The following is a 57671-nucleotide window of genomic DNA, read 5'->3' as shown; positions in this document are numbered from 1 at the left end:
CCGTGTTTACGCGCTTCTGTCGCAGCATCATAGATGGCTGTGATTTGTGGGACACCGACACCTGAAACGACACGCGTTGTACAGATTGAACCTGGGCCAATGCCTACTTTGACTACATCCACTCCTGCATTGATTAGTGCTTTCGTACCTTCGGCAGTCGCCACGTTACCTGCAATAAGAGTGATGTCTGGGAATTTCTTGCGTATATCTGCTATTGAATTCAGCACGCCTTCTGAATGGCCGTGGGCCGTATCGATGACAAGTGCGTCGACACCCGCTGAAATCAACTCTTCTGCACGCTTGTCGGTCTCTCTTGCGATACCGATGGCTGCTGCTACCAATAAGCGTCCCTGATCATCTTTTGCACCTTGAGGGAATTCTATAACCTTTTCGATATCTTTTATCGTGATGAGGCCTTTTAATATGTTATTTTCATCAACTAGGGGCAGTTTTTCAATCCTGTACTCTTGAAGAATCTGGGCTGCTTCCTTCAGGGTTGTTCCAACGCCAGCAGTGACAAGATTGTGCTTCGTCATGACGTCATCTATCGGTTTGGAGTAGTCTTCTATGAATCTAAGGTCACGGTTGGTGATGATGCCGATCAGTTTCTTCTCATCGGGATCGTTTACTATCGGTACGCCAGAAATTCTGTATTTACCCATCAGATGTTCTGCCGCAAAGACTTGTTCTTCTTTGGTCAGGAAGAATGGGTCCGTGATGACGCCATTTTCTGAACGTTTAACCTTTTGGACTTCGTCTCGTTGGCGTTCGATCGACATGTTTTTGTGGATGACACCGAGGCCGCCCTGACGTGCAAGGGCAATCGCCATTGCAGATTCCGTGACGGTATCCATGCCTGCGCTCAATACTGGAATGTTGAGCTTAATCTTTTCCGAGAGCTGGACTGACAAGTCCACTCCTTTAGGCAGTACTTCTGAATGAGCTGGCATAAGCAGCACATCATCGAATGTCAAACCTTCTTTTTCGAACTTACTTTCCCACATTTTATTGCCTCCTATTTGAATTAGTGCACCTCAATAAAACACATATGATAGGAACAATGAAAAAACAGCCCCATTCGGACATTCACTTGTTATTCCATAGTAGCTTCATTTAAGGTAAAGCATAGAAACTCATAATCCATATCATTATGATTATATGAAATAAAATATTTAATTATTTATGATAGCAAAAAGCAGCAGCATTAACAATGCATTTGCTAATATGTAGAAAATGACGAAAATTTAAACAATGGATATTTAAGTTTATAAGTTCGCTGCAAAGGGAAAACATCATGAAAAGCTAATAGAAGATATGAGGTGGCCGTTGTGAACTTTTTTGAACTCTACGATAGTCAAGAATCGGTGCTAGATCGGATTACACAGTTGAAAGCTGAAGACTACTATGAAGATGATATACATCTCCTAGGAAGAGATGATCTTGAATTTGATGCACTCGAATATATGGAAGTCCACTTTCATATGCATGTGCCTGACGAGAGGGGTTTAAAGGAGATATTATCTAGAAATGAACCCGCCGAGCGCTATCTTCATGATTTTGAACTCGATGAGGACGAGATCGAAAAATATCTTTTCAAAATAAGCCAAGGCAACTATCTACTCATCTATTCTGATCTTGAAAAGAAAGAAAGGGAAGAAGATGGAGACGAAAGGACAGAGAGTGCAGAAGCTGATTTCAAGGAAAGTACCAGAGACTTAGAATAAAAATACGATTCGGCAATGGACCGAATCGTATTTTTATATTTTAATTATCGTTCAGGTATAATTCAGGCTCTTTTATGGCATGCATACCATGGCCTACGGCTGCTTCTGAGAAATCGCGGTAGATGGGTCTCAAAACTTGTGACTCATCCCCTTTCTTCAAACATATGCGTTTTATCTGTTTCACAGAAAGACTGTTGGAATGCATATATGGTTCATACTTTTTGATCATCCACCTATAGTGATGCAGTGAAAGATTGAAAGCATCACTTCTTTCTTCCCCACACACTTTCCCATACCGCTTCAGAAAATTAAAATATGTATAATGCTGAATTTCTTTATTATTGTCAGGGTCAAAACCATTGAAATGCACATGATATTTATCGGTTATGATTCTTTTTTGGCTTTTTTCCATGAGGTTGACTGCACTTTCAATCTTATTGAACATTTCAATAAGCAGATCGACTTCGTCCGAAATTTCTGACCGCACTTCATCCCCTTCACTGCAGATGCACTCCAAAATATCAGGATAGTGTTTTATGATTCCTTCTGTAAGAATATCCATATAATACTTATAGGATTCCTTATTGGAAGGTTCAAGTATACTAAACAATTTGAACTGATTAAAAATCAATAATCGAATGCTCTTATTATTCAATCCGTTCATCTAGAAGATACAATCCAGACATCTGTACCCATTCGACCGGCCCCTTCTCGATTCTTGCACACACTTCTTTTTTAGCTTATCCAGAACACTTGGCACAACAGATTCTTTCTGATGGACATCCTTCATATTAATTCCCCCTTGTATTAGATGCTTTCAGCATCCTATCCATATTTTAAATTGCGCTTTATGAATAAGATAGCTAGTTACCTCAAATATTCTCCTCAGAATAATTATTCAATTGGATTACCATTTCCAGTTTCCTACCCATTCTGAATAAATGTCTACTTTCATCAATTATTTTTAAGGCCTTTGACTCATTACCCAGATGAAACTCGGCGACGGACTGGTTACAGAGCGTTTCACACATGAGATAAGTCGATTCATGTCTATTTAAAATTTCTATACTTTTATCCGAGTATTTCATCACCTTACTATATTCTTCTTGTCTGCAGTATGCAGTGCTCAAATTATAAAGTATCTTCACGATTAATCTATAGGATTTCCGTCCTGACTTCTGATAGTAGGCCTCGGCTTCCTTATAGAAATCGATGCCTTCTTTTCCCAGCAAATGGTGGATGTTCCCCTTATCCAGATACATTTCCGCTACCGCTTCATACATCCATTCATTTGTTATATTCTTTTCTATTGCCCGGGAAATTTTCTCCTGAGCCACTTCCAGATGTCCTTTGGAATACTCTATCAAACCTTCATGCCAATGTTTATACCCTTCAAGATCTGGCGTCTGACTCCAGGTTTTTTGATCATGCTTCTCCAATATACTTTTGATTTTAACGAAATCCTGCTCTCTTCTTGCTGTATCCAACGCTTCTTGCATCATTTTTGCAGGTGTCTTCTCCCCATTACAGAACACATCATGGAGGCTTAGATTCAATCGCTCCATTATACGCATCAATTTATCCAACGATATGTCAAATTGATCATTTTCCAACCTTGAGATTACTGATTGAGAGACGATCCCTCTGCCTAAGGCAGTTTGGGATAATCCGATCATCTTTCTTCTCATACTGATTCTACTTCCGACACTTTCCAATAAATGTCACCCCTTTTTGATATTATTCCACAGCATGAGGTGATGCGTCCATCAAATTATGAAGGGGAGTTTATGCCCAATTGTGCAGGGTATATGAATATTGTATGAAAAACCTACTAAACAGCAGGATGTATTCAAGCCAATTTATATTCCAGTATATGTAGATGATGATTGAACCCAATAAGATGGAGGGATGGACGATGCGTAAGATTGAAACATTTTTGAGCGAACAGGAATTGACAGGTAGAATCGAAGGATTGAAGGCAGAAGGTATCAAAGAGAAGCAGATGACGGTGATTTCCAGTCAAAATATCGAAGGGGCTTCTGTAAATTATAATGATGTCAATTACAAGAATGCCGACGGAACCACTTGGGACAAAATCGTCGCCTGGTTCTCATCTGAAAATCCTGAAGACCACGTAATGACTGAATTGAATCTCAGCACTGAAGAAGAAAAGGAATATAAAGAAGCACTGGACAGTGGGAAAATCCTGCTTTATGTTAGTGACGAAGAAAAAGGAGCTACGATTGATGCTCCGACAGATCCACTTCTTGAAACGGATGAAAACCGTGTCGATAAAGGACAGACTCCGAACATGCCTGATTCCACTCCAGGCAGTGTATATGCCACAAGCAAGTTGGACGATAATGAGAAAGAGAAAACTCGTATCATAGATGAGGAGATGTCTGAAACACCTCGTAATCAAGATTTGGTCGATACCCATCATATGGAAGATTCATTTGAAGGAGAATCATCGTCAAATCCGGATACTGATGAAAAAGATGGAGACCAGACCGACACACAGGAAGTCTACGTCGACAAAACTGTGGAACCTGATCCCGATAACGCCCCTACGAAGCATGGAGCTAGAGACGAAACTGGTACACAAGAAGTACACGTCAATAAAACTGTAGAGCCTAATTCCCGCAGGACGTTCACAGGGCGTAATGATAAAGACGAAACCGGTACACAAGAGATACATGTCGACAAAACCGTGACACCGGATTCTCACGACGAATCTATAGAACGTAGGCGCACAGATGAGAATGATAAGAGGAATGATTTTTAACGATTGCCCTTCCCTACGGTGCCAAGCCGTGGGGATTTATTCATTACTATCCCCAATAGATAGGTATCGATGATAGTTTTGGATTCATTTAGAGATAATGGGACTTTAAAATAATCAAGGAGGAGAAAAGAATGGGAAGATTAGACAACAAAGTGGCAGTAGTAATAGGAGGTACGTCAGGACTTGGCGAAGCTACGGCTAAAATGTTCTCAAAAGAAGATGCCAAGGTCGCTGTAGTCGGAACCAATGAAGCGCACGCCCAAAGCATCGTTACAGATATCGAAAAAGAAAACGGAGAGGCGATCTTCGTACAAATGGATATAACAAATACAGCTTCGGTTAAAGATGGCGTTGATAAAATAGTGAAGGAATACGGTACTATTGATGTGCTGTATAACGGGGCAGGCATCCATGATGCCTACAACAACATCATTGAAACGGATGAAGCGGATTTTGATAAATTGATGGATGTGAATGTTAAAGGGCCATACCTTGTCACAAAAGCAATCATGCCCATACTTTTAGATAAGGGCAAAGGTTCCATCATCAATGTCGGATCACAATCGACATTTGTCGCTGGTGCGGGTGGCAACACTTATGTAACGAGTAAACATGCCATCAGCGGTTTCACAAAACAATTGGCCTATGATTTCGGCCATAAAGGCATCAAATCCAATTTAATCGCTCCAGGATTCATTGAGACGCCCATGACTGAAGGCATCCAAGATGAAAGGCTAAAAGATATTCCTGCAGGCAGAGCCGGCAAACCGGATGAAATAGCCGCCGTAGCCGTTTTCCTGGCTTCGGACGAATCCGACTATATGCAGGGAGCTGAAATTAAAGTAGACGGTGGCTGGACAGTTGGACGTTAAAAGAGGGAGGAAACCTTTTGATATCAATTGGTACTCTCCTTAAAGGGAGGTGGTGATGACATGGAAAACGTTACAATTAAGTTTGATGAGTTGGTCCCTAAAGCAGCAGAACTGACCGTTAAAGAGACGGAAGAGGATTTTAATCAGTTGGTACCTTCCCCACCAGGAATTTTTAACTTGAGGTTCTTGTTTATCAGCAACTCTCCTATAAACAACCACCATTGTGATCAGGAGAGTTGCTCCTACGATAATTTCTTCATTCATCGAGCTTTAGTTCCGGGAGACTCTTTATTTACCTCACCTGAAAATCAAATTTAGACATAGGAAAACCCCTTGATACTATTGATATCAAGGGGTTTTCATTTAGCTTATATTATTGTTCTTCCTTAACATATGGAAGCAATGCCATATGACGTGCGCGTTTGATTGCTTTTGTAAGCTGGCGCTGATACTTCGCAGAAGTACCTGTTACACGTCTTGGAAGAATTTTACCACGTTCTGAAATGAACTTTTTAAGGAGATCTACTTCTTTATAGTCAATGTGTGTAATACCATTAGCTGTGAAGTAGCAAACCTTTTTACGACGGCGACCGCCTCTTCTTGGACCTGCCATGATTTTTTCCTCCTCTACAGATTGAATGGATGACGCAGCAGTGTGTGGCTACTGCATTCATAAATCCAAATCTATAATTTCGTTATTTCCTGATGAACGTGTATAAGTGTATGTGCATGCTATATTGTACACACTATTGTTTCCTATGTCAATTGGTGGATTATATCATTTGTCGAATATAATTACACAATTATGGCGCCAGGTGGATCACCGATTTCTGACCCTGACAAAATACATCATGATGAAAGAAATGATGACGATAGTAATGACCCACATCCATGCCAGCGTCATCTTTCCTGAATCGAGGGCGATGTATATTGCCGTTGGTACTGTCTGTGTACGACCCGGGATGTTTCCCGCAAACATAAGTGTCGCGCCGAATTCGCCTAACGCCCTGGCAAAACTCAGTACGCCACCCGCAAAAAGCGCTTTTGAAGCGAGTGGAACCGAAATACGGAAAAAAGTCTGGAAACGGCCTGCACCATCTACCTTAGCAGCTTCTTCTATATCATGATCCACATTCTCAAAACCAGCCTTTGCTGATTGGTACATGAGTGGAAACGCCACTACTGCACTGGCGATGACAGCGGCATACCAGGTAAAGATGACCGGCTGATCAAACAGCCAAATTATCCATGATCCGAGCAGCGCGTCATTGCCAAATAGGACAATCAGCAAAAAACCGACGACCGTCGGTGGCAGCACGAGCGGCAGCATGATGAGTGTTTCAATGATGGATTGTCCAGGAAACGTCCGTGATGTCATCCACTTTGCCATAAGCGTGCCTGAAATGACTACAATGATAAAAGCAATCAGCGATACTCTTATGGAGAGTCTGATGGGATCGAAAAATGCCTCCCACGTTATACTATTTAATAGTGAATCCATAGCTTTCAAACACCTTCAATGCTGCATCAGTCTGGAGAAACTCATAAAATTCCACTGCAGCTTCATAATTTGGAGCCTCTTTTAGGACACCCGCCGGATATTCTATCGTCGTATGGGAACCAGCAGGGAATTCATGAATGATTTCCACCTTATCACTCACCAATGCGTCAGTCCGGTAGACGATGCCGGCTTCCACATTACCTGTCTCTACATAAGATAACACTTGTTTGACATCTTTTGCATACACGATATCATCTTCAAGTTCTTTAAGGATATCCATGCCCCCCAATGCTTCTTCAGCATAGCGGCCAGCTGGTACCGAATCCGGGGTCCCGATGGAAATTCTGTTCACCTGATCGAGGGAACTGATTGACACTTCTTCCTCTTCTACAGGTACAATCAATACTAGAGAGTTTCCGAGCAATACCGTCTTGTTTTGTTCATCAATCCTACCCTCGTCCATTAACAGTTGAAATTTATCTGAAGCCGCTGAGATGAATAGATCTGCAGGCGCCCCTTTGGAAATCTGTTGCTGCAATGTACCTGATCCACCGAAGTTGAATGAGATTTCAACGTCGGGATGATTATTCTCATAAATCTTTTCCAGTTCTTCCATCGGAGCGCTGAGGCTCGCTGCTACAGAAATTGTAAGCGCGGATTGAGACTTCTGTCCTCCACTGCATGCGGCTGATAGAATTGCGGTCATGATGATCATGGCAAAAAAGCGACGGCCCATAGTAAATCTCCTATCCTGTCATATGCTTACTTGCCATTATAACCATTTATGATTCTGTATAGAACGCTTTACTTGGAATTATTGTGAAATAAAAAAGGCATCCCGGATTTCCGGGATGCCTTACGTATAGAATCCACACTATATTCTATACACACACATACTTCTCACACGTTAATCAGTCACCCGTTAAATCGGGCACTTTTTAGAATGGTAGGTCATCATCACTGATGTCGACCGGTCCATCTGCATTGGCAAATGGATTTTCCTCAACTGAATCCTGACGGGAACGTTGAGCGGGTTTTGAACCAGTGGACTGATTTCCATACGCATTCTGATAGCTGTCTGCTGAGTTATTGTTTTGTTGATTACTGCCTTGCCCTTTAGGTTCCAGGAACTGTACACTATCACACACTACTTCAGTCACATATACTCTCTGCCCTTCCTTATTCTCATAGGAACGGCTCTGCAACCTGCCGTCAACTCCTGCTAGGCTGCCTTTTTTAAGATACTGATTGACGTTTTCTGCTTGCTTACGGAAAACGACGCAGTTTATGAAATCAGCGCCACGCTCGCCATTCGCATTTGTGAATGGGCGGTTGACTGCCAAAGTGAAGGTTGCTACAGAGATATTATTCTGACTGACTTTCAGTTCAGGGTCTTTTGTAAGACGCCCGACCAGTACAACACGGTTCAGCATGTAATCAACTCCATTGTATTATTACTTTTTTTCTGCTTGTTCGTCGCGGACAATGATATGACGGATGATATCATTGTTAATTTTGGCCAAACGTTCGAATTCATCTGTTGCTTCCACATCTGCATTTACTTTGATGATGTGATAAAGTCCTTCAGTGAAATCTTCAATCTCATATTCGAGACGACGTTTACCCCACTCTTTTGATTCGACGATTTCCGCACCTTGTGAAGTCAAAACGTTATCAAAACGCTCAACAAGCGCTTGTTTCGCATCGTCTTCAATGTTCGGGCGGATCACATATAGAATTTCATATGCTTTCATCTTCTACACCTCCTTATGGTCTTTAGCGGCCTATCTCCTTGGAAATAGGCAAGGAATAATTTTCATTACTCACAATCTGAAATTATACCAGTCATCGACTCATTTTACAATCTTTTTAAACGTTAAATCTGAAATGGACGACGTCGCCATCCTTCATGATATACTCCTTACCTTCCAGGCGCACCCTGCCCGCTTCCTTGGCTTTTGCCATATTACCGTTTTCGACCAGGTCGTCGTAGCTTACGGTCTCTGCACGGATGAAGCCTTTTTGGAAATCGGTGTGGATGATACCTGCACATTCCGGTGCAGACATTCCTTCCCTGAATGTCCAAGCACGTACTTCTTCGACTCCAGCTGTGAAATATGTGGCCAGCCCAAGCAGATCATAAGTTGCTTTAATGAGCTTATCCAGTCCGGATTCCTCTATGCCCAATTCTTCCAGGAACATCTCTTTCTCGTCTTCCTCAAGTACCGCTATCTCCTCTTCTACTTTCGCTGAGATGACGATGACTTCAGACCCTTCTTTATCTGCGTATTCACGGATTTTTTTCAGGTTATCATTCTCTTCCAGACCACCAAGATCCTCTTCAGAGACATTGGCGACGTAAAGCATCGGCTTTTGTGTCAGAAGGTGGAGCGTCTTGACCATTTGCGCCTCTTCTTCCGTAAAATCCAATGCACGGACCGGCTGGTCATTTTCCAGACCTTCTTTGATTTTGCTCAAAAGATCGCGCTCTGCCATCGCATCCTTGTCTTTTTGACGGGCCATCTTCTCAAGTCTCGGCAATCTTTTCTCTATACTTTCAAGATCTGCAAATATGAGTTCCATATTGATGATTTCAATATCATCGATCGGATCCACTTTTCCGGACACATGGGTGACATTATCGTCATCGAATGCCCGCACCACCTGACAGATGGCATCCACTTCGCGGATGTGGGCCAGGAATTTGTTGCCGAGACCTTCGCCTTTTGAAGCCCCTTTTACTATTCCTGCAATATCCGTAAACTCGAATGCTGTCGGAACAGTCTTTTTAGGTTCGACCATTTCAGTCAAAATGTTCAATCTTTCATCTGGTACTTCCACGATGCCGACGTTCGGATCGATTGTAGCGAATGGATAGTTTGCCGCGAGTGCGCCTGCTTTAGTTATTGCGTTGAATAATGTGGATTTGCCGACATTCGGCAATCCGACTATACCTGCTGTCAGAGCCATCTGATATCACCTTTACGATTCATATTTTTTTCTTACCATTTTCATTCTCTTCTCGAAGTCGCGGCGCGGCATCATGATGACCCGCCCGCATTCATTGCATTTGATTTTTATATCTGCACCCATCCGCGTAATAGAAAAGAGTCTACTGCCGCAAGGGTGTGGTTTCTTCATTTCAACGATATCATTCAGATCATAATTTTTTGCCATACCTGTCACCTTCATCTTTAGCCATTTTACCATCATAATCCTGTATGTCCATTTTAGGTACAGAAATGTAGATACCTTTGCTTTCGAGATGATTTTTGAGCGACTTCCTTACACGCCGCGTCACACCGAAATGTTCCATAGGCTGGGTCTCAAGCATTACACGTATAATTGCTTCACCGCTCTCTATGCCTTGTAGACCCAACAATTCTGGCTGTGCCACAAGCATTTCTTCTTCCTGCCAATGCTCAGCAAAATATGTCTCAAGTATTCGTTCCACCCTATCCAGATCTTCTGAGACGGATACATTGATATCGAGCATCGATATCGCATTATACCTGGAAAAATTCACAACTTCATTGATGGTACTGTTCGGCAGGTTGATGAGTTCACCTTCCCAGCCTTGAATCCTCGTAGCACGCATCCCAAGAGAAATGACTTCTCCCTCCGCAACAGTCGTGCCTGATGTGTTCACCCGTACGAAATCGCCTTTATCGAACTGATTTTCTAGGAGGATGAAGAAACCGGTTATCATATCTTTCACCAAGCTCTGTGCCCCAAAACCTATAGCGAGACCAACCACTCCGGCACCGGCAAGGAGCGTGCGCACAGGCAGGCTGAATGTTTCAAAGATCATCATGATGATGACGAACCATATGAAGACGCTTGCTGCGTTCTCCAATACATTGATCAATGTCTGATTGCGCTTCTCATTACCCTTCAAACGGGATTTTGACTTTACTTTAAAAAAGTTTTCAATTGTCCGATTGACAATTCTGATCAGAACCATCGCTATGATAACTAGAACTATCGACCAAATGATCTTCGAAGCGAGATCCGTCCATATATCTGGATCTTTGATCGTCGCCATGATTTCTTCGATGAATGTGAGAGGGTCTTCTGTTGTTGCCATCAATATATTGCCGAACACTGTTTCCACCTTCGCTTTCATTTATTATTCTTTCTCAAGGAGTGCAATGATTCTTCTGTATTCCTCTTCATTTTTAAACTCGAATGAGATTGTCCCTTTTTTGCGGGATTTCTTGATTTCCACCGTGGTGCCAAAGCGTTCCTTCAAGGCCTTTTCCTGTTTCTCGATAAAACGCGGTTTACTGTTTTCTACTTTTTGCCTGACGGGTTTTTGTTGAAGGCTTTTTACGTAGGATTCAAGTGCACGCACACTCATCTTCTCTTTGACGGCATAACGTGCTGCCTGTTCCATCTGCAGAGTATCGTTCAAAGCAAGCAGCGTCCGACCATGAGCACCTGAGAGTTTTTCATCATTGATCAACATCTTCACTGTATGCGGAAGGTTGAGCAGCCGCAACATGTTTGCTATGTAGGGTCTTGACCTCCCCAGTCTTTCTGCCACTGCATTTTGGGTGATGTCGAGTGCTGTCATCAGTTCCCTGTAGCTCATGGCTTCTTCCAGGGGATTCAAATTTTCACGCTGCAGATTCTCTATGATGGCAAGCTCCATCATCTCAGCGTCCGTCATCTCTTTAACTATTGCTGGAATCCTTTCCCGACCAAGCATCAGACTGGCTCGGTAACGCCTTTCTCCAGCGACAATATCATATCCTTTGATGGATTTCCTGAGGATGATTGGTTGTATTACGCCGTGCACCTTGATGGAATCCGCCAGCTCACCTAATTTTTCTTCATCGAATTCCATACGGGGCTGATAAGGGTTACGTCTGATATCGGAAATTCTGATCTCTTCCATTTTCATTTCGCCCCCCGTAATTTTACATGAAATTGTTCTTGCCTAGGATACATCATTTGGATCTGATAATTAAAACGTGAGAAAGACACCCACATGTGTGAGTGTCTATTTATATATTCTGATGGTCATCTCTTTAAAATCGGCAGTATCAGAAGTTTCGCAGGAAACATCCACTCCCTTGTTCTTGAGCCGTTCCACTTCACGGTTCAAGCCATTGAGGGCGAATGAGGCATCCTGATTGAAGTCCATTTCATCATTAGCCGGCTGAATTTTCTTTTTCACTGCCATTTCAGTATCTTTTACAGTCCACTTACGGGCTCTGATGTCTTCTAACACTTCACCTTGCTGGTCATCTTCTAGACTCAGCAACGAGCGTGCGTGCCGCTCCGTGATTTCCTGCCTTTGGAGCGCTTCGATGACTGGTTCGGACAATTTCAGCAGCCTGAGCTTGTTCGCAATGAAGGATTGGCTTTTACCCAAGTTTTGGGCAAGGTTCTTCTGGGTGATGCCATCCATCTTGAGCAGTTTTTTGTAGGCTCTGGCTTCTTCTATACTGGAAAGGTTCTCCCGCTGGATATTCTCGATCAGGGCGATTGCTGCAGACTCAGTATCCGTCAGATATTTGACGATCACTTCCGCCTCTTCACGGTTCAGCATCTTCAGTGCCCGGAATCTGCGCTCCCCTGCAATAATTTCATACATGCCTTCTTCAATCGGCCGTACGGTTATCGGTTGCAGCAGACCATGTTCTTCAATGGAGTCAGCCAGCTCCCTGATCCTATCCCGATCGAATTCAGTCCGCGGTTGATACCGGTTGGGGACAATATTTTCCATAGGCAGATGTTGGAGTGAGACCTTCTCCTGCTGGTTTTCACTTTTATCCATCAGACCGAAAAGTCTTGAAAATGGTTTTTTCACACATGTCACCTGCCTATTTCTTTAGTGGAGATTTATTTGGAGTCCCTGGTTTACGGGGATATTTCCTGGGTGATTTCCTCTTTTTCTTGATATCGATTATATAACGCTCGCTGTCTTCTTCAGGCAGTGTGAAATTATGGGTGTCCATAATTTCACCCCCCAGCAGCTCTAATGCAAAATCGCTGTCCTCGAGCTCTTCCATCCCTTTTTTACCTTTAAGGACCAAGAAGTGTCCGCCTGTTCTGACAAGTGGCAGACACAATTCGGCAAGGACATTCAGATGGGCTACGGCCCGGGCAGTCACAATATCGAACATATGGCGCTGAGGACCTTGGCCGAACGTTTCCGCCCGGTCGTGGACTAGGTGAATCTTATCAAGTTCGAGCTCTGCAGTCAGTTCATTCAAAAAGATGATACGTTTATTCAAAGAATCCACGATGGTCACCTTTAAGTCTGGTCTGACTATTTTTAGCGGGATGCTTGGAAATCCTGCACCTGCTCCCACATCACATATACTTGCCTCTTCGGGCACGGTAGTATGGAATAGAGGGGTGAGCGAATCATAGAAGTGCTTCAAATATACACCCGCTTCATCCGTCACAGCAGTCAAGTTCACCTTATCATTCCATTCGACCAGCAAATTGAAATACCTTCTGAACTGGTTGATCTGGCCATCGCTCAACTCTATTCCTTGTTGTTTCAATGCATCTATGAATTCTTGTTCGTTCATGCGTGCACCCGCTTGATGTTGCCTTGCTCTATATAGACGAGCAGAATCGAAATATCCGCCGGGTTGACCCCTGAAATTCTGGATGCCTGGGCAATATCCAACGGTTTAACCGTCTTCAGCTTATGTCTCGCTTCAGTGGCCAGGGAGTGTATCGCATCATAGTCGATATCCGCAGGTATTTTCTTCTTCTCCATACGTTTCACTTTATCCACCTGCATAAGCGATTTCTTGATGTAGCCGTCATATTTCAGCTGTATCTCAACTTGTTCATACTCTTCCTGTCTGATTGGATGCTCTTCTCCGAGAATCTCCATGATGGACTCATAGTCCATCTCAGGACGCCTCAGCAGATCGACGGCGAGAATTCCGTCTTTCAAAGGCGTGCCGCCTCTTTTTTCAATGATGGATTGCGTATGTGCATTTGGTTTTATCCTGATATTCTTCAATCGTTCCAGCTCATCTTCTATATTCTGCTTTTTCGCTTTGAATGTTTCGTATCTCTCATCTGAAATCAGACCGATGTCATGACCGATTTCAGTCAGGCGCATATCTGCGTTGTCATGCCTCAACAAAAGACGGTGCTCTGCACGGGAAGTCAGCAGTCTATACGGTTCATTCGTGCCTTTCGTCACAAGGTCATCTATAAGCACACCAATGTAGGCATCAGAACGGCGCAGCACCAATTCTTCTTCACCAAGCAGTTTGCTCGCGGCATTGATACCTGCTATGAGTCCTTGACCTGCTGCTTCTTCATAACCACTTGTACCGTTAATCTGTCCGGCAGTATAGAGGTTTTTGATTTTCTTCGTTTCAAGCGTTGGCCATAATTGCGTCGGTACGAGGGCATCATATTCGATGGCATAACCGGCGCGCATCATTCTGGCGTTTTCAAGTCCTGGTACGGACGACAGCATTTCGCGTTGGACATTCTCAGGCATGCTTGTGGAAAGTCCCTGCACATACACTTCTTTCGTAGAACGGCCTTCTGGTTCCAGGAATATCTGGTGGCGTGGCTTATCATTGAAGCGCACCACTTTATCCTCTATAGATGGACAGTAGCGCGGCCCTGTACCTTTCACCATTCCGGAATACATTGCGGAAAGATGAAGATTGTCGTTGATGATGAGATGTGTATCTTCCGATGTATAAGTCAACCAGCAAGGCAGCTGATCCATGATGAACTCGGTCGTGTCGAAGCTGAAGGCGCGGGGAACATCGTCCCCAGGCTGTATTTCCGTTTTGGAATAATCGATGGAATCCGAATTGACGCGTGGCGGTGTACCAGTTTTAAATCGAACAATTTCAAATCCGAGATCTTTCAACTGATCCGCAAGTGGAATTGACGGCATCTGGTGGTTCGGACCACTGGAATATTTCAAGTCTCCGAGGATGATTTCACCGCGCAGGAAAGTTCCGGTCGTCACAATGACTGAATCTGCATCGTAGACTGTACCGATATTTGTCCTGACACCTTTTACAACATCATCTCTAACGATGATTTCATCCACCATACCTTGCAGGATGTCGAGGTTCGGTTCATCCTCTAGAACTTGTTTCATCTCTTGCTGATAGAGCACTTTGTCCGCTTGCGCGCGCAGTGCACGGACGGCCGGCCCCTTGCCTGTATTCAACATGCGCATTTGTATATGGGTTTTATCGATTACTTTGGCCATCTGGCCACCCAGAGCATCAACTTCACGGACGACGATACCTTTTGCCGGTCCACCGACTGAAGGATTGCATGGCATAAAGGCGATGCTATCCAAGTTGATGGTCAGCATCAGCGTACGCAGCCCTTTTCTGGCAGAAGCGAGCCCCGCTTCCACACCTGCATGGCCTGCACCGATGACGACAACATCATATTTCACATTATGTGGCATAATTTTCCTCCTTTTATTTTCCAAGACAGAACTGGCTGAAGAGCTGGTCGATCAGCTGTTCGCTGACATCTTCCCCGATAACTTCTCCAAGCAGTTCCCACGTTTTGACGAGATCGATCTGGACGATATCGATCGGCACATCCATATCTGCCGATTCTATCGCATCCGATATGACGGCCTTTGCCTGTTCAAGCAGATGGATATGACGGTTATTCGATACATAGGTTGAATCTGCGGACTGTATATCACCTTCGAAGAATAAAGTGGCGATCCTATCTTCCAGATCGTCCACCCCGGTGCCTTCAACGATTGATGTTCTGACAATCGGCATCTCGGGATATCTGGACTGAAGGGTACTGGTATCAAGCTTCGCTTCCAGATCCAGCTTGTTTACAATGATGATGACGTTCTGATCTGCCAGGGAATCCAATATCTCGAGATCCTCTGAAGTCAAAGGTTCATTGTTGTTCAGTACATAAAGAATCAGTTCCGCTTCCTTCAGAGCCTGTCTGCTCCGTTCGACCCCGATTTTCTCGACGATATCATCTGTGTCGCGAATGCCCGCCGTATCGATCAGCTTTAGCGGAATACCGTTGACGTTGACGTATTCTTCCAATATATCCCGGGTGGTACCGGCAACTTCCGTAACGATCGCCTTATTATCCTGGATGAGATAATTCAGCAGGGAACTCTTCCCGACGTTCGGCTTGCCGACAATGGCAGTGCTGAGCCCTTCCCTCAATATCTTGCCCTGGGCGCTGGTCTTCAGCAACTTCTCAATTTCCGCTTCTATTTTGGCGGATTCTTCTTTCAAGAAGGCAGTTGTCGCTTCTTCGACATCATCGTATTCAGGATAGTCGATGTTCACTTCGACCTGAGCCAGAACTGTAAGGATCCTCTGGCGCAACCCTTCGATATAAGTTTTCAATCTGCCCTGCATCTGCTGATTGGCCACTTTTGACGCTTCAGTCGTCTTGGAACGAATGAAGTCCATCACACCCTCGGCCTGGGACAGATCAATCCGTCCATTCAGGAAAGCACGCTTGGTGAATTCCCCAGGCTCGGCCATTCTGGAACCGTTCTTCAAAGTCAACTGCAGTACACGATTGACGGTGTGTATACCGCCATGGCAATTGATTTCGACAATGTCTTCGCGGGTATAGGTGCGGGGAGCCCTCATAACAGCGGCCATGACCTCTTCAACCGTCTCACCCGTATCAGGGTCTACTATATGACCATAATTGATTGTATGGGACGCGACTTCATCCAACTTCTTCGCACCTTTATAGAGGTGATCTGCGATTTCAACTGCATCTGCCCCCGACAGACGCACGATTGCGATTGCACCTTCACCAACCGGAGTCGATATGCTGGATATGGTTTCTAATTGCATGATGCAATGCTCCTTTACTTCTTTTCTATAACAATGTAACGCCTCGGCTCAGTGCCTTCGGAGTACGTATTAATCTCCTTCTCACGGCTCAGGACGTTATGCATGATTTTTCGTTCTGAGGAAGGCATCGGCTCCAGCCGGATCGGTTGTCCGCTGCGCAATGCCTTTTTTGACATGTTTACAGCCAGATTCTCCAAGGTTTCACGGCGTTTTTTCCTATAGCCTTCAACGTCCACTACTATGGTCCCATAACTTTTGTATATCGTATTGAAGAATTGCTGTGCAATCTCCTGCAGGGCATTGAGAGTATTGCCTCTTTTGCCGATGAGTTTCGCGGCCATGGGAGAAGTCAGTTCAATGGTCACTTCGTTTTGTAAAACACTCATGCTGCTCTCTGCATCGATGTTCATGTCCTTGATTACCTGCATGATGTAACCCTGTGTGAGCGAAGCGGCTTCTTCTGCAGTGTGCTCCTCTTTTCCGGCTCTGCTGTCATCGTTATCCCGCTCATCGCCCACTTCTTCGGCATAAACAATGGCGTCAGCAGATGATTTTTCATATGCAGAGGATGCCTCATTAGTTTTTGGAGATTGTTCCCTCGCTATTAACGAGTCGATGGAACCGTACATCTTCAACTCGGGATTGATGACCGTCAATTTGATGACGGCATCCCTCTTCCCGAGGCCAAAAAAGCCTTTCCTTCCTTCATCCTCCACATCAATCCGCACATCGTCCTCAGATACCTTCAACTCTTCAAGGCCTTCAACAATTGCGCGTGCAACAGTTTCACCCTCATAGATTTTAAACATGGCGGCAACCCCCGTCTTATTTTATGCATTTGGCGATCTTCAACACATGCACCAAGGACTTCTCCATCTCATGATAGTCCATGTTGCTCACAGGCTGTCTGGCGATGACCACATATTCCTTTGGTTCTAACCTATCCTGGTGTTTCTGGAAGAAAACACGAATACGCCTTTTGATTTTGTTGCGTTTAACTGCGTTCCCCAGGCGTTTGGAGACGCTGATGCCCACCCTCATATGATTTGTTTTCGGATGATCTGACAAGTAGATGACAAATTGTCTATTGGCAAAAGACTTCCTTTTCTTGAAGACAAGTTGGAAGTCATGTTCTTTTTTTATTCGGAATCGTTTTTTCATCACTGATTACGCTCACTTACATATGATATTTTATTATACAAAATACACCTTTTTTCATAAAATAGCACGCCATATGCACAAAAAAAGATCACCTTTTAGATGATCTTGAGGATTTAGGCTGAAAGAACTTTTCTGCCTTTTCTTCTGCGACGGGCTAAAACTTTACGTCCGTTCTTTGTACTCATTCTTTTACGGAAACCGTGCACTTTGCTGTGTTTACGTTTATTTGGCTGGTAAGTACGTTTTACCATATTAAATACACCTCCATAATGCTATTGCCTGTGGATTGCTTCTAAAATTGTAACTATTAAAGAATAACAGATGGACAGTCATATTTCAATACATTTTTCACCATGAGATGCCAGAAAACGCATTGTGGATAACTTTTTTGTTGATAGCTTTTGTGGATAACATCCTTGTGGATAGTTATGTCCACACACTTATTCCGGAGTTATCCCCAGTTTCACACATGTTACTAAACGCCTTGTGGATAACTGTTGAAAATGTGGGTATCTCACTATAACTGTTGATATCATCTCAATTATTCGTTATAATTCAGAATATGATTTTGTGGAAAAATTGTCCTGTCAATTGTACTTGTCCACAGACTGTGTGTAACTTGTGGATAGTTATTCAAGACTGTGGAATACATTATCCACACGCTGTGATTATGTGAATAGGAAAAGAGGACAGAATGTATGAGTAGTATAAAAGAAATCTGGTCAAATACGCTGAAGGGGATAAAGGGTACGATTGCCAATGCCAGCTACCAAACTTGGTTTCAGGAAACGAGCATGATCCATCTCGATAACGAGAAGGCAGTCATCAAGGCAGATACCCAGTTCCAAAGGGACTGGCTTGAAAAGAACTACAGCGGACTGATCCAAGAGCAGTTGTATGAAGTCATGGGAGAGAAACCGGAAATTCGGATTACAACCGAAGAGGAAGAAACTCCGATGCAGCCCGTAACTGAGAAAAAGCCTGAACCTGAAGTTCCGGTCCACACCCAGTTAAACGTCAATAATACATTTGAAACATTCGTCATCGGGAATGGCAACCGCTTCAGCCATGCTGCATCACTTGCGGTTGCGGAAGCACCAGCTAAGGCATACAACCCATTATTCATATACGGGGGCGTCGGGCTTGGAAAAACCCATCTGATGCACGCCATCGGGCATTATGTTCTGGAGCATCGTCCAAATGCCAAAGTCGCCTACTTGTCGAGTGAAAAATTCACCAACGAATTCATCAACTCGATTCGTGACAATAAGACCGAAGAGTTCAGGAACCGCTATCGCAATGTTGATGTGCTGCTGATTGACGACATACAGTTTCTTGCCGGCAAAGAGTCCACCCAGGAAGAATTCTTCCATACCTTCAATGCACTGCATGAAGACAACAAGCAGATCGTCATCTCAAGTGACCGCACGCCAAAAGAGATCCCGACTTTGGAAGACCGGTTGCGTTCCCGCTTTGAATGGGGACTGATCACCGATATTACACCACCTGATCTTGAGACACGCATTGCCATATTGCGCAAGAAATGCGAAGAGGAAAAAGTTGAAATTCCAAATGAAGCGATGATCTACATTGCCAATCACATCCATACGAATATCCGTGAATTGGAAGGCGCATTGACCCGCGTAGCAGCATATTCGAAACTCGTCAATCAACCGTTGACGCCGGAAATGGTCTCTGAAGCTTTGAAAGATCTTGTTACTCAATCGAACTCAAAGAAAATCACCATTTCCGATATCCAAGAGGCTGTGGCCTCATTCTATGATATTCAGATTGAAGCCTTCGAATCCAAAAAACGGACCAAATCAATTGCTTTCCCACGTCAGATTGCAATGTATCTTGCCAGGGAATTGACAGACTACTCCCTCCCTAAAATCGGAGAGGTTTTCGGGGGTCGTGACCACTCGACAGTCATCCACGCCCATGAGAAGATATCAAAGATGGTGAGTGAAGATGAAACCTTCAAGCAGGAACTCGAGGAAATAGAAAATAGGATCAGCTAGACCTGTGCAGAGTGTGGATGAATGGTGCATTCCAGCCCACAGCTTATCAACATGTGGATAACTCACATCTCAAGGGGTGAAGTCACTTATCCACAAACCCACAGGGCCTATTACTGTTATTACTTAAATTATTACTAAATATATATAAGGAGCCTATACTTATGAAAATCAGCATCAACCGCCAATATTTCATCGAACAGTTGAATCACTGTCTCAAAGCAATCTCTCCACGCACCACCCTACCCATTCTCAACGGTATAAAAATGGAAGTGAAAGAAGAGTCACTAGTATTGACTGGCAGTGATTCGGAGATTTCCATAGAAATCACGATACCAACTGAAATCGACAATGAGGAAATACTCGAAATCGAGGAACCAGGTACTGTAGTATTATCCGGTAGATTCTTTGTAGACATCATCAAGAAATTATCCGGCGATTTTGTAGCGCTTGAAACCAATGATCAGTTCCAAACGAAAATCACTGCCTCGCAATCCGAGTTCAATCTAAGCGGTAATGATCCGGACCAATATCCACTGCTCCCTGAAGTGAATGACGAGGAAAGTGTCGTACTGCCTTCTGCAGTATTGAAGACGATCATCACCCAGACCAATTTCGCAGTGTCATTATCTGAAACACGCCCTGTACTGACAGGCATCAACTGGCAATTCAGTGAAGATGGCATAAAATTCACAGCTACTGACTCGCACAGGCTGGCTTTAAGGAAACTCCAGGGCGAGCAGTTCAATATGGAGAATATGAATGCAATCATTCCCGGCAAATCGTTGACGGAACTCAACAAGATCATCACCGACTCTGATGAGGAAGTGGAAATACATTTCTCCCAAAACCAGGTACTGTTCAGCTACGGCAATATGCGTTTCATCTCCAGATTGTTAGAAGGCAACTATCCAGATACTTCCAGGCTCTTCCCGGAGAACTATGAAACGAAGGTGACTGTGAAGAACAGTGAGTTCTATCATGCCATCGACCGTGTCTCCCTACTTGCAAGGGAAGGCGGCAATAATGTCATACGCATGACGGTTGAAAACGGCAGTGTCGCACTCTCCTCCAATTCGCCGGAAGTTGGTACAGTGCACGAAGCCATCAATACCGGTAAAGTTGAAGGGGAAGATTTAAAGATATCCTTCAACTCGAAATATATGATGGATGCGCTGAAAGCCATCAACGATGACGAAGTCTCAATCGAATTCTTCGGCACGATGCGTCCATTTACACTGGAAGCGGCTGAATCAGATGAAGTTGTGCAGCTGATCTTACCGATCAGGACTTATTAGCTTAATGAATTGTAGTTTGAAATTTGCGACTGAGGCCCAGAATTTAAAAAAACGGGCTTCTCAGTCGCCTTTTTGTTTTGATGTAGGAAAACCCTAATTGCATGTTAAAACCCTCAAATCGCTTTATTTGCGCTTCTGGAGTGAAATTAAAGTTAAAATGTAGTATAATATAGAGGTGAGATTAAGGAGGATGAGTGTATGAAAAGCATCCGGTTCGATGAACTGATAACATTGGGAAAATTTCTCAAGCATGAAGGGATCATAGGCACGGGCGGAGAAGCTAAGTGGTTCCTGCAAGAGAATGAAGTGCTGTTGAATGGAGAACCTGAAAACCGCAGAGGCAAAAAGCTCCATGATGGCGATACACTGGATCTAGGCGAACACGGCCAGTTCAGGATCGAATACACCAAATGATTCTAAATCGCATCAATCTCGGGGACTACAGAAATTATGAAAAATTGGATCTTGTCTTCCATTCGAAATTGAATGTATTTATAGGACAAAACGCCCAAGGGAAGACGAATCTGCTGGAAGCGATCCATTTTTTGGCGTTGGCCAAGAGCCATCGTACTTCAAAAGATAGGGAGCTCATCCGTTTCGGAGAGGAAGAAGCGTATCTCAATGGACATATCACGACTTCCTACAGCACATTCCCGCTTTCGTTGAGCGTCAGCAAAAAGGGCAAACGCGCTAAGGTGAATCATATGGAAGTCTCCAAATTGAGCGACTATATCGGACATTTGAATGTGGTCCTCTTTGCCCCGGAAGATCTGAATATCGTCAAAGGTTCCCCGCAGATCAGACGGAAGTTCATCAACATGGAATGCGGCCAGATATCAAAGGTCTACATCAGCATGTTGAGCGGTTACCAGAAGGTACTCCTCCAAAAGAACAATTATTTGAAGAAGAGGGATGCCGACCGGGTCATGGTCGACGTATTGAATGAACAACTTGCATATTATGCAAGTTTAATTATTTTAAAAAGGCAACAATTCGTGGAGACGATCGAGAAGCATGCCCGGAGGATTCATGGAGATATATCGAACGGCCGGGAAGTGCTCTCTGTGGAATATAAACCGAACGTCAAGTATCAGGAGACGGAAAGGGAAGCACTCGAAGCGGAATTGAAGCAGATATTCACGGATATGCTTGAACGGGAAATCGAACGGGGACAGTCCCTGGTTGGTCCCCACCGTGACGATATCGCTTTCTACATCAATGACTTTGATGTTCAGACCTACGGCTCCCAGGGCCAGCAGAGAACGACAGCCCTATCGGTGAAATTAGCGGAGCTTGAACTCATCAGGGAAGAAATCGGCGAGTATCCGATTCTTCTGCTCGATGATGTGCTTAGTGAGCTGGATGAAACGAGGCAATCCCATCTGCTGACTTCGATACGGGATAAGGTCCAGACATTTGTCACTACAACATCAATCAGTGATATCAACCATGAAATCATGGACGACATGGAAGCGTTCGGAATAGAAGATGGCAAGGTGAAAGTTTAATGGAGGATGATAATATGGCTGAGAAGAACATGGACACATATGGTGCCAGTCAGATACAGGTATTGGAAGGATTGGAAGCAGTCCGCAAGCGTCCAGGGATGTATATTGGATCTACAGCTGCAAAAGGGCTCCACCATCTAGTATGGGAAATAGTGGATAACAGTATCGATGAGGCGATGGCAGGACACGCCAATCGCGTCAATATTACGGTTGAAGAAGATAACTGGGTGCGGGTAACCGATAACGGCCGTGGAATCCCGGTGGATATTCAGGAGAAGATGGGCAGACCAGCAGTAGAGGTCATACTGACCGTCCTTCATGCCGGCGGTAAGTTCGGCGGCGGTGGATACAAGGTTTCAGGTGGCTTGCACGGCGTCGGTTCATCCGTGGTCAATGCGTTGAGTGAAACGCTTGAAGTGTATGTGCACCGTGACGGCAAGATCCATCACCAGAGCTATACAAGGGGTGTTCCTGATTTCGACCTCAAAGTCATTGGAGATACCGACAAGACAGGTACGGAAATCCGGTTCAAGGCGGATAGCCAGATCTTTACGGAAACATTGGATTATGACCTAGAGGTTCTGCAGAAGCGGACTAAGGAACTGGCATTCCTGAACAAGGGACTTGAGATCAACTTGACGGATGAGCGCGGCGAAGAGGATATCTCCTATCAGTATTACTTTGAAGGCGGCATCATGTCTTATGTGGAACAGATGAATGAAACGCGCGATGTGCTCCATGATGAAGTGATATATATGCACAGCGAAAGGGACGAAGTGGAAGTGGAGATTGCCCTCCAGTACAACAATGGGTATAACACCACACTTCTATCCTACGCCAACAACATCCACACATACGAAGGCGGTACGCATGAAGATGGCTTCAAACGTGCCTTGACGAAAGTGATCAATAATTACGGCGTCAAAAACCGCATCATCAAAGAAGGCGAAGATCGTTTGAGCGGTGAAGACGTCCGCGAAGGCTTGACTGCTGTCGTCTCCATCAAGCATACGGATCCGCAGTTTGAGGGTCAGACAAAGACCAAGTTCGGCAACTCGGAAGCTAGGCTGATCACCGACCAGCTGTTCAGCGAAGGATTTGAGCGCTTCCTACTCGAGAATCCCGCTCCTGCCAAAATCATCGTCGAAAAAGGTCTGACAGCCCAGCGTGCCCGTGTGGCTGCTAAAAAAGCACGTGAGATGACACGTAGGAAATCAGCGCTTGAAGTATCCAGTCTGCCCGGTAAGCTCGCCGACTGTTCAAGCAAGGACCCTTCAGAGAGCGAACTGTTCATCGTGGAGGGGGACTCGGCTGGTGGTTCCGCCAAATCTGGCCGGAACTCAACCACGCAGGCGATTCTGCCTCTCCGCGGTAAAATATTGAACGTGGAAAAGGCCCGCCTCGACAGGATTCTGAACAACAACGAAATCCGTGCCATGATCACTGCACTCGGTACAGGCATCGGAGAGGAATTCGACTTGTCGAAGGCCCGCTACCATAAAATCGTGATCATGACCGATGCGGACGTCGACGGGGCACACATCCGTACGCTGCTCCTCACATTCTTCTACCGGTTCATGCAGCCTTTGATCGAAGCGGGATATGTGTATATTGCGCAGCCACCACTCTACAAAGTGGAACAGGGCAAGAACAAACACTATGTCTTTGACGACAGGGAACTTGTGGAACTCAGGAAAGAGTTGAAGGAAACCCCTAAAATCTCACTTTCAAGATATAAAGGTCTGGGTGAAATGAATGCAGATCAGTTGTGGGAGACCACGATGGATCCGGACTTCAGGACCATGTTGCAGGTGACCTTGGATGATGCGGTATTGGCCGATCAGACATTTGAGATGCTGATGGGCGACATTGTCGAAAACCGCCGCAATTTCATCGAGGATAATGCATTGTACGTACAGAATCTAGACGTCTAAACAGTGGAGGGTATTTTTGAATGAGCAGAGTGACAGAAATCAATATAAGCAAAGAAATGCGTACCTCATTCCTTGACTATGCCATGAGTGTCATAGTATCGAGGGCATTGCCGGACGTCCGGGACGGCATGAAGCCAGTGCACCGCAGAATAATGTACGGCATGCATGACAACGGTATGACTTCTGAAAAACCATACAAGAAATCGGCCAGGATCGTCGGGGACGTCATGGGTAAATACCACCCCCACGGCGACTCCTCAATCTATGAAGCGATGGTGCGCATGGCGCAGGACTTCAGCTACCGCTACCCGTTGGTCGATGGCCAGGGCAACTTCGGTTCGATGGACGGAGACGGCGCGGCGGCGATGCGTTACACCGAGGCCAGGATGAGCAAGATTTCCATGGAGATGATGCGTGACATCAATAAGGACACGGTCGATTTCCAGGATAACTATGACGGTAACGAACGCGAACCTGTCGTGCTGCCGTCACGGTTTCCGAATATGCTCGTCAACGGAACGAGTGGTATAGCTGTCGGCATGGCGACCAACATCCCTCCGCATAACTTGACGGAAGTCATCGATGCTGTCCTCGCCTATTCAAGGGATGGGGACATTACACTACCTGAATTGATGGAATATGTTAAAGGGCCCGATTTTCCAACAGCTGGACTGATTGTCGGAAAAAGCGGCATCAGGCGGGCATATGAGACCGGCCGTGGATCGGTCATTATGCGTGCGCGCTGTGAAATAGAAATGATGAAAAACGGCAAGGAGCGCATCGTGGTTTCAGAGATTCCCTACCAGGTGAACAAGTCGCGTCTTGTGGAAAAGATTGCAGAACTGGCACGGGATAAGAAGATTGAAGGCATTACCGACTTGCGTGACGAGACGAGCTTGAAAGAAGGCGTCAAGATCATCATCGAAATCCGCAAGGACAGAAATGCCAATGTTATCTTGAACAACCTCTACAAGCAAACACCACTCCAGACCAGTTTTGGGATCAATACACTTGCCCTAGTTAATGGTCAGCCGAAAATACTCGGTCTTAAAGAAGTGCTTGCACACTATCTGGAGCACCAGAAAGTCATCGTCACCAGACGCACGAAGTTCGATCTGAAACGTGCTGAAGACCGTGCGCATATTTTGGAAGGACTTCAGATTGCGCTCGATAATATCGATGAGATCATCACCCTGATCCGGGAAGCTGCGAACGACGAAGCGGCCAAGACCGGTCTGATGGAACGTTTCAACCTCTCTGAGAGGCAGTCACAGGCCATCTTGGACATGCGTCTAAGACGCCTCACCGGCCTCGAGAGGAGCAAGATCGAAAATGAGTATAATGAAGTCCAGAAGACTATTGAATACTTGAAGACGATTCTTGCAGATGATGAGAAGCTGCTGGATATCATTCGGGAAGAATTGATTGAAATAAGGGATAAATACGGGGATGAACGTAAGACTGAAATCACCCTCGGTAATCTATCCGACATCGAGGATGAAGACCTCATACCGGAAGAACAGATTGTAGTCACGCTCAGCAACAGCAACTACATCAAACAACTCCCCTCCTCCACCTATCGCGCTCAGCACCGCGGCGGACGTGGGGTCCAGGGCATGAATACGGTTGAAGATGATTTCGTCAGCCAGATTGTGACGATGAGTACGCATGACTACATCCTGTTCTTCACAAACAAAGGGCGGGTCTATCGCCTGAAAGGCTATGAGATACCTGAGATGTCCCGTCAATCCAAAGGGATACCGATCGTCAACATGCTTGAGATTGATAAGGATGAAGCCATCAGCACCATGATCAGCGTAAAAGACGAAGATACTGCGGATAAATATCTTGTCTTTGCAACCCGCAATGGCCTCGTGAAGCGTTCTCCACTCGATAATTTCGAGCGGATCAACAGAAATGGTAAAATCGCCATTACATTCCGTGGAGATGATGAGTTGCTTGCGGTACGCCTGACAGATGGTTCCAAAGAAATCATCCTTGGTACGCGCCAGGCCAATTTGATTCGTTTCCCTGAAGATCAGATCCGTTCCATGGGCCGCACTGCAGCCGGTGTGAAAGGGATTAATCTACGCGAGGGTGATTACCTTGTGGGACTGGACGTATTGGCAGAAGATCAGTCAATCCTTGTCGTAACGGATAACGGTTACGGTAAATTGACTCCGGAAGCCGAGTATCGTGTGACGCGGCGCGGCGGCATGGGCGTCAAAACGTCCAATCTGACGGAACGTATCGGCGAATTGGTCTACATTGCTGCAGTCGATGGCGATGAAGACTTGATGATCGTCACGGATCACGGTGTATTGATCCGCCTGTTGATGGAGCAAGTATCGACCACAGGGCGCAATACCCAAGGCGTCAGATTGATTCGGATGGCCGAAGACCAGAAAGTGGCGACCGTCGCCAAAGTGAAGGAAGAAATAGAAGATGAAGCGCTTGAAGCGCAAGATGAAAGCTCAGATGACACAGAATCAACAGAAACAGATGATGGACAATAGGTCCACCCCATCCCTCCTGCCATATGGCAGGAGGGATTTTTATATGGAGAATTGCACTATGATGATGAAAGCGCTATAATGAAACTAGTTATCAGAGAATTTAGTGAACCGCCATAAATGAAATGAAGAGGTATAAAATGCAACAGTCATTCGGTAAATACGCTACACTCACTGCTTTAGTGGGTCAGGAAACAGCCCAGCAGCTGATGCCGGAATATGCATCTTTTCAGGTGACTACCGGGAAAGTCGGCTCAATGGATCTCAAGAAAGTCATCTCTTCCGTTGAAACTGCAGCGAAACGCAATGGCATCATCAATGGAGAAGTCTATCGTGAGACCCATGCGCTCTATCACGCCATCATTGAAGCGGCGGAAGGCGTGACGCGCGGAAAATTGAGCGTCGGTGAAATCATGCGCACAGTCGGGTTGACCTTCTCGATAGTGAGGGGCCGTCCCTATACTGAGGACGCTGAAGGCGAGTGGATTGCCGTATGCTTCTATGGCACAATCGGTGCGCCGATCAAAGGCAAGGAGCATGAGACTCTCGGACTTGGCATCAACCATATATAGAATCGAATATTTGTCACAGACAATAGACATTAGAGACACTAACCATCCAAGTGGGATGATTGTGTCTTTTTTTATTGCTAAAAGGAGGCAGCATTATGACAGTTTTAACATTGAACGGAAATGGATTGACCATCGAAAAGATGAAGACATTTCTGAAGGATGACCACAGCACAGTCGAAATTTCGGAGGAAGCGTATCAGAATGTCAGAGCATCCAGGAAGACCGTGGAGCGCATTATCGAGGACGAGAAGACCATCTACGGCATCACAACGGGTTTTGGCCTGTTTTGCGACGTCAGGGTTTCAAAGGATAAAACGACTGATCTTCAAGTCAATCTGATCCGCTCCCATGCCTGCGGCATGGGAAATTCATTTGCTGAGAAGACAGTGCTTGCAATGATGGTCCTCAGGTTGAATACTCTCCTCAAAGGATACTCCGGCGTTACCGTTGAGTTGGTGGACCAATTAAAAGCTTTCATCAATCAGCGCATCATTCCGGAAGTGCCTGAGCAGGGCTCCCTTGGTGCTTCTGGAGACCTTGCCCCCCTTTCCCATCTCGCTCTTGCCCTGATTGGGGAAGGCGAAGCTTTCTACCAGGGTACCCTCAGACCATCATCAGAAATACTCGCGGAAACTGGCCTCACTCCCCTCACCTTGCAGGCAAAGGAAGGGTTGGCACTTATCAACGGCACACAGCCGATGACTGCCCAAGGGCTCATCAATTACATCGAAGCGGAAAAGATCATGGACGATAGCCTATGGATATCTGCCCTCACTCTTCAGGCGTTGAATGGCATCACGGATGCATTCAATGAGAAGGTGCACCAGTCACGGGGCTACAAGGAACAAACCGATGTCGCATCACGTATGCGGGACTTGCTCGAAGGTTCCCACTTGACGACGCGTCAGGGCGAAATGCGTGTACAGGATGGCTATTCGCTGCGGTGCATCCCGCAAGTGCACGGTGCTTCTCTGCAGACCTTGGCATATGTGAAAGAAAAGATTGAGATCGAAATGAATGCGGCGAATGACAATCCGTTGATTTTTGGAGAAGAGGAAGTCATCTCTGGCGGGAATTTCCATGGTCAGCCGATTGCGATTGCGATGGACTTGCTTAAAATCGGCGTCAGTGAAATTGCCAATATTTCTGAAAGGCGCATTGAACGGCTTGTCAATCCTGCATTGAATGGAGATCTTCCTGCCTTTTTGAGTCCAGAAGAAGGGTTGCAGTCGGGGGCGATGATTCTTCAGTATGCAGCGGCAAGCCTAGTATCCGAAAACAAGACACTTGCCCACCCGGCAAGCGTCGACTCCATCCCCTCCTCGGCCAATCAGGAAGATCATGTGTCGATGGGTACGATAGGCGCCCGGCATGCCAGAGATATCATCGATAACGTACGGAACGTCATCGCAATCGAACTGTTCATCGCATTGACGGCCGTTGAAATTAAAGGGCACGATAAACTGTCGCCGAAAACACGCGAAAAATTTGATGAATACCGCAGCCATGCCGCATTCATCAATCAGGACCGCAATTTCAGTAAGGATATTAAAGTATTGTCTGAAGAACTTAAAAAAATCAAAGGGGTAGCAGAATATGTCTAGAAAAATAACTGCAAAAAAAGGTCTGGAAATCGAATGTAAGGGATGGGAGCAGGAGGCAGCTTTACGCATGTTGTACAACAACCTCGATCCTGAAGTGGCGGAACGTCCTGAAGATCTGGTCGTCTATGGCGGCATCGGTAAGGCGGCGCGAAACTGGGAAGCCTTTGAAGCGATTGAACGCACGTTGCGCAATCTCGAGAAGGATGAAACGATGCTGGTCCAGTCAGGTAAGCCAGTGGCCGTATTCAAGACACATGAAGAAGCGCCGCGCGTCCTCATGTCAAATTCCGTACTGGTGCCGAAATGGGCGACATGGGACCATTTCCATGAGCTCGATAAAAAAGGCCTTATGATGTACGGCCAAATGACGGCGGGAAGCTGGATATACATCGGCTCCCAAGGCATCGTCCAAGGTACATATGAAACGTTTGCCGAACTGGCGAATCAGAACTATGGCGGTACGATGCGTGGCACGATCACTCTGACGGCAGGCCTTGGTGGCATGGGAGGTGCCCAACCGCTTGCTGTCACGATGAATGAAGGGGTGGCCATTTGTGTGGAAGTGGATGAGACGCGTATTGATAAGCGACTGGATACCCGTTATCTCGATAAAAAGACCGCTTCTCTCGATGAGGCGCTGGAGATGGCTGAAGCGGCGAAGAATAAGGGGGAGGCGTTATCAATCGGCCTGCTTGGCAATGCTGCTGAAGTCCATCATGAAATTTTAAGGCGGGGCTTCAAAATAGATATAGTGACCGACCAGACTTCTGCCCATGACCCTCTAAACGGCTATGTGCCGGAAGGTTACAGCCTGGAAGCGGCAGCTGAATTGAGGCATGGAGACCCTAAGGAATATGTGAAGCTTTCATCCGCTTCAATGGCGAATCATGTCCAGGCCATGCTGGAATTCCAGAAAAAAGATGCCATCGTCTTCGATTACGGCAACAATATCCGCCAAGTGGCGCATGATGCAGGCGTTGAAGATGCATTCGACTTCCCGGGGTTCGTCCCAGCCTACATCCGGCCCCTGTTCTGTGAAGGCAAAGGGCCTTTCCGCTTTGCGGCGTTGAGCGGCGATCCGGAAGATATCAAAGCCGCGGACGACAAGATGCGCGAACTGTTCCCGGATAACGAAAAACTGTTGAGGTGGCTGGATATGGCCCAGGAGAAGATCGCCTTCCAGGGTCTGCCTTCCAGAATTGCCTGGCTAGGATATGGGGAGCGGGCGAAAATGGGTCTCGCGTTGAATGAAATGGTCGCAAATGGTGAGATATCAGCACCCGTAGTCATTGGACGGGATCATCTGGACAGCGGATCCGTGGCGAGCCCCAACCGGGAAACGGAGAGCATGAAGGATGGCAGTGACGCCGTCGGTGACTGGGCGATACTGAATGCCCTGGTAAATACAGCAGCAGGTGGATCATGGATCAGCGTCCATCACGGCGGCGGCGTAGGCATGGGCTACTCGCTCCATGCTGGGATGGTGGTTGTTGCAGATGGCACCGACAATGCAAAAAGACGGCTGGAACGCGTGTTGACGAGCGATCCCGGCATGGGTGTCGCACGTCATGTTGATGCAGGGTATGACATTGCGGTGGATACTGCGCAAGAGAAAGGTGTACAAATACCGATGCTAAAGGAGAATGAATAATGAATGATATCATCATAAAAAATATAAAATCACTGTTGCTGCCGAAGAAGAGCGATGGACCATTAAAAGGCAAAGAGATGGATGAACTTGAAATCATCGATGATCAGGCAATGATTGTCATCAAAGATGATAAGGTGGTCTACCGTGGTGCAGAAACGGATGACTATCAAGCATCTGAAACAATCGATGCGGCAGGTATGATCGCCTCCCCTGCCCTAGTCGATCCCCACACCCATGTGGTGCATGGCGGTTCCCGAGAACATGAGATGGCCCTAAAACGCCAAGGAGTGGATTACCTGACCATTCTGGAACAAGGCGGCGGCATCCTCAATACGGTCGAACAGACGAAAAAGGCAACGCATCAGGAATTGTTCGATAAAGCCTCAAAGAATATCATCCGTATGATCCAGTACGGGGTGTTGACTGTAGAAAGTAAGAGCGGATACGGCCTTGACCGGGAAAATGAATTAAAGCAGCTGGAAGTTTCCCGGGAAATAGCTGAAAAATTCCCGTTGACGATGCGCCACACATTCCTCGGGCCGCACGCCATCCCTAAAGGGGCCGACAGCGAAGCTTTCCTGGATGAAATGATCGATCTGTTGGATGAGGTGAAAGACTACGCGGATTTTGCAGATATCTTCTGTGAAACGGGTGTCTTCACCATCGAGCAGTCGAGGAAGTATATGGAAGCGGCAAATGAAAAAGGCATGAGGGTCAAAATACATGCTGATGAAATCGACCCGCTTGGCGGACTGGAACTCGCCATCGAGCAGAATGCGATCAGCGCAGACCATCTGGTCGCAGCGAGTGATGAAGGCAAAAGACAGCTTGGTGACAGTGACACAGTAGCAGTGCTGCTGCCGGGTACGACATTCTACCTTGGCAAGGAGGAATATGCAGATGCGCGCGGCATGATAGCAAACGGCGGTGCCGTAAGCCTGGCCACCGATTATAACCCGGGAAGCTGCGTAACCGACAACCTGCAGATGATCATGGCGATCGCAAGCCTCAAACTGAAGATGACACCTAATGAAATATGGAATGCGGTAACTGTCAATGCGGCCCACGCGATCGATGCGGACAAAGGGACGCTTGAAGTGGGAGACGATGCTGATATCGTCCTATGGGATGCACCGAACCATGAATATATCCCCTACCACTACGGGGTCAACCATGCCCATACCGTCCTCGCTAAAGGCCAGGTGGTCTACAGGCAGCCAGGACTCCTTACGAATTGATGGACTTGCATTTACATGCTGTTCATAATAGAATGAAGAAAAGTTGAATAGCAGTCACTCGCAAGGAAGCAGTAGTGTACAGCTTGTTTACAGAGAAGTCATGGGTGGTGAAAATGACTGCAGGCGAACATGAATTTCCGTCCTTGGGTAAAAGAGTGGCCGGTATCCTGTACCGTTAAATGTTCAAGATGATGCACAGCATCAAATTAGGGTGGCAACGCGTATACCACGTCCCTTTCCGGGGCGTGGTTTCTTTTATTTCAAAATAGATGGAGGTCAAACTTATGCTTGATATCAAATTAATCCGTAATGAAACGGAACGTGTGAAGGAAAAGACAAGGAAGCGTGGCGAAGATCCTGCAATCATAGATGAGATATTGGAGTTGGATGACTCCCGCAGGACACTTATCCAGAAGACCGAAGAGTTGAAGGGCAAGCGCAATAAAGCATCTGAAGAAATTGCGCTGAAGAAGCGGAACAAAGAAAACGCAGATGATGCCATCCAAGCCATGCGCGATGTCGGTGAGGAGATCAAAGACATCGATGAGCAGCTTAAGGCCGTCAAAGCAAGCTTCAATGATAAGATGAGCCGAGTGCCGAACCTCATCCACGATGATGTGCCTGAAGGGCAGGATGACACGGAAAACGTGGAAATCCGCAAGACGGGCGCGCCCCGTAAATTTGATTTTGAACCAAAAGCGCACTGGGATCTGCTGACTGACCTGGAACTGGCGGACTTCGAGCGTGCCGCAAAGGTTTCCGGGGCGCGCTTCGTCTACCATACGGGAGACGGTGCAAGGCTGGAACGTGCGTTGATGAATTTCATGCTGGATGTGCATAATAAAAATGGCTACCGGGAAATGATGACGCCGCAGATCGTGCGTGCAGAAGCCATGTACGCTACAGGCCAGCTGCCAAAATTCGGGGATGACCTGTTCAAGATAGAAGACATGGAAATGTATACAATCCCGACTTCAGAAGTCACTTTGACGAATTTCTACAAGGATGAAACGTTGTCTGAGGGACAATTGCCTACTAAATTCACTGCCCAGACAGCTTGTTTCAGAAGTGAAGCAGGATCTGCCGGGAGGGACACCCGCGGTCTCATCCGTCTGCATCAGTTCAATAAGGTTGAAATGGTGCGCATAGAACGCCCTGAAGATTCCTGGAATGCACTTGAAGAAATGACCGAGCATGCAGAGAATATATTGAATCTGTTGGAGATTCCGCACCGCACTGTGCTGCTCTGTACAGGAGACATCGGATTCGGTTCTTCGAAAACCTACGATGTCGAGGTATGGCTGCCGAGTTATGAGGACTACAAAGAAATCAGTTCAGTCTCCAACATGGCCGATTTCCAGGCGCGCCGTGGCAACATCAAGTTTAAGCGCGAAAAAGGGGCGAAAGCCGAGTTCCTACACACATTGAATGGCAGTGGACTAGCGGTCGGACGGACGATGGCTGCACTGTTGGAAAATTATCAGAATGAAGATGGTTCGGTCACGATCCCAGAAATACTCAGACCGTATATGAATGGTCAGGAGAAACTTGAAGCGTTATAATAGTACTAATGGATGCTCCTATTCGTTTAGGGGCTTTATTTTATTTTTGGAGGCGCAGAAATTTGAATAGACAAGTATCGATGCTTCAACTTATGCTGGTGCTGTTCACTGTCTTTGTGTTCATCACCCTCACAGACATCAGCCTGCTTTTTGGAGCAGTCCTGCTGCCATTCGCAGCTTTTTTCCTAGTCAGGTTGAAACATCAGTCCAATTACCACTTTTGGCTGACTTTCATCAGTTTCCTGATACCTGCCATCCTACTGCTTTCGCCAGATTCTTGGCTGTGGTTTGTGGTATTATATATAGTGGCAACAGTCCTTCATAGGACTTTGAAAAATGAAGACTCGCAGGAACTCACACTCTTCTATTTGACGGCTGCGCTTATGATCAGTACGATCGGGGGATTGAACTTGCTTCAGGGGCTTGGGTATATCCAGCCGCTGTCAGAAACCTACCTGAATATCCGCAACTGGTATATTGAACAAGTTGAGATGTATGGTTCCATCGCGTCATCTACGCTTGATAGCGGCCTCATCCAAAGTACGATGGACCAGCTGTTCATCAACCTGCCGGCGCATATCACCGTACTGTCGTTTCTGATTGCGCTCTACACGGTTCTGATGCAACGGGTCCTCTTTGCTTCAACAGATGTGAAGCTGTGGAAATACCGTTCCTTCAAGGAATGGATATTCCCAAGGTTCGTGCTGCATTTATTTTTGATTCTGTTTATAGTATCATTCTTTACAACTGAAGGTGCAGCTCAGTCGACCATTGGAAATATAATGGTTGTCATGGAATGGGCCCTGTTTCTCCATGGCCTAAGCTTCCTCTATTTCTTTTTCATGGAAAAGAAGCTTAACAAGGCTCTATCGATTGCACTGCTGGTGCCGTTTGCCCTACTCAGGCCAATTACGCTGCTTATCGGCATATTTGAAATGATCTTCAGGTTCAGGAAACTATTACTGACAAAAAGGAAGTGATGAGAATGTATAATGTGCTGGACAAGAGAATGGTATTCATACCATTCGCCATAGCAGCGTTCCATATACTGGTCATGAATATATTTGTCCTGACCAACCATTTCAGGACCGGTCTGCTCTTTCTGATCGTAAGCGCCATTCTCCTGACACTTCTCAGCCTGTACCTCTACCGATCGGTCATCCTCAACGAAACCCGCTTCCGACAGATGGTGGTGGATATCGCAGGCAGCAAGCAGTATGCGATCGATGAATTGCCGATGGGGCTGATCATACTGAATGATGAAGATGAAATCGAGTGGATGAATGACTACATGTACAAGGAAATCTCGAAAGAGAACTTGAATGTACCGATCAACCGCCTATTTCCGAACGTCATGACCACATTGAAGGCAAATAATATACAGACGACGGAATCGACCTACAATGACAAGCACTACAAGATCTATTGGGACGAAAAGTTTCAGGCCCTCCATCTGATCGACATCACCAATCAGCGTCGTAAGGAGATGGAGCTTGAGGAGAAGCAGCCTGTTATCGGTATACTTTTCCTCGACAACTACGATGAGGTCACCCAGAACATGAGTGAGGCCCTAAAGAGTGAATTGAACAACAACATCACGAACATAATCAACGATTGGGCCAATCATCACCATATCTACATCAGACGATTTTCACAGGATCGTTTCATCGTGCTGCTGAATTCAAAAAGTCTGAACGAAATGGAAGATACGCGCTTCAACCTATTGGATGAAGTGCGTGACCGTACGCAGGAACTGGGTGCACAGATCACATTGAGCATCGGCATCGGTGAAGGTTCCGATGATTATATCGAAGTCGGCGAACTCGCCCAGTCCAGCCTCGACCTCGCATTGGGGCGTGGTGGGGACCAGGTCGCCATCAAGACGATGAACGGCAACGCCAGGTTCTACGGCGGCAAGACGGATCCGATGGAGAAGCGGACACGGGTCAAGGCGCGCGTCATATCGCATGCCTTGCGTGACCTTCTCCTCGAAGGTGACAACGTGCTCATCATGGGGCATAAGCACCCGGACATGGATTCGCTCGGCTCCGCAATCGGCGTAGCCAAATTGGCTTCCATGAATGGCATAGAAGCGAATATCGTGCTCAATGATGAAGATATCGACGAAACGCTTCAGAGGATGATGAATGAACTCGAGAAGCGCGAAGATCTGATGGAAATATTCGTGACCTCTGAAGAGGCATGGGAAAAGATGAATTCGAAGACGACGGTCGTCGTCGTCGATACCCACCGTCCAAGCATGGTGCTCGATGAGGTTCTCCTCAACAAGGCCACACGGAAAGTAATCATCGACCACCACCGGCGTTCCGATGATTTCATCTCAAATCCGCTCCTTGTGTATATGGAACCTTATGCATCGAGTGCGAGTGAACTGGTGGCGGAGATGCTGGAGTACCAGAATAAGGAACAGAAGCTGTCTCGTCTGGAAGCGACGGTCATGCTGACCGGCATCATTGTAGATACAAGGAACTATACGCTGCGTACCGGTTCTCGGACATTCGATGCGGCAAGCTTCCTGAGGAGCCAAGGCGCAGACCCGGTATTGGCGCAGACCTTCCTGAAGGATGATATAGACACCTATATTGCGCGGAGCGACCTCATCAAGTCCGCTGAAATCAGGGACAATGGCATCGCCATAGTCAAAGCCGATCCGTCAATGACCTATCACCCTGTCACAGTCGCCCAGGCTGCCGATCAGCTTCTGCAGATCGAAGGCGTCCAGGCTTCATTCGTCATGGCGATAAGGGAAGATGAGTCGATTGGCATATCTGCGCGCTCGTTCGGGGAAGTCAACGTCCAGCTGGTCATGGAGGCCTTGGGCGGAGGTGGACACTTGTCCAACGCCGCAACACGCGTCACAGATAAAACGATGGATGAACTTTACGAAGAACTGATAGAAACAATAGACGATATACTTTATAACGGGAGTGAAGAAGAATGAAAGTGATCTTTCTGAGCGATGTAAAAAATAAAGGTAAAAAAGGTGAAGTGAAGGAAGTGGCGACAGGCTATGCCCAAAACTACCTTCTTAAAAAAGGATTGGCTGAAGAAGCCACACCTGGCAACTTGGCAAAACTAGAAGCAGAAAAAGAAGCCAAAGCCGAAAAAGCCAAGCAGGAATTGGAAGATGCGAAAGCACTGAAGGAAGAACTGGAAGAAAAAGAAGTCGAAGTCAAGACGAAGGCCGGCGAAGACGGCCGCCTGTTCGGTTCAATCAGTTCAAAACAGGTGAAGGAAGCCTATGAGAAGCAGCACGGCATAAAATTGGATAAAAGGAAACTCGATATGTCACAGCCATTGAAGAGTCTTGGCTACCACAAGATGAATGTAAAACTCCACCAGGAAGTCTCTGCTGAAATCAAAGTGCATGTCGTCGAAGAATAATCAGCCGGGGAGGCATTGATATTGGATATACATCAGCAGATGCCCCATAACATGGAGGCGGAACAATCTGTCCTCGGTGCGATATTGATCAATCCGGAAATCTTCATTTCTACTGCGGAGACACTGGATCCTGAAGATTTTTACCGTTCGGAACACCGGCATATTTATCAGGCTATGGGCATATTGAGTGAAAACCATCAGAATATCGATGTCGTCACCCTGATCGATCAATTGAAAAGTATGGAAGTACTCAATTCCGTCGGTGGACCGCGCTATCTTGCGGAATTATCCAATGTTGTGCCAACAAGCCGCAATGCGGCGTTCTATGTTGATATCGTTGCGAAATATGCCCTTAAAAGAAAATTGATCCAGACAGCTGAAGAAATCGCCAATGAAGGGTTTTCGGAGGATGCAGAAATAGAAGATCTACTGACTGAAGCCGAGTCAAGGATCATGTCGATATCTGAAAGCCGGCGGAATGAAGGCTTCAAGTCCATGAAGTCCGTCGTCCACGAAGTCTACGAACAAGTTGAAGCCAGGGCCGGCCAGACGGACACTACAACCGGTATCCCGACCGGCTACCGGGACCTTGACTTCATGACATCGGGATTCAACCGCAATGATCTGATCATCCTCGCCGCCCGCCCTTCCATGGGTAAGACGGCCTTCGCCTTGAATATCGCAGGCCATGCCGGCACTTCAGCCGAGAACCATACTGTGGCGATATTTTCGCTCGAAATGGGAGCCGATCAGCTTGTTTCACGGATGATCTCAAGCCAGGGCATGATTGATGCGACAAAGCTGCGTCAAGGGAATCTCGGACATGATGACTGGGATAATTTCACGACTGCGATAAGCAGTCTGGCGGAATCGAAAATCTTCATAGATGATTCACCGGGGATCCGTGTCAACGATATCCGCTCGAAATGCATGCGCCTGAAGCAGGAGCATGGTCTGGATATGGTGATCATCGATTACCTCCAGCTGATCCAGGGGTCGAGCAGTAAGCGCAGCGACAACCGTCAGCAGGAAGTATCGGAGATTTCACGTATGCTGAAGGCATTGGCACGCGAAATGGAATGTCCGGTCATAGCACTGAGCCAGCTCTCCCGTAGTGTGGAGACGCGGCAGGACAAGCGGCCGATGATGAGTGACTTGCGTGAATCCGGTTCAATTGAGCAGGATGCCGACATCGTCGCCTTCCTATACAGAGAAGATTACTATACGCGGGGCGATGGTGAAGAGGAGGCTGAAGGTGCGCAGAAGGAACAGGACGAAATTGAAATCATCCTGGCCAAGCACCGTAACGGACCAACAGGTACCGTCAAGCTGATCTTCAATAAATCCTACAGCAGTTTCTTTGACCAGGACAATAGAGGTTATGATGACGGGTATATCCCGCCGAACTAATTACGAATGTTTTTATAGGGTCCCTATAAAAACGTTCGTATTTTTAATTGCATTATGCTCAGCTTATTGTTAGAATAAGTACGGTATTTCAATGATAAATTGGAGGCAAACTTATGTCTGGAACAGTAGTAGTCGGAACCCAATGGGGCGACGAAGGAAAAGGTAAAATTACAGATTTCCTATCTGAAGACGCGCATATCATCGCACGTTTCTCCGGAGGAAATAACGCAGGCCACACGATTCAATTCGGTGGCGAAACGTATAAGCTCCACCTTGTGCCTTCCGGAATATTCTATAAAGACAAAATCTCATTAATCGGCAATGGTGTCGTCATCGATCCCCTTTCCATAATCAAGGAGCTTGATGGCCTGATAGAACGCGGCATTTCAGTGGACAACCTCAGGATTTCAAACCGTGCCCAAGTCATCCTGCCCTATCACCTTCTTCAAGATGAGCTTGAAGAAGAAGCACGTGGAGCGAATAAGATCGGCACCACTAAAAGGGGTATTGGTCCGTGTTATGTAGATAAGGCGCAGCGCATCGGCATACGTATGGCCGATCTGATAGATGAAGAAACTTTCAGCAGAAGGTTGAAAGAGAACCTCGAGATTAAGAACCATATGTTCACAGCACTCTATGGACGTGAAGGCTATACATTCGATGAAATATTCGAACCCTACCGTAAAGCGGCAGAACGTCTCGCGCCTTACGTCACAGATACAGCCAAAATTCTCGATGATGCATTCCAGAATGGTCAAAACGTCTTATTTGAAGGTGCGCAAGGTGTCATGCTCGATATCGATCACGGCACGTATCCCTTCGTCACTTCAAGCAATCCCGTTGCAGGTAATGTAACAGTTGGCTGTGGTGTCGGCCCGACTTCACTGAAGAACATAGTAGGCGTGTGTAAAGCCTATACTTCACGCGTTGGAGACGGCCCCTTCCCTACCGAACTATTTGATAACAATGCAGAGCATATCCGCGAAATAGGACGGGAATACGGCACTACCACAGGTCGCCCGAGACGTGTCGGATGGTTCGACAGCGTCGTTGTCCGCCATGCACGTCGTGTCAGTGGCATCACCGACCTGTCGCTCAATTCCATAGATGTGCTGAGTGGCCTGGAATCAGTCAAGATATGTACAGCCTACGAAATAGACGGAGTGGAAATGACTGAGTATCCGGCTACACTGAAGGAATTGGAACATGCAAAACCAATCTTCAAAACACTGCCAGGATGGAAAGAAGACATTACAGGCATCAAACGCCTGGAAGATCTGCCGGATAACGCCAGACACTATCTGGAGGAGATTTCACGCCTTACAGGAGTGAATATCTCAATCTTCTCTGTAGGACCAGACCGCAACCAGACTAACCTCCTCAAGAATTTCTGGCAGTAGGACTAATCCCGCGGCATGACCGCGGGATATTCTTTTGAAAATATGAAAATTTGAGTTGAAAAGTAAATTTGCCTCATGGTATAATAATGTTTGTGTTAAAACATATGGCCCGTTGGTCAAGCGGTTAAGACACCGCCCTTTCACGGCGGTAACACGGGTTCGAGTCCCGTACGGGTCACTTATATTATATTTCACATAGTCTTGGTCCCGTGGTGTAGCGGTTAACATGCCTGCCTGTCACGCAGGAGATCGCGGGTTCGATTCCCGTCGGGACCGTCCATCTGAGCTGTCAGCGCTTCTTGCTGATGGCTTTTTTGCTATGGTTGATGGAAATGCGTTCGAAAAAGTGATACATTTAGTTTGGATACGAGTGTGTTTATAAACCTTGTAATGAAAGCGAGGGAAAGAAATGCCCAAGAAGATTGTTGTAGTAGATGACGAAAGACCGATTGCGGATATTCTGGAATTCAACCTTGAAAAAGAAGGATATGAAGTGCATTGTGCCTATGATGGCAACGATGCTTTGGAATTGATTTTGGACGTGGTGCCGGATATAGTACTTTTGGACATCATGCTCCCAGGCATGGATGGCATGGAAGTGTGCAGGGAAGTGCGCAAGAAGCACGATATGCCGATCATCATGTTGACCGCAAAAGATTCCGAAATCGATAAAGTGCTCGGATTGGAACTCGGTGCGGATGATTATGTGACGAAACCCTTCTCTACCCGTGAACTCATCGCCCGGGTGAAGGCGAACTTGAGGCGTAACGTCGAAACGGCATCAAAAGAAAAGGAACCGGAATCCAATAACATCCAGATCAGGGACATTACAGTCATACCGGAAGCCTTCGCAATAAAGAAATACGATAAAGATATCGACTTGACCCACAGGGAATTCGAACTGTTTAATTATCTTGCCCAGCATCTGTCCCAAGTCATGACACGGGAGCACTTGCTTGAGACGGTATGGGGTTATGATTATTTTGGAGATGTACGTACAGTCGACGTGACCGTCAGGCGACTCAGGGAAAAAGTGGAGGATGATCCGTCACACCCCGAGTATCTCATGACACGACGCGGTGTCGGTTACTATATCCAAGGTGATGAATAAAGGAGTTAACGCTTAATGAAGCAGTTTTTCAAAAATCTGCAGTCCCTCCATATCAAACTTGTCATCATCTATGTGCTTTTGATTATCATCGGCATGCAGATCATCGGACTGTACTTCACCAATACGCTTGAGAAGGAACTGATCGGCAATTTCCAGGAAAATATCGAGACGCAAGTGAGCCTCATTGACACGAGGATCAACGAGCTGCATAGGGAATATGGGGATGACAGTGCCCAGTTCCAGGAAGAGGTCCAGACCTTGCTTGCCGATTACGGCAACCGCTCAGAAATAGAAGAAATCAGATATGTCAATTCGGATAATGTCCTTATCGCAACAAGCCGGATTTCAAATGAACTGAGTGTCGGTACAAGGATTGATGCGCCCCTGACTGAGGAATCCATTTCCACCGGTACACGCAACGAGGAAATCTATGTGAACGTGGATCAGGACAACCAGCGCGTGTGGCTGTTGAATCAGCCAGTCATCCAGGAAGGCCAGATACTCGGGGCGATATATACCTCTTCCAATATAGAAGAAGTATATAAACAGCTGCAGGCCATCAACAATACATTCATCATCGCCACAATGATTTCACTCATCATCACGAGCATCCTTGGCATCTTCATCTCGCGCACGATCACCCGCCCGATTACGGATATGCGCAACCAGGCGCTCCTCATGTCGGAAGGGGACTATACGTCGCGTGTGAAGATATACAGCAGTGATGAAATTGGTGAATTGGCAGGCTCATTCAACATGCTGTCTAAACGCGTTCAAGAAGCCCAGGCCAATACAGAGAGTGAGAAGAAGCGTCTGGACTCTGTCATCACCCATATGTCCGACGGCATCATCGCTACGGACCGGCGGGGCCGCATACGCGTCGTCAATGAGATGGCGCTCGATATGATTGGGGCGACAGCAGAAAATACGCGCGGAGAAGATATGCTTGCCGTATTGAAACTGGACGATGAAATGATGCTCGAAGAAATCCAGGAGATGGATGAGAGTCAGCTCCTCTTCTTCAATCATGATGATGAAGAGACGACCATCCGTGTAAATTTCTCGACCATTGTCAAGGATACGGGTTTCATCAACGGTTACATCGCTGTGCTCCATGACGTTACGGAGCAGGAGCGTGTGGATACTGAGCGGCGTGAATTTGTAGCCAATGTCTCTCACGAGCTCAGGACGCCACTTACATCCATGCGGAGCTATATAGAAGCCCTGCAGGACGGCGCTTGGCAAAATGAAACGCTCGCCCCCAAATTCCTTGGTGTGACCCGTGAAGAGACAGACCGTATGATCCGTCTGGTTGAAGATCTGCTGCAGCTTTCCAGAATGGATAATGAAGCGGAAGAACTGTCCAAGGAAATTGTAGATTTCAATCTGTTCCTAAACCGTATCATCGACCGCTTCGAAATGACCCATAAGGATGAAGTCGAATTCGTGCGCGACATCCCGGATACCGCTGTCTTTACAGAGATTGCGGTGGATAAGATGGGCCAGGTACTCGATAACGTCATATCGAATGCCATCAAGTATTCGAGCAAGGAAAACAAGAAGGTCGAGTTTCATGTGAAACAGAACCGTCTATACAATCGTCTGACCGTGCGGATAAAGGATAACGGACTGGGTATACCCGCAAGCAAGGTAGATCGCATATTCGAAAGGTTTTACCGGGTCGACAAAGGCCGTGCACGTAAAATGGGCGGAACGGGACTTGGGTTGGCCATATCAAAAGAAATCGTCGAAGCGCATGACGGTAGAATATGGGCAAACAGCGTGGAGAATCATGGTACAACAATTTTCATCAACCTGCCGTGTGAAACGCTGGAGGAGGCGGATTGGGATGAATAGGGAAAGACTCAAATCTACAATTCTCTTTCTTCTCGTCATCAGCAGTGCCATCCTGACATATATGGTATGGAGCTATCAGCCGGAATTTTCGCAAGTCGATACATCGATCGAGTCGACTTCCAACATCGGCCAAGGAGAATCACTCGAATTCGGCAGTGTCATGCGTGCCTATCAATTGATATGGGTAGACGGCAATTCAGTGAAGGGAACAATCAAGGAGGATGCGGTAGTCGGTGTACGGGAATTCCTGAAAGATACAGAAATTGAGAACATTGATATATACAATAATATGAACCGTCTGACACCCGATGTTAAGGAAGACGGGGGTGAAGAATTCCTGATTGTGGACTACCCATCCGAGATGCCGTCCAAATCACTGTTCCAAGTGCTTGGGTTCTCCTACGAAGGTGCCCTACCCGACTACAGTTTTGATCGGATTATAGTAGACATTGCTTCTCCAAAAGTCACTTTCTATATGTTGAATGAAGCATTGGAACAAGTAGCCGTCGCCGAGACGGACATCGACAGCAGCTACCTGTTGTCGATCGTGGAGGAATATGAAGATTCCTTTGAAGATTACGTTGGCATCATCACTAATCAGAAAACCTCGAACAATAAGACTGCCATCTATGGGCCGGAAGCTCCGGGTGCTGTATCCATTGAGCATTTTCTGATGACACAGATCGGCATCGATACGATGAACGATATCCTCTTCATGGGAGATGAAATCGAAGTTAATAAAAACGATGATGTGTATGTCTATGAAGGGACCCATAACTTATCGACATATAACCCCAACACCTATAACTTCGTCTATACAAACCTCGATGAGTCGCTGTCATCGAATCGTAACTCGCATCAGACCATCCAAAGAAGCTTCGATTTCCTTAACTCGCATGGTGGTCTTGAAAATGAACATATGCTTTTCGATTATGAAGCGGATGGTAATGAGTCGACCTATCGTTATACCTTAAATGGATATGCAGTGTTCAGTGATGAAATATCAAGTGTCGTTACGACCAAATACGGTAATAATGCGCTTTTTGAATATCAACGTCCCCTACTCAATATCAGTGCAGAAGTACCGAATGATGAAATGAAGTCTCTCGCAAGATTGGAAGATGTCCGTTATCAGATTGCATTGAATGAGGATTTGGATCTTCAGAAAGTATCGAAGATCACGATTGGTTACGATATGCAATTTTCAGATGTGCAGACTGAGCTCAATCTGCTGCACTTCACGCCACAATGGTATGTAAAGTATAATGACGAATGGATGCGGTTCAACGAAGGAGGCCTCCACTGATGGATTGGAAGCTGACGAAATCCCTCTATATCCTGGTCTTCCTACTGATCAACATCGGCCTCATCATGATGTACTACAATAAGCAGCAGGAAGATATCCATAAGATAGAAAACCGACCCAATATTCTTGAAGAAACGAACATAGATCTATCACAAGTGCCTGAGCACGAGCCGCGCAAGTTGAATATACTGTCCGCAGTCAGGGCGACTTTTACAGATTCTGAGGAGATAGAAGCTGAAACGGTCGAAACGACAAATGAAGGGTATGTTTTGAAAAACAGTTTTGAAGCCGGAGAGAATGCCCCTGATATGACGCCTGATGAATTGAAAAACCACAAAGCCGAAGAAGTTTACAGAGGTTCGGAATACGAGTATGATGATNGAGGTGAAGGCAAACAGGCCATGGAATACGAGCAAGGCTATCTGAAAAACATCAGCGAGAATGAATATACTTCACCAGTGGCTGTCCGTGATCCTGAAAAAGTCGTCGCGAGCCTTTATACTGACGAACGAATCTCTGGAGAAGCGGATATAGAGGATGCCCGCCTTGGATACTACATCATCTTAAATGACGGTGATCAAGTGCTCCTCAGGCCGAAATGGAGATTCAGCATAAGTGACCAGGGCGTCGATAAGACGGTATATGTAGATGCCATCAGCGAGACAGAAGATATTATTGAAAGAGAGTGAACAGAATGAAGATGAGCGTGTTAGCCAGCGGCTCCACGGGAAACAGCACGTATCTCGAAACAGAACAAGGCAGCCTGCTCATAGATGTGGGACTTTCATGCAAGCGGACGGAGGAAGCGTTAAATTCACTGGGCACCTCCCTTAAGAATGTTGATGCGATACTCATTACGCACGAGCACAGCGACCATATCAAAGGTCTGAAAGTCATTTCCAAAAAGTATGGCATTCCGGTCTATGCGAATGAGAAAACATGGCAACGCATCGAATCGAAGGATATTCTGGTAGCGAGTGATAAGAAGTTCCACTTTAATCCACTGGAGGAAAAGGAACTCCTCGGGATGGACGTCCAGTCGTTCAATGTATCCCATGATGCAATCGATCCACAGTTCTATACATTTATGCAGAATGACAAAAAACTTTCAATCATCACCGATACAGGTTATGTCTCGGATCAGATGAAAGGCATTATAAAAGATAGCGACTGCTTCGTCTTTGAAAGCAACCACGACGTAGATATGCTCCGGATGTGCAGATATCCATGGATGACCAAGCAACGCATACTTTCCGATGTCGGACACGTCTCCAATGAAGATGCAGCGCATGCGATGAACGACGTTATAACGGACCGTACAAAGCGCATATATCTGAGTCATCTGAGTCTTGATAATAACATGAAAGAACTTGCTAAAATGAGTGTCGAACAGATATTGAACCATTATGACATCGATACGGATAATGATATAACGATAAGCAATACCGATAAAGCAATACCGACAAAGATCTACCAAATATAAAGTTATACACACAATTATGAAAAAAGATGTGCATAACCTATGATTATTGTGGATACTTTATAATAATTGTGGATAAGTAAACAGTCAGTTGTGTAAAACTGGCTGTTTTATTTATATTTATAGAAATTTAATGATTATAACCCCCTTTTATGTATAATAATTAATTAAATCATGTGGATATGTGGGAAAGTTGTGTATAAGCATGTGTATTATCTAAAAAACGTTAAAACTTGCTAATAGATATGCACATGTGGATAGTTAAATTCCGCAGGTATACTAGTAGTTGAAAGATACGGAAGGAGACATAAAATGAAGATTACACTGATTACCGTAGGGAAGTTAAAGGAGAAATACTGGCGGCAAGCGGTCGAGGAATACAGTAAACGCATAAGTGGCTATGCTAAACTCGAACTGATTGAGATACAAGATGAAAAAGAACCAAACAATGCAAGTGATAAAGATATAGAAATCATAAAAGACAAAGAAGGGCAAAAGATCCTGAGTAAAATCAAAGAAAACCAGCATGTCGTCACGCTGGAAATCAAAGGTAAGACCTATACCAGTGAAAATTTGGCGAAAGAATACCAAAGGTGGATGAACATCGGTAAAAGCGACGTAGTATTCATCATAGGCGGCAGCAACGGCCTCGGTAGAGAAGTTCAGAAACGTTCCGACCAGGAAATCAGTTTCGGTTCCCTCACCTACCCGCATCAAATGATGAAAGTGATGTTACTTGAGCAGATATTCCGGGTTAATAAGATTATCAGGAATGAAGCATATCATCGTTGATGCGGTTTTTAGACTAATGTTTGAGAATAAGATAAATGATATAATAGTTTAGATAGTTAGCATTTCGAAAATTTTATGCCCCACGTTCAGGAGGACTCATGAGAACTAATAGTATACCTTTTAATTTTTATAGTCATGTGGCATGTTTATTTCCAGGTAGTATATTATTAGCTTATATTTTATACACATTGGATAGATATTTTTATCCTGAACTAAGCGATTATTTAGTTCAGTTAAACACGTTTTCTAGTATTTTACTAATCTCTATTTTAATTATTGGATCTTTTATAAGCGGCCACATATCTTACTCCATTTCTAAATTAACATTTGATCATTTGCCATTTGAATACTTTAAAAATAAAGATAAATTTTTGAGTTATTCAGAAGAAAAGCAAAAACAGATAATAGAAGCGATAGGTTATATATATGGTTCTGAGACTAAAGGAGAACTAGAGGAACTTCATAATGAGTATAAAGAGAACAAGATATCAGGTGAAAAATTCGGTTTAAAAAATTATTGCTATGCAATGGTAGAGAGAAAAGAAGCAAAACATGATATGTTTGTTGGATTAGCTGATTTCTTAAGAAGTATTGCATTTCTATTTGCTTTACTTATAATTTTTTTATTTCTAGAATTTGTATCGACTCAATTTCAAAATTTTAATTTCGACTTAGTTAATTTAATAAAATCGATTATTCTGGTAGCAGTTGCCATTTGTTTTTTATTATCTTTATATAATCGATCTAAAAGGATGAGGCAAGCTGCTGACAGTTTAATTTATTCACAATTCTTATTTGATTCTAAGATGTTAAATAAGAGAAAAGGTGATGATTAAATAATTATCTGTGACCTGAGTTCCTAATGTGGATCATGAGAGATTTAACGGGAGGGAAACATGTCTTACATCAACTATGGCAATACAAAAATGTATTATTCATTCTATAGACAAAATCGTAAAGACATTAGAGTGGTTATAGATTTAATAAATAAGATTGTTGCTTTTGTACCCGAAACAATGTCAGAGGATAAGATTCATCAGACATTATCTAATAAGGCCCAATGGATATATACAAAGGTTCAAGAATTAAATGAGATACAATCTAATGTCTCTCCTAAAGAGTTTGTGAGTGGAGAAAAACTAACGTATCTAGGAAGACAATATCGATTGAAAGTATACCGAGAAGCAGTAGACAAGACATCATTTACTTTTAGACAAAGTCGGTTCTTTGCGGTTGTTCCTTCAAACTGGGCGCAAGAAAAAGTCCAAGATCGATTAGAAGCACATTTGATCGAATGGTACCGTAAGCATGGGTTGAAGAAAATACAAGAGCGTGTTGCTTATTATGAAAATATATTAGGTGTTCGAGCTCAATCGATTCAAATGAAGACGCAACATAAGCGTTGGGGGACATGCACGCCGGAAGGTAATATTTATATCAATTGGCGTATTGCTATGGCGCCTATCAAGATCATTGACTATATAGTGGTTCATGAACTGGCTCATCTACGTATACCAGAACATAGTGACGCTTTTTGGAAGCTTGTGCGTTCGATTCTTCCTGATTATGAAGTATCAAAAGAATGGTTACGCGTGCACGGTATGGAACTGTACTGTGTGGGACAAGAAAAGACATAACATCCATATCAAATTTAACGGACGTTATGTCTTTATTTATCTGTAGTGTATTTCACCTAATTCAATGATTTGGCGGGTTACATTTTCGATGTCTTTGCTTGGGACCGCACTCGCACGGAGTTGTCTTTTGATTTTTTTACGGATTTCTCGCTTAATATCCTCTTTATCGACCCAATCTACAACAGCTTCTGTTTCTATAATTTCTGTGATGAGTTCTGTTAAATCTTTTATCCCTTCTTGTTCCATGCTTTCAGGCGTGAAAGCATCTATCAGTTGATAAAATGGAAGATGTCTGGCTTCTTTTAATCCGACATTATCACTTTCATTTTCCATGTTCATCAAGTCTTCGCGCATTTTATAATACTCATCCAACAGTTCCTCAATGGTCAATTGTCTTTCTTTACGGAGCTCAATGAGTTCTTCCAACCGCTCTTTAATAGATGTATACATAATTGGATTCTCATCCATTTTGATCCGGATCTCATGCTTGATCGCATGTTCCATTTCAGCGGCTTTTGCCTCTGGTTCTTTCAATTCATCTAACTTATCTTCAAATTGTGGGTTCAAAATATTGATGGGTTCGAACAAGATTTGTGGGGTCGTTGCATATAAATATTCCTCAATCAGTTCTCTTACTTTCCCCCCACAATCTGAAATATCCATGGTACCATCATCGATATAGTATCGTGATTGTGATAGTTGGCGTATCTTACCCAGCCACTTTAAGTCATCGACATATTTTTTAACTTTTGGACTCGGCATGACCATATCCATACTTTCTGAAAACTTCTTAAACGCCGTATCAAAAGAGTGTCTGACATCTAATGGTTCTAAAACTTTTAAGTTCGCTTCAAGATTATCCTTAGGAATATGATCAAAAAACTGCATTGCACGTCTATGGCGGGACTGTAAGCGTGGGATCTCTTCATCTACATGATGCATTGCGCCCTTAATATCTGATTCATGGAAAATTCCAAGTGCCTCTTCTAAGAAACGAGATATACCATAGTAATCGACAATAAGTCCATGCGTCTTCTTGTTATATTTACGGTTTGTCCGTGCGATTGCCTGAAGTAAATTGTGCTCTTTCAATGGCTTATCTAAATACATTACTTGTTCAATCGGTGCGTCAAATCCCGTGAGTAGTTTGTCACATACAATTAGAAAGGATAATGAATTCTCTTCCATCGGTTGTTTAAATCGATTAATGGCTTCTTTTTCTTCTGATTTGGACAACGTATATCGATGTAAAAATTCAGGGTCATTATGTCCACTTGAAATAATCACTTTGGATTCATAGTCACTTAGCTCATCTAGAAATTCTTTATAAATTGCGGCAGCTTCACGTGAAACAGTGACAATCTGTGCTTTGAAACCATTGGGGAAGATATGTCGTTCGTAATGTTCAATGATGTCTAAAACGACTGTTTTGATTCGTTTGCGTGATGCTGTAATGGCTTCTTCTGTCACATATTTTTGTTTAATACGCTCTTTATCTTCATCGGAGTATTCCCGGAAGTGTCGATCGAATAAGGTATCAATTGTTTCGCCTTGTACATGTAAATCGACTAATCGTGCTTCATAGTAAATAGGCACTGTCGCTTCGTCTAAGACTGCTTGTTCAATCGGATATTTATCGATATATGTACCAAATGTTCTTACTGTGCTTTTGTCTTCTTTATCAATTGGGGTCCCTGTGAATCCAATATAGGTCGCATTCGATAGTCCGATACGCATATTCATTGCGAGTGAACTGTACTGTGAACGATGGGATTCATCTACTAGTACAATGATATTTTCATCCTCTGAAAGCAATGGATATTCTACCCCGTCTTGTGTCTGGAACTTTTGAACGAGTGTCATGACCGTCGATCCAGGTCCTTGTTTAAGCAATGTCTTCAGTTCTTCAACTGTTTCTGCTTGTGCGGGATTTGGAAAGCCGCAACGCTGGAATGTTGCCGTAATTTGTCGATCTAAATCTTGGCGATCGGTCACGACGACGATCACTGGGTTTTTAAGGGCAGATACACGGCGTAACTTCATGGATAAAAATACCATGGCAAGCGATTTTCCAGACCCTTGTGTGGCCCATACGATCCCCCCACGTGCTTGCGGGTGTTCGCCTACGAGTATACGTTCGACCGCTTTATTGACCGCACGGTACTGCTGATAGCGTGCCATTTTCTTAATGACACGGCCATCTTCCGGTTCATAGACGATAAAGTTCAGAATAATATCGAATAATCGTGATTTTTCAAGAATTCCTACAGATAGAATATCTTGCGCAGATGCATTTTCTCCAACTGCGTCTACTGTTAAGGGATAAGGCTCTTTCCATGTAGAATAATGTTGAACTCTCGCACCAATGGTACCTACTTTCGCTCGGTCATTACTTGTCGATACTAAGAATTGATTATAGTAAAAGAGTGGCTCATTTTCTTTTTGATAGCGCAGTAATTGCGTAACCCCTTGTCCAATTTGTTCGTCAGGTGGTAAACGTGGACTTTTACATTCAATAATAACGAGTGGTAGGCCATTGATATAGATTATTAAATCGGGTCGATTCGTGATATTAGCATGCGTGTAACTCATCTGATTCGTGACTATAAACTCATTATTGTCCAAGTTGTCGAAATCGATGACTTGGACCGTATAATTTTTTCTACCGCCACCGAGATCTTGCATGATGGACATTTTATTAATAAGGATGTCATGAAAGGATTGATTGGCTTCCATAAGACTTGTTGCTTCCAAGTGTGTGATGCGACGAATCACTTTATTTAAGTTATTGTCATCCAACCATGGATTGAGTCGTATAATGGCATCTCTTAATCGATCCATTAACATAACTTCAGATTGAGATGTCCGTTCTGATTGGAGTTCCTGACCATGAATATAAGAGTATCCCAATGATTGAAGGTGTTCGATCATTCTCTGTTCTACTAGCATATCCTCATTCCAGTGTTCTGACATAGAGTGTCCTCCTCTCTTAATTGTCTATAGTAACACGTGTTTTCCCTGTTAACAGTTGTTGCATGAGGCCTTTTTTTAAAGCATTTAAAGAATCTAGCCTAGACTGTTCTTTGTTTATTTTTTCATCTACATTGTTTAGGATATCTGCGATTTTTTCTTGTTCCTCTAAAGAAGGAAATGGTATAAGTAAATTATTAAAACTTTTTTTTGTTATGTGAGGTTGTGCACTCCCAACTTTATATTTTGCAATGTACTGTGAAATGATTTTTCCTTTTAATAAATATATCCAAAAATTATGGATAATATTATTCTTTGATCTTAAAATTAGCATTGCTGAATTAATACGAACATTATCAAAAGGTATTTCATCTGAATAATATGCAATATTCCCTAAAGTTCCTCGTGAAGTCATTACAATGTCATTTCTAATCAATTTTCCATTCTTTAATTCATCATCTTTAGTTTTATTTATAAATTTTATATTAGAAAAACAAAAGCCATTACTTGTCACATTTTTTGTATTCAAAAAAAGGCAATATCCATTTTCTTTAAAATCGGATTGACCAGGATAATTTTTACCACGATCTCCATCTATAGTATTGAAAATATCTTTTATTTTAACTATATTCCAAGACTTAGGTATTTGACTAACTGGACTATCTTTAAACTCAGTATGCCCAATCCCTTTAGTGAGCAATTCTTGCATCAGCCCACGCTTAACAATTTTGGTTTTCTCAATGATTCGCTCTGTTTTTTCAATCGCTTCATCGACAGAGGAGAGGATGGCTGCAATTTTTTGCTGTTCTTTTAATACAGGAATAATAAGCTCGATTTTTGAAAATAAACTTTTATTAATTATAGGTACTGCGGTTGTACCGGCTAGCGTCTTTATATAGTCAGATTTATATAATAATGAATAATATAAAAAGTTGGGGTTATAACCTTTATTTGGGAGTATTGAATTAATTTGTTGATTTGTCGTACATTCCATACTTGAAATAGCTATTTTACCAATTGAAGCTATGCTAGTGTACATCACGCTATCTTTTGGTATTATTCTATTATCATTAATAACACTCTTATTTACGTATCTTTTGGTTGAGTAAATGTACTTAGTTCTATTTATATCAGTTGGAGATACAAAAGGCAGTGTCCCTAGCCAATTTTTCTCCTCTTCAGTTTTAGGTGTAGAACCAGTTACTATTCTCCCTAGCTCACTTAGTTTTTTCTTTTTCCATCCTGGAGGGGTTGTTAAAAACTTATCCACTATATCCCAACTCCTTCAAGTACCCGTACATCACTTTTTCGATCTCATCACGTTCAGCTTCAAGTTGTTTCAAGTCATTCAACACTGCTTGAACATCAACTTCCTCTTCCTCTTCAGTTGTGTCAATGTAACGAGCGATATTTAAGTTGTAGTCGTTCTCTTTAATCTCTTCGATATCGACAACACGACAATATTTTTCTTTATCTTCCCAGTCTTCATAAGCTCTTACGATCTTTTGTATATCTTCATCACGCAGTATGTTTTGATTTTTCCCCTCACGGTAATCCTTCGAACCATCTAATATAAATGTCTTTCCTTTATGTTCCGGAACTTTATTACGATTAATAATGAGGATACATGCTGGTATGCCAGTACCATAGAATAGACTAGCAGGCAATCCAATAATTGTTTCGATCAAGTCTTCTTCTAATAAACCTTGACGAATTCTACCTTCTGCTGCGCCTCGGAATAACACACCATGCGGCATAACAACGCCAGCTTTCCCTTCATGATTAAGCGTTGCAACCATATGCTGTACAAATCCAAAGTCACCTGCGTTCTTTGGTGGGATACCAAATCTAAAGCGTCCGTATTCATCTGATTCTGCCTCTTCACGTCCCCAGTTTTTTAAGGAGAATGGCGGATTGGCAATTACACGGTCATATAAGAGTAACTCTTTACTGTCACCTAATAACTTAGGCTCACGAATTGTGTCTCCACGTTCAATACGATGGTCACTTAATCCATGTAGCAACAGGTTCATTTTACAAATGGCCCATGTATTTAAGTTACGCTCTTGTCCATGGAGTGAGAGGTTTCTTGGATTGCCTCCTTGGGATTTAATATAGTCGACCGACTGGATTAACATTCCGCCTGAACCCACTGTCGGATCACAGACACGCATCCCTTCTTCAGGTTGAATTAAATCAACGATGAGTTTAACGACTTTAGATGGTGTATAGAATTCTCCACCCTTTTTACCGGCATCATCGGCAAATTGCTTTATTAAATACTCATATGCCCGACCTAACATATCTGGCTCTGATAAATTCGCATTGCTTAAATCAATGGCAGAGAAATGCTGAATCAATTGTAATAATAATGAGTCCGGTAATTTCTCTTTGTCGTTAAAGTCTATATTCGCAAGCACTCCAACAAGAGAGCTATTTTCTTCTTCAAGTGCTTCAAATGCTTTGTTGATAGTATTACCGATATCGTGTGTTTGAATTTGAATATGATTCCAACGTGCACGTTCCGGAACAAAAAATTGATGTTCATCACGGTCATACCATGCGTAATCGTCATCTTCATTTTTCTCTACTTCTTTCGCGTGTTCGACAAAGACATCACTTAAACGTTTTAAAAATAGTAATCCAAATATGTAATTTTTATAATCTGAAGAATCAATTGAGCCTCTTAAAATGTTAGCTGATTGCCATAGATGAGATTCTAGCTGTGGTAAAGTTAATTTCGTCATGTCACTACTCCTCTTCCTGTACCGTATAGTTACTCTTAATATACCAAAAATATACAGGGCTCGTATACGAATACTGATTAACATATTAGATAAGTAAGTGATGGACACGATTTATTTCGTATAACTATCATTGCTATAGGCTTATAAGTTTAAGTGGTTACAAAGATGAAAATGGTATTATAGATGTAATTAATACAACTACCTCATTAGAGAACTCGAGGATAAATTTAAAGAATTCGAAAAAGATGCTAACTAAAATTGATGCTATAACCTGCTGCATTGATCAGAAATACAATCATGATATAGAATGTCGCTTGAAAATGTATTTACTACTTCCTTTTGGAATTATATAACGTAGTCAAATTTCCATATTACATCCACTATTATCTACTTATTTAGTGAAATATATCAGGTATAGTAGAAATGAGAGTTTTTCTCCTTGCATAGAAGTACATATTTATAGACATCTAGTAAATAAAGTAGTATTAATATAGGAGACAGTCGTTTAAGATTCGATTATTCTCAAGTATTTACTTAATAATTTAATTGCGGGGATGATATATAAAATGAGTACTTCACGTACAAAAAGACAAGAAGAATTTTTACTGTCATTTAATGAATTACATAAATTTTTACAAAATGAGCTAGCAGTGGAATTCTTTAAAAGTAAAAGAGGCAGAAGTAAGGAGTCCGATCATGAGATCACATTTTCAGAGTGTATACACACGATTAATGAAAGATATAAAAATACGTCGTTAGGACAATATGTGGATCAATTACATCTCATCAATAATTTTCGTAATACAATTGTCCATGACTATACAAAAGAATTTTATGATATTGCTGATCCCTCTGATCACACCATGGAGATCATACGGAAAGTTTATAATTATTTTGTTAAACCGACTGCAATTAAAAAGTATATTAATGATAAAAAATATGGGGAACCGATTACTCTTAGCTCCGAAACAGACCTAAGTAAAGTATTAAAATTAATATCAAAGTATAAGTACTCGCAGTTTCCAGTTTTTGATAAAGATACGCTGAGAGGAATGATCACAGATACCGGCATTACAAATTTTATTGCAAATAAAAATGATGAGGGAGGCATTATTTTTGAGGATGAAACTGTTGCTGACTTAATAAAAGATGATGCTGGTTTTGAAGAGAATAAGGATTCGTATACGATATTGTATGTTGAAGATGAACTCTACCGCGTCATAGATGCTTTTGTAAATATAGAAGCTTTGAATAAGTATGTACTCATCAGTAAATCAGGAAGTGAAACTTTTAGAACAAAAAAAGATCTAATTGGGATTTTCACTGCTGCTGATATCACTGAAATTATGTATTATCTTAATAATAATTAATTGTATTGCGTTATCTTTCTTACTTGATAGATTGATCAATAATATAAGTACTTCAAATATACAAAGTCAACGCCTATGTCATTCTAGCATCGACTTGTTTCAATTGATATTATCAATATACAATCATGAAAAGAAAATTCTATATCAACTATTTAATCAAACATTAAAAGCATCATATGAAGGGTTGGATTGAGTGCGTTGAAATTACCGCGCTCTTTCTTACACATAGGTGTTTAATGTTTTACAAGACAATTCGTGAAGCAGAAGATGTATCTACTTTAAAAATTGCATACCAAAAAGTATAGTCGCTCATCATGCAGATGAACGGCTCTTTCTTATGTCTTCAAATTCTTTTCTTATTTCAGTTAATATTTTTGAATAAGAATGCCCTAATGACCATTTATCATCATTTTCTGATCCCAATATATAGATTCTTTCAAACGATATTTCTATATAATCAATTTCTTTAGCTATATCATCATCAAGTAAATGATAAATTTCATACAAAATTGGTTGGATATACTTCATATACTTATCTCCATATAATTCTGTTCTACTAGTATGATGGTCCCACTCGCTTACCATATGAGTGCTGTTCAAATGAAGAATCTTGCTGTATGCCTTTATTTTAGTTTCCTGATTCTTTTTGTTTTCTTCATATTTCATTTTTTTACGTTCAAATTGTTGTTGTTTTTCCATGCTTTGTTTTTGAACTTTATATGTAATGAATCCACCTACAACTACCCCTAGAAGAGAAGCTACCAAACTGCTACTAAAGATACTGTTCCCAATCTCTATTATCCCTTGACAAGTCATTGCACATCCGCCTTCCCTCTCTACATTTTACCATACTAGTAGGTGAAAGCATTTTATCTCCATATAAAAGTATGTAGTTGAGTTTGAACCAATTTTGAAGTTTATTTAATGAAAAATACAAAAGAAATAATAAACTTGCGAATAAAAAGGCGCAGTGTGTATCCAAAATAATAAGAAATATGTTATCGAATAATGTAAAAGATAATACTGTTACATGAATTGATCTTCAAGCCACAGGGACACACGATCGCGGGTATGAAAATGCTCATATATTAAGAATTCATCATGTCATCGCAAAATACATGAACTAAATCTTGCTTTGAATGCACAAAGGTTGGAAGAAAATAGAAGAATATCAATATATGAATAATAGATGTGGTACTTTAGAACTAGGGTGATAATATAAACGTCAGTAAATAGGGAGAGATAATGTGAAGAAAGCAATATCTATTATAATTGGCCTCTTCATTCTTAATGGATGTAGTGTTGAAAAGGCAAGTCAGATAGAAAAAGAGGAGAATACAGTCTCTACAGATCAAAGCTCAAAAAAGGAATCAACACTAAATGAGGCGAGCACAGATGAAGAAAGTGTTGAGGTACATGACGACATAGAAATGTCAGTAAAAGAGTACACATCGGAAGAAAAACAAATGATGACGGAAGAATTTTTTAATTGGGCGGTAGATCGTGCAAAAATAGGCAACCTAGCCGTAACAACTTTATACTTTCAACATGGTGCAGCCGGAAGGGGTGATTGGTACGCCCTAACACCAGATGGACAAGTTCAAGTCCAAAATCTTGATAATCCCGGATTTGAGAGTTTTGATATACATGCTATCGGGGGTGTCGTATTCTATACACCTTTAAGTGGTGACTATGGAAGAGATGAAACGGCTCCCACACCTGGAATTGCAGAGGGATACAACAGATTAGCTGTAGAAAACACGAACATACATAAGTACATGCTGGCAGATAATGGTGTTGTATATGAACTGATTGGAAAAAAAGAAAATGTAGGATCATCTACAGGTTTTGGTGAATATGATGATGATGGGACTGTTGGGTCTCTCAACCCGACCGTTCAATTTATAGTATCGAAAGATCAGGATGCACAAAATGAATGGAGGAGAATACTGAATAAGTATTAAGTAGAAAAGAAACTTACTTTAATGCTTCACTCATTCATTGATATGAAGTATTAAATGAACTAATGGGTAGTTTCTATGTGACTTGACTCATTCTTTATATTCATAGCTATTAAGATAGAAAGGTTGCTATTGGCAACCCATCAATTAGTTACATGGGTGATAAGCAACTATCTAGTCTATTTTGTAAACTACAATTATAAAGTAGTAGATTTAGAGTAGTTTTCTACTTCAATCTAATTTTAGGTGCTTTAAATAACCAATCAGTAAATAATATATAGAATTTTCAGTAATATATAAAGGTTAATAAAACTAGAAGGTAAAGCGATTTATAAAGAGAGAGCGTAAAATATCTTGTGTAAATGAATAAATAGAAAAAGGAAGCCCTTTTCTTGTAGAATTAAGTCACCACAACCAATTCATAGAAAAGAGGCCTCCCCTATGACTCAGTTTACAACAGATA

The 57671-nt window shown here is 43.8% G+C and carries 53 protein-coding genes, 2 tRNA genes and 1 riboswitch (1 of these 56 running past the window's edge); of the genes, 32 read left to right on the top strand and 23 right to left on the bottom strand.

The features are described from left to right. Positions 1-1004, bottom strand: the 5' portion of a protein-coding gene (gene guaB, locus ABD734_RS04990; RefSeq protein WP_344702002.1) for an IMP dehydrogenase. Its footprint begins 466 nt before the window's first position; only the first 1004 of its 1470 coding nucleotides appear in the window; it begins with the start codon at positions 1002-1004; its stop codon lies beyond the left edge, outside the window. Positions 1005-1081: 77 nt separating this feature from the next. Next, positions 1082-1182, bottom strand: a riboswitch (purine riboswitch). Between the two features lie 146 nt (positions 1183-1328). On the opposite strand from guaB, the gene ABD734_RS04985 reads away from it, so the two are divergent. Further along, entirely contained in the window at positions 1329-1724 is a 396-nt protein-coding gene (locus ABD734_RS04985) for a hypothetical protein (RefSeq protein ID WP_344702000.1), read from the top strand. A gap of 40 nt (positions 1725-1764) precedes the next feature. Here the strand turns inward: ABD734_RS04985 and ABD734_RS04980 are convergent, their stop codons facing one another. Together ABD734_RS04980 and ABD734_RS04975 are read right to left on the bottom strand one after the other, a co-directional pair. Continuing rightward, positions 1765-2355, bottom strand: a complete 591-nt coding sequence (locus ABD734_RS04980) for a YfbU family protein (protein ID WP_344701998.1) — start codon at positions 2353-2355, stop codon at positions 1765-1767. A gap of 241 nt (positions 2356-2596) precedes the next feature. Further along, complete coding sequence (locus tag ABD734_RS04975) at positions 2597-3439, bottom strand: helix-turn-helix domain-containing protein (RefSeq protein WP_344701996.1); 843 nt, start codon at positions 3437-3439, stop codon at positions 2597-2599. A 200-nt stretch (positions 3440-3639) separates the two neighbouring features. Between ABD734_RS04975 and ABD734_RS04970 the strand changes: the two genes are divergently transcribed. The 3 genes from ABD734_RS04970 (at position 3640) to ABD734_RS04960 (ending at position 5699) form a co-directional block, all read left to right on the top strand. Then, positions 3640-4509, top strand: coding sequence for a general stress protein (locus tag ABD734_RS04970; protein ID WP_344701994.1), 870 nt, complete (start codon positions 3640-3642; stop codon positions 4507-4509). A gap of 131 nt (positions 4510-4640) precedes the next feature. Beyond that, a complete protein-coding gene (locus ABD734_RS04965) occupies positions 4641-5381 on the top strand; it encodes an SDR family NAD(P)-dependent oxidoreductase (protein WP_344701992.1) in 741 nt (246 codons plus the stop codon). Between the two features lie 60 nt (positions 5382-5441). Then, the gene (locus ABD734_RS04960) at positions 5442-5699 is read left to right on the top strand and encodes a hypothetical protein (RefSeq protein ID WP_344701990.1); all 258 of its coding nucleotides are present in this window, start codon (positions 5442-5444) and stop codon (positions 5697-5699) included. A gap of 55 nt (positions 5700-5754) precedes the next feature. Here ABD734_RS04960 and rpsR read toward each other — a convergent pair whose 3' ends face one another. From rpsR to rpmH, 16 genes are all read right to left on the bottom strand, one after another. Next, positions 5755-5997: a 30S ribosomal protein S18 gene (gene rpsR / locus ABD734_RS04955; RefSeq protein WP_344702029.1), complete on the bottom strand. Its 243-nt coding sequence runs from the start codon at positions 5995-5997 to the stop codon at positions 5755-5757. A gap of 204 nt (positions 5998-6201) precedes the next feature. Continuing rightward, positions 6202-6882 (bottom strand): molybdate ABC transporter permease subunit, encoded by a 681-nt coding sequence (gene modB / locus ABD734_RS04950; RefSeq protein WP_344701989.1) that lies wholly within the window; start codon positions 6880-6882, stop codon positions 6202-6204. Continuing rightward, positions 6863-7618: a molybdate ABC transporter substrate-binding protein gene (gene modA / locus ABD734_RS04945; protein WP_344701987.1), complete on the bottom strand. Its 756-nt coding sequence runs from the start codon at positions 7616-7618 to the stop codon at positions 6863-6865. Before modA ends, modB begins: the two co-directional genes overlap by 20 nt. Before the next feature lie 202 nt (positions 7619-7820). Continuing rightward, the gene (ssb, locus tag ABD734_RS04940) at positions 7821-8315 is read right to left on the bottom strand and encodes a single-stranded DNA-binding protein (protein WP_344701985.1); all 495 of its coding nucleotides are present in this window, start codon (positions 8313-8315) and stop codon (positions 7821-7823) included. A 21-nt stretch (positions 8316-8336) separates the two neighbouring features. Beyond that, positions 8337-8636 (bottom strand): 30S ribosomal protein S6, encoded by a 300-nt coding sequence (rpsF, locus tag ABD734_RS04935; protein ID WP_344701983.1) that lies wholly within the window; start codon positions 8634-8636, stop codon positions 8337-8339. A gap of 115 nt (positions 8637-8751) precedes the next feature. Further along, entirely contained in the window at positions 8752-9852 is a 1101-nt protein-coding gene (ychF, locus tag ABD734_RS04930; RefSeq protein WP_344701981.1) for a redox-regulated ATPase YchF, read from the bottom strand. Positions 9853-9864: 12 nt separating this feature from the next. Beyond that, a complete protein-coding gene (locus ABD734_RS04925) occupies positions 9865-10059 on the bottom strand; it encodes a DUF951 domain-containing protein (protein ID WP_344701979.1) in 195 nt (64 codons plus the stop codon). Continuing rightward, complete coding sequence (locus ABD734_RS04920; RefSeq protein WP_344701977.1) at positions 10043-11008, bottom strand: mechanosensitive ion channel family protein; 966 nt, start codon at positions 11006-11008, stop codon at positions 10043-10045. The genes ABD734_RS04925 and ABD734_RS04920 overlap by 17 nt, the downstream gene beginning before the upstream one ends. Before the next feature lie 3 nt (positions 11009-11011). Next, positions 11012-11782 (bottom strand): ParB/RepB/Spo0J family partition protein, encoded by a 771-nt coding sequence (locus ABD734_RS04915; RefSeq protein WP_344701976.1) that lies wholly within the window; start codon positions 11780-11782, stop codon positions 11012-11014. A gap of 105 nt (positions 11783-11887) precedes the next feature. Next, positions 11888-12700 carry a ParB/RepB/Spo0J family partition protein gene (locus tag ABD734_RS04910; protein WP_344701975.1) on the bottom strand — a complete coding sequence of 271 codons (813 nt, stop codon included), beginning with the start codon at positions 12698-12700 and terminating at the stop codon, positions 11888-11890. Positions 12701-12713: 13 nt separating this feature from the next. Continuing rightward, on the bottom strand, positions 12714-13430 hold the full coding sequence (gene rsmG, locus ABD734_RS04905; protein WP_344701974.1) for a 16S rRNA (guanine(527)-N(7))-methyltransferase RsmG: 717 nt from the start codon (positions 13428-13430) through the stop codon (positions 12714-12716). Further along, positions 13427-15310, bottom strand: coding sequence for a tRNA uridine-5-carboxymethylaminomethyl(34) synthesis enzyme MnmG (mnmG, locus tag ABD734_RS04900; protein WP_344701973.1), 1884 nt, complete (start codon positions 15308-15310; stop codon positions 13427-13429). Before mnmG ends, rsmG begins: the two co-directional genes overlap by 4 nt. 13 nt (positions 15311-15323) lie before the next feature. Then, positions 15324-16703 carry a tRNA uridine-5-carboxymethylaminomethyl(34) synthesis GTPase MnmE gene (gene mnmE, locus ABD734_RS04895; RefSeq protein WP_344701971.1) on the bottom strand — a complete coding sequence of 460 codons (1380 nt, stop codon included), beginning with the start codon at positions 16701-16703 and terminating at the stop codon, positions 15324-15326. Positions 16704-16717: 14 nt separating this feature from the next. After that, positions 16718-17512 (bottom strand): RNA-binding cell elongation regulator Jag/EloR, encoded by a 795-nt coding sequence (gene jag, locus ABD734_RS04890; RefSeq protein ID WP_344701969.1) that lies wholly within the window; start codon positions 17510-17512, stop codon positions 16718-16720. Positions 17513-17528: 16 nt separating this feature from the next. Continuing rightward, a complete protein-coding gene (gene rnpA / locus ABD734_RS04885) occupies positions 17529-17864 on the bottom strand; it encodes a ribonuclease P protein component (protein ID WP_344702027.1) in 336 nt (111 codons plus the stop codon). A gap of 113 nt (positions 17865-17977) precedes the next feature. After that, entirely contained in the window at positions 17978-18115 is a 138-nt protein-coding gene (gene rpmH / locus ABD734_RS04880) for a 50S ribosomal protein L34 (RefSeq protein ID WP_000240855.1), read from the bottom strand. Between the two features lie 447 nt (positions 18116-18562). Between rpmH and dnaA the strand changes: the two genes are divergently transcribed. The 26 genes from dnaA to ABD734_RS04750 all read left to right on the top strand — a co-directional run bounded on the left by dnaA (position 18563) and on the right by ABD734_RS04750 (position 48160). Further along, a complete protein-coding gene (gene dnaA, locus ABD734_RS04875) occupies positions 18563-19885 on the top strand; it encodes a chromosomal replication initiator protein DnaA (protein WP_344701963.1) in 1323 nt (440 codons plus the stop codon). A gap of 161 nt (positions 19886-20046) precedes the next feature. Next, complete coding sequence (gene dnaN, locus ABD734_RS04870; RefSeq protein ID WP_344701960.1) at positions 20047-21180, top strand: DNA polymerase III subunit beta; 1134 nt, start codon at positions 20047-20049, stop codon at positions 21178-21180. 198 nt (positions 21181-21378) lie between these two features. Then, positions 21379-21594, top strand: coding sequence for a S4 domain-containing protein YaaA (yaaA, locus tag ABD734_RS04865; protein WP_344701958.1), 216 nt, complete (start codon positions 21379-21381; stop codon positions 21592-21594). After that, positions 21591-22688 carry a DNA replication/repair protein RecF gene (recF, locus tag ABD734_RS04860; protein ID WP_344701955.1) on the top strand — a complete coding sequence of 366 codons (1098 nt, stop codon included), beginning with the start codon at positions 21591-21593 and terminating at the stop codon, positions 22686-22688. The genes yaaA and recF overlap by 4 nt, the downstream gene beginning before the upstream one ends. A 14-nt stretch (positions 22689-22702) precedes the next feature. Next, positions 22703-24622, top strand: a complete 1920-nt coding sequence (gene gyrB, locus ABD734_RS04855; protein ID WP_344701954.1) for a DNA topoisomerase (ATP-hydrolyzing) subunit B — start codon at positions 22703-22705, stop codon at positions 24620-24622. 20 nt (positions 24623-24642) lie between these two features. Beyond that, the gene (gene gyrA, locus ABD734_RS04850; RefSeq protein ID WP_344701952.1) at positions 24643-27138 is read left to right on the top strand and encodes a DNA gyrase subunit A; all 2496 of its coding nucleotides are present in this window, start codon (positions 24643-24645) and stop codon (positions 27136-27138) included. Positions 27139-27275: 137 nt separating this feature from the next. After that, positions 27276-27707 carry a histidine utilization transcription antiterminator HutP gene (gene hutP, locus ABD734_RS04845; RefSeq protein WP_344701950.1) on the top strand — a complete coding sequence of 144 codons (432 nt, stop codon included), beginning with the start codon at positions 27276-27278 and terminating at the stop codon, positions 27705-27707. A gap of 95 nt (positions 27708-27802) precedes the next feature. After that, positions 27803-29311 (top strand): histidine ammonia-lyase, encoded by a 1509-nt coding sequence (hutH, locus tag ABD734_RS04840; protein ID WP_344701948.1) that lies wholly within the window; start codon positions 27803-27805, stop codon positions 29309-29311. Continuing rightward, positions 29304-30962, top strand: a complete 1659-nt coding sequence (gene hutU, locus ABD734_RS04835) for a urocanate hydratase (RefSeq protein WP_344701946.1) — start codon at positions 29304-29306, stop codon at positions 30960-30962. Before hutH ends, hutU begins: the two co-directional genes overlap by 8 nt. Beyond that, on the top strand, positions 30962-32200 hold the full coding sequence (hutI, locus tag ABD734_RS04830; RefSeq protein ID WP_344701944.1) for an imidazolonepropionase: 1239 nt from the start codon (positions 30962-30964) through the stop codon (positions 32198-32200). The genes hutU and hutI overlap by 1 nt, the downstream gene beginning before the upstream one ends. Before the next feature lie 284 nt (positions 32201-32484). Continuing rightward, complete coding sequence (serS, locus tag ABD734_RS04825) at positions 32485-33762, top strand: serine--tRNA ligase (protein WP_344701942.1); 1278 nt, start codon at positions 32485-32487, stop codon at positions 33760-33762. 62 nt (positions 33763-33824) lie between these two features. Next, on the top strand, positions 33825-34742 hold the full coding sequence (locus tag ABD734_RS04820; RefSeq protein ID WP_344701940.1) for a DUF2232 domain-containing protein: 918 nt from the start codon (positions 33825-33827) through the stop codon (positions 34740-34742). A gap of 5 nt (positions 34743-34747) precedes the next feature. Then, positions 34748-36724, top strand: coding sequence for a DHH family phosphoesterase (locus ABD734_RS04815; RefSeq protein ID WP_344701938.1), 1977 nt, complete (start codon positions 34748-34750; stop codon positions 36722-36724). Beyond that, positions 36721-37167, top strand: coding sequence for a 50S ribosomal protein L9 (gene rplI, locus ABD734_RS04810; RefSeq protein ID WP_344701936.1), 447 nt, complete (start codon positions 36721-36723; stop codon positions 37165-37167). The genes ABD734_RS04815 and rplI overlap by 4 nt, the downstream gene beginning before the upstream one ends. Positions 37168-37206: 39 nt before the next feature. Next, positions 37207-38577 (top strand): replicative DNA helicase, encoded by a 1371-nt coding sequence (gene dnaB, locus ABD734_RS04805; protein ID WP_344702025.1) that lies wholly within the window; start codon positions 37207-37209, stop codon positions 38575-38577. Positions 38578-38690: 113 nt separating this feature from the next. Continuing rightward, positions 38691-39977: an adenylosuccinate synthase gene (locus ABD734_RS04800; protein WP_344701934.1), complete on the top strand. Its 1287-nt coding sequence runs from the start codon at positions 38691-38693 to the stop codon at positions 39975-39977. Between the two features lie 106 nt (positions 39978-40083). After that, positions 40084-40155: transfer RNA gene (locus ABD734_RS04795), tRNA-Glu, on the top strand. Between the two features lie 25 nt (positions 40156-40180). After that, positions 40181-40253: transfer RNA gene (locus ABD734_RS04790), tRNA-Asp, on the top strand. Between the two features lie 133 nt (positions 40254-40386). Then, positions 40387-41088, top strand: coding sequence for a response regulator YycF (yycF, locus tag ABD734_RS04785; protein ID WP_344701932.1), 702 nt, complete (start codon positions 40387-40389; stop codon positions 41086-41088). Positions 41089-41103: 15 nt separating this feature from the next. Then, positions 41104-42945: a cell wall metabolism sensor histidine kinase WalK gene (gene walK / locus ABD734_RS04780; protein WP_344701930.1), complete on the top strand. Its 1842-nt coding sequence runs from the start codon at positions 41104-41106 to the stop codon at positions 42943-42945. Next, positions 42938-44251 carry a YycH family regulatory protein gene (locus ABD734_RS04775; RefSeq protein ID WP_344701928.1) on the top strand — a complete coding sequence of 438 codons (1314 nt, stop codon included), beginning with the start codon at positions 42938-42940 and terminating at the stop codon, positions 44249-44251. Before walK ends, ABD734_RS04775 begins: the two co-directional genes overlap by 8 nt. Next, positions 44218-44940 (top strand): two-component system regulatory protein YycI, encoded by a 723-nt coding sequence (gene yycI / locus ABD734_RS04770; protein ID WP_425568300.1) that lies wholly within the window; start codon positions 44218-44220, stop codon positions 44938-44940. The genes ABD734_RS04775 and yycI overlap by 34 nt, the downstream gene beginning before the upstream one ends. Then, a complete protein-coding gene (locus ABD734_RS04765) occupies positions 44937-45734 on the top strand; it encodes an MBL fold metallo-hydrolase (protein WP_425568299.1) in 798 nt (265 codons plus the stop codon). Before yycI ends, ABD734_RS04765 begins: the two co-directional genes overlap by 4 nt. Before the next feature lie 309 nt (positions 45735-46043). Then, positions 46044-46523, top strand: a complete 480-nt coding sequence (gene rlmH / locus ABD734_RS04760; protein WP_344701924.1) for a 23S rRNA (pseudouridine(1915)-N(3))-methyltransferase RlmH — start codon at positions 46044-46046, stop codon at positions 46521-46523. Between the two features lie 98 nt (positions 46524-46621). After that, on the top strand, positions 46622-47359 hold the full coding sequence (locus tag ABD734_RS04755; RefSeq protein WP_344701922.1) for a hypothetical protein: 738 nt from the start codon (positions 46622-46624) through the stop codon (positions 47357-47359). A 60-nt stretch (positions 47360-47419) separates the two neighbouring features. Further along, positions 47420-48160 carry a M48 family metallopeptidase gene (locus ABD734_RS04750; protein WP_344701920.1) on the top strand — a complete coding sequence of 247 codons (741 nt, stop codon included), beginning with the start codon at positions 47420-47422 and terminating at the stop codon, positions 48158-48160. A gap of 36 nt (positions 48161-48196) precedes the next feature. Here the strand turns inward: ABD734_RS04750 and ABD734_RS04745 are convergent, their stop codons facing one another. From ABD734_RS04745 to ABD734_RS04735, 3 genes are read right to left on the bottom strand one after another with little or no spacing between them, the layout of a single operon-like run. Continuing rightward, positions 48197-51133 (bottom strand): type I restriction endonuclease subunit R, encoded by a 2937-nt coding sequence (locus tag ABD734_RS04745; RefSeq protein ID WP_344701918.1) that lies wholly within the window; start codon positions 51131-51133, stop codon positions 48197-48199. 16 nt (positions 51134-51149) lie between these two features. Continuing rightward, complete coding sequence (locus ABD734_RS04740; protein WP_344701916.1) at positions 51150-52400, bottom strand: restriction endonuclease subunit S; 1251 nt, start codon at positions 52398-52400, stop codon at positions 51150-51152. Continuing rightward, positions 52393-53877 carry a type I restriction-modification system subunit M gene (locus tag ABD734_RS04735; protein ID WP_344701915.1) on the bottom strand — a complete coding sequence of 495 codons (1485 nt, stop codon included), beginning with the start codon at positions 53875-53877 and terminating at the stop codon, positions 52393-52395. Before ABD734_RS04735 ends, ABD734_RS04740 begins: the two co-directional genes overlap by 8 nt. 566 nt (positions 53878-54443) lie before the next feature. Between ABD734_RS04735 and ABD734_RS04730 the strand changes: the two genes are divergently transcribed. Continuing rightward, on the top strand, positions 54444-55247 hold the full coding sequence (locus ABD734_RS04730) for a CBS domain-containing protein (RefSeq protein WP_344701913.1): 804 nt from the start codon (positions 54444-54446) through the stop codon (positions 55245-55247). 312 nt (positions 55248-55559) lie between these two features. Here ABD734_RS04730 and ABD734_RS04725 read toward each other — a convergent pair whose 3' ends face one another. Further along, positions 55560-56063, bottom strand: a complete 504-nt coding sequence (locus tag ABD734_RS04725) for a hypothetical protein (RefSeq protein ID WP_344701911.1) — start codon at positions 56061-56063, stop codon at positions 55560-55562. A 431-nt stretch (positions 56064-56494) separates the two neighbouring features. On the opposite strand from ABD734_RS04725, the gene ABD734_RS04720 reads away from it, so the two are divergent. Next, positions 56495-57211: a hypothetical protein gene (locus tag ABD734_RS04720; RefSeq protein ID WP_344701909.1), complete on the top strand. Its 717-nt coding sequence runs from the start codon at positions 56495-56497 to the stop codon at positions 57209-57211. Positions 57212-57671: the final 460 nt, after the last annotated feature.

It is taken from the genome of Salinicoccus jeotgali (assembly GCF_039538805.1).
Classification (GTDB): Bacteria; Bacillota; Bacilli; order Staphylococcales; family Salinicoccaceae; genus Salinicoccus; species Salinicoccus jeotgali.
The sequence above is the reverse complement of the archived record's forward strand: the minus strand, read 5'-3'. Positions and strand labels throughout refer to the sequence as shown.

What these genes read in the sequence shown, in the direction of transcription:
- hutI (WP_344701944.1), top strand. Translation starts at nt 30,962, where the DNA reads ATGAATGATATCATCATAAAAAATATAAAATCACTGTTGCTGCCGAAG.
- ABD734_RS04960 (WP_344701990.1), top strand. Translation starts at nt 5,442, where the DNA reads ATGGAAAACGTTACAATTAAGTTTGATGAGTTGGTCCCTAAAGCAGCA.
- ABD734_RS04800 (WP_344701934.1), top strand. Translation starts at nt 38,691, where the DNA reads ATGTCTGGAACAGTAGTAGTCGGAACCCAATGGGGCGACGAAGGAAAA.
- rnpA (WP_344702027.1), bottom strand. Translation starts at nt 17,864, where the DNA reads ATGAAAAAACGATTCCGAATAAAAAAAGAACATGACTTCCAACTTGTC.
- ABD734_RS04965 (WP_344701992.1), top strand. Translation starts at nt 4,641, where the DNA reads ATGGGAAGATTAGACAACAAAGTGGCAGTAGTAATAGGAGGTACGTCA.
- dnaN (WP_344701960.1), top strand. Translation starts at nt 20,047, where the DNA reads ATGAAAATCAGCATCAACCGCCAATATTTCATCGAACAGTTGAATCAC.
- ychF (WP_344701981.1), bottom strand. Translation starts at nt 9,852, where the DNA reads ATGGCTCTGACAGCAGGTATAGTCGGATTGCCGAATGTCGGCAAATCC.
- modB (WP_344701989.1), bottom strand. Translation starts at nt 6,882, where the DNA reads ATGGATTCACTATTAAATAGTATAACGTGGGAGGCATTTTTCGATCCC.
- dnaA (WP_344701963.1), top strand. Translation starts at nt 18,563, where the DNA reads ATGAGTAGTATAAAAGAAATCTGGTCAAATACGCTGAAGGGGATAAAG.
- hutH (WP_344701948.1), top strand. Translation starts at nt 27,803, where the DNA reads ATGACAGTTTTAACATTGAACGGAAATGGATTGACCATCGAAAAGATG.
- mnmG (WP_344701973.1), bottom strand. Translation starts at nt 15,310, where the DNA reads ATGCCACATAATGTGAAATATGATGTTGTCGTCATCGGTGCAGGCCAT.
- yaaA (WP_344701958.1), top strand. Translation starts at nt 21,379, where the DNA reads ATGAAAAGCATCCGGTTCGATGAACTGATAACATTGGGAAAATTTCTC.
- modA (WP_344701987.1), bottom strand. Translation starts at nt 7,618, where the DNA reads ATGGGCCGTCGCTTTTTTGCCATGATCATCATGACCGCAATTCTATCA.
- dnaB (WP_344702025.1), top strand. Translation starts at nt 37,207, where the DNA reads ATGCCCCATAACATGGAGGCGGAACAATCTGTCCTCGGTGCGATATTG.
- yycF (WP_344701932.1), top strand. Translation starts at nt 40,387, where the DNA reads ATGCCCAAGAAGATTGTTGTAGTAGATGACGAAAGACCGATTGCGGAT.
- mnmE (WP_344701971.1), bottom strand. Translation starts at nt 16,703, where the DNA reads ATGCAATTAGAAACCATATCCAGCATATCGACTCCGGTTGGTGAAGGT.
- ABD734_RS04925 (WP_344701979.1), bottom strand. Translation starts at nt 10,059, where the DNA reads ATGGCAAAAAATTATGATCTGAATGATATCGTTGAAATGAAGAAACCA.
- hutP (WP_344701950.1), top strand. Translation starts at nt 27,276, where the DNA reads ATGCAACAGTCATTCGGTAAATACGCTACACTCACTGCTTTAGTGGGT.
- ABD734_RS04725 (WP_344701911.1), bottom strand. Translation starts at nt 56,063, where the DNA reads ATGACTTGTCAAGGGATAATAGAGATTGGGAACAGTATCTTTAGTAGC.
- ABD734_RS04745 (WP_344701918.1), bottom strand. Translation starts at nt 51,133, where the DNA reads ATGTCAGAACACTGGAATGAGGATATGCTAGTAGAACAGAGAATGATC.
- ABD734_RS04755 (WP_344701922.1), top strand. Translation starts at nt 46,622, where the DNA reads ATGAGAACTAATAGTATACCTTTTAATTTTTATAGTCATGTGGCATGT.
- walK (WP_344701930.1), top strand. Translation starts at nt 41,104, where the DNA reads ATGAAGCAGTTTTTCAAAAATCTGCAGTCCCTCCATATCAAACTTGTC.
- hutU (WP_344701946.1), top strand. Translation starts at nt 29,304, where the DNA reads ATGTCTAGAAAAATAACTGCAAAAAAAGGTCTGGAAATCGAATGTAAG.
- jag (WP_344701969.1), bottom strand. Translation starts at nt 17,512, where the DNA reads ATGTTTAAAATCTATGAGGGTGAAACTGTTGCACGCGCAATTGTTGAA.
- serS (WP_344701942.1), top strand. Translation starts at nt 32,485, where the DNA reads ATGCTTGATATCAAATTAATCCGTAATGAAACGGAACGTGTGAAGGAA.
- rlmH (WP_344701924.1), top strand. Translation starts at nt 46,044, where the DNA reads ATGAAGATTACACTGATTACCGTAGGGAAGTTAAAGGAGAAATACTGG.
- rpsF (WP_344701983.1), bottom strand. Translation starts at nt 8,636, where the DNA reads ATGAAAGCATATGAAATTCTATATGTGATCCGCCCGAACATTGAAGAC.
- ABD734_RS04750 (WP_344701920.1), top strand. Translation starts at nt 47,420, where the DNA reads ATGTCTTACATCAACTATGGCAATACAAAAATGTATTATTCATTCTAT.
- gyrB (WP_344701954.1), top strand. Translation starts at nt 22,703, where the DNA reads ATGGCTGAGAAGAACATGGACACATATGGTGCCAGTCAGATACAGGTA.
- rplI (WP_344701936.1), top strand. Translation starts at nt 36,721, where the DNA reads ATGAAAGTGATCTTTCTGAGCGATGTAAAAAATAAAGGTAAAAAAGGT.
- gyrA (WP_344701952.1), top strand. Translation starts at nt 24,643, where the DNA reads ATGAGCAGAGTGACAGAAATCAATATAAGCAAAGAAATGCGTACCTCA.
- ABD734_RS04915 (WP_344701976.1), bottom strand. Translation starts at nt 11,782, where the DNA reads ATGGAAGAGATCAGAATTTCCGATATCAGACGTAACCCTTATCAGCCC.
- ABD734_RS04920 (WP_344701977.1), bottom strand. Translation starts at nt 11,008, where the DNA reads ATGAAAGCGAAGGTGGAAACAGTGTTCGGCAATATATTGATGGCAACA.
- rpmH (WP_000240855.1), bottom strand. Translation starts at nt 18,115, where the DNA reads ATGGTAAAACGTACTTACCAGCCAAATAAACGTAAACACAGCAAAGTG.
- ABD734_RS04815 (WP_344701938.1), top strand. Translation starts at nt 34,748, where the DNA reads ATGTATAATGTGCTGGACAAGAGAATGGTATTCATACCATTCGCCATA.
- ABD734_RS04970 (WP_344701994.1), top strand. Translation starts at nt 3,640, where the DNA reads ATGCGTAAGATTGAAACATTTTTGAGCGAACAGGAATTGACAGGTAGA.
- ABD734_RS04730 (WP_344701913.1), top strand. Translation starts at nt 54,444, where the DNA reads ATGAGTACTTCACGTACAAAAAGACAAGAAGAATTTTTACTGTCATTT.
- ABD734_RS04735 (WP_344701915.1), bottom strand. Translation starts at nt 53,877, where the DNA reads ATGACGAAATTAACTTTACCACAGCTAGAATCTCATCTATGGCAATCA.
- rsmG (WP_344701974.1), bottom strand. Translation starts at nt 13,430, where the DNA reads ATGAACGAACAAGAATTCATAGATGCATTGAAACAACAAGGAATAGAG.
- ssb (WP_344701985.1), bottom strand. Translation starts at nt 8,315, where the DNA reads ATGCTGAACCGTGTTGTACTGGTCGGGCGTCTTACAAAAGACCCTGAA.
- recF (WP_344701955.1), top strand. Translation starts at nt 21,591, where the DNA reads ATGATTCTAAATCGCATCAATCTCGGGGACTACAGAAATTATGAAAAA.
- ABD734_RS04775 (WP_344701928.1), top strand. Translation starts at nt 42,938, where the DNA reads ATGAATAGGGAAAGACTCAAATCTACAATTCTCTTTCTTCTCGTCATC.